General features: G+C 68.0%; 53 protein-coding genes and 3 pseudogenes (1 of these 56 cut by a window edge). 31 read left to right on the plus strand and 25 right to left on the minus strand.

Annotated elements, in window-relative coordinates:
- A partial coding sequence (locus AB0J16_RS35560) for an IS3 family transposase (RefSeq protein WP_358547801.1) occupies positions 1–785 on the plus strand: 785 nt, incomplete at its 5' end.
- A gap of 46 nt (positions 786–831) precedes the next feature.
- On the opposite strand, the gene AB0J16_RS35565 is transcribed toward AB0J16_RS35560, so the two are convergent.
- The gene (locus AB0J16_RS35565; protein WP_358547803.1) at positions 832–1,266 is read right to left on the minus strand and encodes a hypothetical protein; all 435 of its coding nucleotides are present in this window, start codon (positions 1,264–1,266) and stop codon (positions 832–834) included.
- Positions 1,263–2,096: an IS5 family transposase gene (locus tag AB0J16_RS35570; protein WP_358547805.1), complete on the minus strand. Its 834-nt coding sequence runs from the start codon at positions 2,094–2,096 to the stop codon at positions 1,263–1,265. The genes AB0J16_RS35565 and AB0J16_RS35570 overlap by 4 nt, the downstream gene beginning before the upstream one ends.
- Before the next feature lie 129 nt (positions 2,097–2,225).
- Here AB0J16_RS35570 and AB0J16_RS35575 point away from each other — a divergent pair, with 129 nt between their 5' ends.
- The 5 genes from AB0J16_RS35575 (at position 2,226) to AB0J16_RS35595 (ending at position 5,186) form a co-directional block, all read left to right on the plus strand.
- A complete protein-coding gene (locus tag AB0J16_RS35575) occupies positions 2,226–2,492 on the plus strand; it encodes an integrase core domain-containing protein (protein ID WP_358547807.1) in 267 nt (88 codons plus the stop codon).
- A gap of 101 nt (positions 2,493–2,593) precedes the next feature.
- A complete protein-coding gene (locus AB0J16_RS35580; RefSeq protein ID WP_358547810.1) occupies positions 2,594–3,781 on the plus strand; it encodes an IS701 family transposase in 1,188 nt (395 codons plus the stop codon).
- A gap of 109 nt (positions 3,782–3,890) precedes the next feature.
- A complete protein-coding gene (locus AB0J16_RS35585) occupies positions 3,891–4,529 on the plus strand; it encodes a Tn3 family transposase (RefSeq protein WP_358547812.1) in 639 nt (212 codons plus the stop codon).
- A 400-nt stretch (positions 4,530–4,929) separates the two neighbouring features.
- Positions 4,930–5,058, plus strand: a complete 129-nt coding sequence (locus AB0J16_RS35590; protein WP_358547814.1) for a DUF6245 family protein — start codon at positions 4,930–4,932, stop codon at positions 5,056–5,058.
- A complete protein-coding gene (locus AB0J16_RS35595; RefSeq protein WP_358547816.1) occupies positions 5,055–5,186 on the plus strand; it encodes a hypothetical protein in 132 nt (43 codons plus the stop codon). Before AB0J16_RS35590 ends, AB0J16_RS35595 begins: the two co-directional genes overlap by 4 nt.
- A gap of 84 nt (positions 5,187–5,270) precedes the next feature.
- On the opposite strand, the gene ctaD is transcribed toward AB0J16_RS35595, so the two are convergent.
- The 3 genes from ctaD to AB0J16_RS35610 form a co-directional block, all read right to left on the minus strand.
- Positions 5,271–6,911, minus strand: coding sequence for a cytochrome c oxidase subunit I (gene ctaD / locus AB0J16_RS35600; RefSeq protein WP_358547818.1), 1,641 nt, complete (start codon positions 6,909–6,911; stop codon positions 5,271–5,273).
- A 5-nt stretch (positions 6,912–6,916) separates the two neighbouring features.
- Positions 6,917–7,594: a hemerythrin domain-containing protein gene (locus AB0J16_RS35605; protein WP_358547821.1), complete on the minus strand. Its 678-nt coding sequence runs from the start codon at positions 7,592–7,594 to the stop codon at positions 6,917–6,919.
- 292 nt (positions 7,595–7,886) lie between these two features.
- Complete coding sequence (locus tag AB0J16_RS35610) at positions 7,887–8,402, minus strand: MarR family winged helix-turn-helix transcriptional regulator (protein WP_358547824.1); 516 nt, start codon at positions 8,400–8,402, stop codon at positions 7,887–7,889.
- A 187-nt stretch (positions 8,403–8,589) separates the two neighbouring features.
- Between AB0J16_RS35610 and AB0J16_RS35615 the strand changes: the two genes are divergently transcribed.
- The 6 genes and pseudogenes from AB0J16_RS35615 to AB0J16_RS35640 form a co-directional block, all read left to right on the plus strand.
- Positions 8,590–8,880 (plus strand): DUF3040 domain-containing protein, encoded by a 291-nt coding sequence (locus AB0J16_RS35615; RefSeq protein ID WP_358547826.1) that lies wholly within the window; start codon positions 8,590–8,592, stop codon positions 8,878–8,880.
- A gap of 77 nt (positions 8,881–8,957) precedes the next feature.
- Complete coding sequence (locus AB0J16_RS35620) at positions 8,958–9,875, plus strand: slipin family protein (protein ID WP_358547829.1); 918 nt, start codon at positions 8,958–8,960, stop codon at positions 9,873–9,875.
- Positions 9,876–10,048: 173 nt separating this feature from the next.
- Positions 10,049–11,176: a transaldolase gene (tal, locus tag AB0J16_RS35625; protein ID WP_358547831.1), complete on the plus strand. Its 1,128-nt coding sequence runs from the start codon at positions 10,049–10,051 to the stop codon at positions 11,174–11,176.
- On the plus strand, positions 11,166–12,407 hold the full coding sequence (locus tag AB0J16_RS35630) for an FAD-dependent oxidoreductase (protein ID WP_358547833.1): 1,242 nt from the start codon (positions 11,166–11,168) through the stop codon (positions 12,405–12,407). The genes tal and AB0J16_RS35630 overlap by 11 nt, the downstream gene beginning before the upstream one ends.
- Before the next feature lie 63 nt (positions 12,408–12,470).
- A complete protein-coding gene (locus AB0J16_RS35635) occupies positions 12,471–12,833 on the plus strand; it encodes a DUF488 family protein (RefSeq protein ID WP_358547836.1) in 363 nt (120 codons plus the stop codon).
- Positions 12,834–13,000: 167 nt separating this feature from the next.
- A pseudogene (locus AB0J16_RS35640) lies at positions 13,001–13,423 on the plus strand (aconitase family protein); the annotation flags it as partial.
- Between the two features lie 72 nt (positions 13,424–13,495).
- On the opposite strand, the pseudogene AB0J16_RS35645 reads toward AB0J16_RS35640, so the two are convergent.
- From AB0J16_RS35645 to AB0J16_RS35655, 3 genes and pseudogenes are all read right to left on the minus strand, one after another.
- Positions 13,496–14,944, minus strand: a pseudogene (locus AB0J16_RS35645) (universal stress protein); the annotation flags it as partial.
- A 157-nt stretch (positions 14,945–15,101) separates the two neighbouring features.
- Positions 15,102–15,812, minus strand: coding sequence for an STAS domain-containing protein (locus tag AB0J16_RS35650; protein ID WP_358547838.1), 711 nt, complete (start codon positions 15,810–15,812; stop codon positions 15,102–15,104).
- Positions 15,788–16,123, minus strand: a complete 336-nt coding sequence (locus tag AB0J16_RS35655) for a TraR/DksA C4-type zinc finger protein (RefSeq protein WP_358547840.1) — start codon at positions 16,121–16,123, stop codon at positions 15,788–15,790. The genes AB0J16_RS35650 and AB0J16_RS35655 overlap by 25 nt, the downstream gene beginning before the upstream one ends.
- Positions 16,124–16,981: 858 nt before the next feature.
- Here AB0J16_RS35655 and AB0J16_RS35660 point away from each other — a divergent pair.
- Positions 16,982–18,118: a helix-turn-helix domain-containing protein gene (locus tag AB0J16_RS35660; RefSeq protein WP_358547843.1), complete on the plus strand. Its 1,137-nt coding sequence runs from the start codon at positions 16,982–16,984 to the stop codon at positions 18,116–18,118.
- Between the two features lie 157 nt (positions 18,119–18,275).
- On the opposite strand, the gene AB0J16_RS35665 is transcribed toward AB0J16_RS35660, so the two are convergent.
- From AB0J16_RS35665 to fdxA, 3 genes are all read right to left on the minus strand, one after another.
- Complete coding sequence (locus AB0J16_RS35665; protein WP_358547846.1) at positions 18,276–18,608, minus strand: cupin domain-containing protein; 333 nt, start codon at positions 18,606–18,608, stop codon at positions 18,276–18,278.
- 208 nt (positions 18,609–18,816) lie between these two features.
- Positions 18,817–19,821 carry a type I glyceraldehyde-3-phosphate dehydrogenase gene (gene gap / locus AB0J16_RS35670; RefSeq protein WP_358547849.1) on the minus strand — a complete coding sequence of 335 codons (1,005 nt, stop codon included), beginning with the start codon at positions 19,819–19,821 and terminating at the stop codon, positions 18,817–18,819.
- A 100-nt stretch (positions 19,822–19,921) separates the two neighbouring features.
- A complete protein-coding gene (gene fdxA, locus AB0J16_RS35675; RefSeq protein ID WP_358547852.1) occupies positions 19,922–20,263 on the minus strand; it encodes a ferredoxin in 342 nt (113 codons plus the stop codon).
- 77 nt (positions 20,264–20,340) lie between these two features.
- Between fdxA and AB0J16_RS35680 the strand changes: the two genes are divergently transcribed.
- The 6 genes and pseudogenes from AB0J16_RS35680 (at position 20,341) to AB0J16_RS35705 (ending at position 28,076) form a co-directional block, all read left to right on the plus strand.
- Entirely contained in the window at positions 20,341–21,087 is a 747-nt protein-coding gene (locus AB0J16_RS35680) for a helix-turn-helix domain-containing protein (RefSeq protein ID WP_358547856.1), read from the plus strand.
- Positions 21,084–21,539, plus strand: coding sequence for a hypothetical protein (locus tag AB0J16_RS35685; protein ID WP_358547859.1), 456 nt, complete (start codon positions 21,084–21,086; stop codon positions 21,537–21,539). The genes AB0J16_RS35680 and AB0J16_RS35685 overlap by 4 nt, the downstream gene beginning before the upstream one ends.
- A 283-nt stretch (positions 21,540–21,822) precedes the next feature.
- Positions 21,823–24,576 carry a pyruvate dehydrogenase (acetyl-transferring), homodimeric type gene (gene aceE / locus AB0J16_RS35690; protein ID WP_358547862.1) on the plus strand — a complete coding sequence of 918 codons (2,754 nt, stop codon included), beginning with the start codon at positions 21,823–21,825 and terminating at the stop codon, positions 24,574–24,576.
- 235 nt (positions 24,577–24,811) lie between these two features.
- Positions 24,812–25,639: a DinB family protein gene (locus AB0J16_RS35695; RefSeq protein WP_358547866.1), complete on the plus strand. Its 828-nt coding sequence runs from the start codon at positions 24,812–24,814 to the stop codon at positions 25,637–25,639.
- Positions 25,640–25,763: 124 nt separating this feature from the next.
- Positions 25,764–27,044: an MFS transporter gene (locus AB0J16_RS35700; protein ID WP_358547868.1), complete on the plus strand. Its 1,281-nt coding sequence runs from the start codon at positions 25,764–25,766 to the stop codon at positions 27,042–27,044.
- A 60-nt stretch (positions 27,045–27,104) separates the two neighbouring features.
- Positions 27,105–28,076: pseudogene (locus tag AB0J16_RS35705) on the plus strand (FAD-dependent oxidoreductase).
- Positions 28,077–28,310: 234 nt separating this feature from the next.
- On the opposite strand, the gene AB0J16_RS35710 reads toward AB0J16_RS35705, so the two are convergent.
- From AB0J16_RS35710 to AB0J16_RS35725, 4 genes are all read right to left on the minus strand, one after another.
- Positions 28,311–30,098, minus strand: a complete 1,788-nt coding sequence (locus AB0J16_RS35710; RefSeq protein WP_358547870.1) for an ABC transporter ATP-binding protein — start codon at positions 30,096–30,098, stop codon at positions 28,311–28,313.
- Positions 30,099–30,262: 164 nt separating this feature from the next.
- Positions 30,263–33,139 carry a type 2 lanthipeptide synthetase LanM family protein gene (locus AB0J16_RS35715; RefSeq protein WP_358547872.1) on the minus strand — a complete coding sequence of 959 codons (2,877 nt, stop codon included), beginning with the start codon at positions 33,137–33,139 and terminating at the stop codon, positions 30,263–30,265.
- Positions 33,140–33,157: 18 nt separating this feature from the next.
- A complete protein-coding gene (locus AB0J16_RS35720) occupies positions 33,158–33,349 on the minus strand; it encodes a DUF6229 family protein (RefSeq protein ID WP_225302756.1) in 192 nt (63 codons plus the stop codon).
- A 55-nt stretch (positions 33,350–33,404) separates the two neighbouring features.
- Positions 33,405–33,593 carry a DUF6229 family protein gene (locus AB0J16_RS35725; RefSeq protein ID WP_225302757.1) on the minus strand — a complete coding sequence of 63 codons (189 nt, stop codon included), beginning with the start codon at positions 33,591–33,593 and terminating at the stop codon, positions 33,405–33,407.
- A gap of 1,051 nt (positions 33,594–34,644) precedes the next feature.
- On the opposite strand from AB0J16_RS35725, the gene AB0J16_RS35730 reads away from it, so the two are divergent.
- Complete coding sequence (locus AB0J16_RS35730) at positions 34,645–36,831, plus strand: Tn3 family transposase (RefSeq protein WP_358547875.1); 2,187 nt, start codon at positions 34,645–34,647, stop codon at positions 36,829–36,831.
- 54 nt (positions 36,832–36,885) lie between these two features.
- On the opposite strand, the gene AB0J16_RS35735 is transcribed toward AB0J16_RS35730, so the two are convergent.
- Complete coding sequence (locus AB0J16_RS35735) at positions 36,886–38,514, minus strand: carboxylesterase family protein (protein WP_358547879.1); 1,629 nt, start codon at positions 38,512–38,514, stop codon at positions 36,886–36,888.
- The gene (locus AB0J16_RS35740; RefSeq protein WP_358547882.1) at positions 38,511–38,744 is read right to left on the minus strand and encodes a hypothetical protein; all 234 of its coding nucleotides are present in this window, start codon (positions 38,742–38,744) and stop codon (positions 38,511–38,513) included. The genes AB0J16_RS35735 and AB0J16_RS35740 overlap by 4 nt, the downstream gene beginning before the upstream one ends.
- A 92-nt stretch (positions 38,745–38,836) precedes the next feature.
- Between AB0J16_RS35740 and AB0J16_RS35745 the strand changes: the two genes are divergently transcribed.
- On the plus strand, positions 38,837–39,478 hold the full coding sequence (locus AB0J16_RS35745) for a TetR/AcrR family transcriptional regulator (RefSeq protein WP_358547885.1): 642 nt from the start codon (positions 38,837–38,839) through the stop codon (positions 39,476–39,478).
- A gap of 539 nt (positions 39,479–40,017) precedes the next feature.
- A complete protein-coding gene (locus tag AB0J16_RS35750) occupies positions 40,018–40,740 on the plus strand; it encodes a tyrosine-type recombinase/integrase (protein ID WP_358547887.1) in 723 nt (240 codons plus the stop codon).
- A gap of 78 nt (positions 40,741–40,818) precedes the next feature.
- On the opposite strand, the gene AB0J16_RS35755 is transcribed toward AB0J16_RS35750, so the two are convergent.
- The gene (locus AB0J16_RS35755; RefSeq protein WP_358547890.1) at positions 40,819–42,735 is read right to left on the minus strand and encodes an NACHT domain-containing protein; all 1,917 of its coding nucleotides are present in this window, start codon (positions 42,733–42,735) and stop codon (positions 40,819–40,821) included.
- A gap of 549 nt (positions 42,736–43,284) precedes the next feature.
- Here AB0J16_RS35755 and AB0J16_RS35760 point away from each other — a divergent pair.
- A complete protein-coding gene (locus tag AB0J16_RS35760) occupies positions 43,285–43,437 on the plus strand; it encodes a hypothetical protein (RefSeq protein WP_358547892.1) in 153 nt (50 codons plus the stop codon).
- 167 nt (positions 43,438–43,604) lie between these two features.
- Positions 43,605–43,889, plus strand: coding sequence for a DUF4193 domain-containing protein (locus AB0J16_RS35765; RefSeq protein WP_358547895.1), 285 nt, complete (start codon positions 43,605–43,607; stop codon positions 43,887–43,889).
- A 200-nt stretch (positions 43,890–44,089) separates the two neighbouring features.
- Here the strand turns inward: AB0J16_RS35765 and AB0J16_RS35770 are convergent, their stop codons facing one another.
- The gene (locus AB0J16_RS35770; RefSeq protein ID WP_358547898.1) at positions 44,090–44,683 is read right to left on the minus strand and encodes a CAP domain-containing protein; all 594 of its coding nucleotides are present in this window, start codon (positions 44,681–44,683) and stop codon (positions 44,090–44,092) included.
- A gap of 26 nt (positions 44,684–44,709) precedes the next feature.
- Positions 44,710–45,033: a hypothetical protein gene (locus tag AB0J16_RS35775; RefSeq protein ID WP_358547901.1), complete on the minus strand. Its 324-nt coding sequence runs from the start codon at positions 45,031–45,033 to the stop codon at positions 44,710–44,712.
- 330 nt (positions 45,034–45,363) lie between these two features.
- Between AB0J16_RS35775 and AB0J16_RS35780 the strand changes: the two genes are divergently transcribed.
- The gene (locus AB0J16_RS35780) at positions 45,364–46,032 is read left to right on the plus strand and encodes an SMI1/KNR4 family protein (RefSeq protein WP_358547903.1); all 669 of its coding nucleotides are present in this window, start codon (positions 45,364–45,366) and stop codon (positions 46,030–46,032) included.
- 507 nt (positions 46,033–46,539) lie between these two features.
- Positions 46,540–47,823 carry a hypothetical protein gene (locus AB0J16_RS35785; protein ID WP_358547906.1) on the plus strand — a complete coding sequence of 428 codons (1,284 nt, stop codon included), beginning with the start codon at positions 46,540–46,542 and terminating at the stop codon, positions 47,821–47,823.
- Between the two features lie 284 nt (positions 47,824–48,107).
- Here AB0J16_RS35785 and AB0J16_RS35790 read toward each other — a convergent pair whose 3' ends face one another.
- On the minus strand, positions 48,108–48,296 hold the full coding sequence (locus tag AB0J16_RS35790) for a hypothetical protein (RefSeq protein WP_358547908.1): 189 nt from the start codon (positions 48,294–48,296) through the stop codon (positions 48,108–48,110).
- Positions 48,297–48,384: 88 nt separating this feature from the next.
- Positions 48,385–48,696: a hypothetical protein gene (locus AB0J16_RS35795; protein ID WP_358547911.1), complete on the minus strand. Its 312-nt coding sequence runs from the start codon at positions 48,694–48,696 to the stop codon at positions 48,385–48,387.
- A 181-nt stretch (positions 48,697–48,877) separates the two neighbouring features.
- Here AB0J16_RS35795 and AB0J16_RS35800 point away from each other — a divergent pair, with 181 nt between their 5' ends.
- Complete coding sequence (locus AB0J16_RS35800; protein WP_358547913.1) at positions 48,878–49,192, plus strand: hypothetical protein; 315 nt, start codon at positions 48,878–48,880, stop codon at positions 49,190–49,192.
- A 286-nt stretch (positions 49,193–49,478) separates the two neighbouring features.
- Here AB0J16_RS35800 and AB0J16_RS35805 read toward each other — a convergent pair whose 3' ends face one another.
- Positions 49,479–50,291, minus strand: a complete 813-nt coding sequence (locus AB0J16_RS35805; RefSeq protein ID WP_358547915.1) for a hypothetical protein — start codon at positions 50,289–50,291, stop codon at positions 49,479–49,481.
- Between AB0J16_RS35805 and AB0J16_RS35810 the strand changes: the two genes are divergently transcribed.
- Positions 50,286–50,465 (plus strand): hypothetical protein, encoded by a 180-nt coding sequence (locus AB0J16_RS35810; RefSeq protein WP_358547918.1) that lies wholly within the window; start codon positions 50,286–50,288, stop codon positions 50,463–50,465. The two genes, AB0J16_RS35805 and AB0J16_RS35810, sit on opposite strands and share 6 nt — an antisense overlap.
- 18 nt (positions 50,466–50,483) lie before the next feature.
- On the opposite strand, the gene AB0J16_RS35815 is transcribed toward AB0J16_RS35810, so the two are convergent.
- Positions 50,484–51,494 (minus strand): LacI family DNA-binding transcriptional regulator, encoded by a 1,011-nt coding sequence (locus tag AB0J16_RS35815; RefSeq protein WP_358547921.1) that lies wholly within the window; start codon positions 51,492–51,494, stop codon positions 50,484–50,486.
- 84 nt (positions 51,495–51,578) lie between these two features.
- Positions 51,579–52,763, minus strand: a complete 1,185-nt coding sequence (locus tag AB0J16_RS35820) for a family 1 glycosylhydrolase (RefSeq protein WP_358547924.1) — start codon at positions 52,761–52,763, stop codon at positions 51,579–51,581.
- Between the two features lie 199 nt (positions 52,764–52,962).
- Here AB0J16_RS35820 and AB0J16_RS35825 point away from each other — a divergent pair, with 199 nt between their 5' ends.
- The 3 genes in view from AB0J16_RS35825 to AB0J16_RS35835 are tightly spaced (at most 47 nt apart) and all read left to right on the plus strand, a layout consistent with a single transcriptional unit that may run on beyond the window.
- Positions 52,963–54,222 carry an MFS transporter gene (locus AB0J16_RS35825; protein ID WP_358548403.1) on the plus strand — a complete coding sequence of 420 codons (1,260 nt, stop codon included), beginning with the start codon at positions 52,963–52,965 and terminating at the stop codon, positions 54,220–54,222.
- Between the two features lie 47 nt (positions 54,223–54,269).
- Complete coding sequence (locus AB0J16_RS35830) at positions 54,270–56,753, plus strand: family 78 glycoside hydrolase catalytic domain (RefSeq protein ID WP_358547927.1); 2,484 nt, start codon at positions 54,270–54,272, stop codon at positions 56,751–56,753.
- On the plus strand, positions 56,750–57,049 hold the beginning of the coding sequence (locus tag AB0J16_RS35835) for an alpha/beta hydrolase fold domain-containing protein (protein ID WP_358547930.1). 582 nt of this gene lie beyond the right edge of the window; only the first 300 of its 882 coding nucleotides appear in the window; the start codon lies at positions 56,750–56,752; the stop codon falls past the right edge of the window. The genes AB0J16_RS35830 and AB0J16_RS35835 overlap by 4 nt, the downstream gene beginning before the upstream one ends.

Genomic DNA, 57,049 nt, shown 5'->3' on the forward strand with positions numbered 1-57,049 from the left:
GGGCGACAGGTCATCACCAAGGCACGCCGGCCAGTCTCAAACTGGGTCAGACCCTGGCTTGTCGGGCGGTGCCTCTTCAGTCTCACAGTCCTCAAACGATCCGTGGTCCTATGGGTCAAGGACTCGCTGAACCGATGACCGTGGTGGAGTTCATCGAGTCCCAAAGGACCGAGTTTGGTGTCCCCCACAAGATCAGCTTCCGGGCGCTGGGTGTTTCGTCCTCGTGGTTCTACAAATGGAAGAACCGCAGGCCAACGGCTCGGCAAGAGCGGCGCACCCACCTGGACGAGGAGATCAAACGACACTTCGCCGCCTCCGGCGGCACCTACGGGTCCCCACGCATCACCCAGGACCTCAGAGCCGAGGGCTGGAAACTGTCGGAGAACACCGTGGCCAAGCGGATGGCCGAGCTCGGCCTGGCCGGGCGGAGACCGAAGAAGCCGCGCTCGCTGACCCGGCAGGGCAAGCGGCCGGCCGCGCCGGATCTGGTGCGCCGGAAGTTCACCGCGGCCGCTGCGGACGTGCTGTGGGTCGGCGACGTCACGATGATCGTCACCGATGAGGGGCCACTGTACTTGGCCTCCGTCGAGGACTTGTTCTCTCGTCGGCTGCTCGGTTATGCCATGTCCGAGCACCATGACGCGGCGCTGACGGTCGCGTCGTTGCAGATGGCCGTGGTCACGCGCGGCGGCGACGTGGACGGGGTGATCTTCCATTCGGATCGCGGCTCGGAATATACCGCCGCCCGCTATCAGAGGGCGGATCGTGAGCTGATGTCCCTTTGATCGCTTGCGCTGCAGGAGGAGAGCTGGTCACGGACTCGTGGCCGGGCTACGGACGCGGCTGAGCGAACAATCCCGGCTCGATTTCCACGAGAACGCCCAGGCTGACCAGGCGTTTAAGTTTGGCGCGGGTGTTCTCGATGTTCTTCCGCTCCAGGGGCAGGTCCAGGGCCAGGCAGAGGTCACGTGCCCGTGTGGGCTGGCCGGTGCCGATCATGAGGGTGAGGATCTGCTGGTAGGCGGGATGGTCGGGGACCATGGGAGTCGGTGGCGGCGGCGGTGCCGGATCGGGCGCGGTGGCCAGGACGAGCAGGGTCTTGCGGGTGATCCGGAGGTGATCGAGGTCCTGGTCGAGTTCCCGCAGGCGGCCGGTCAGCTCCTCGATCTGGGCGTGGGCCTGTTCGATCTGGCTGGTGAGGGTCTTCTCGTGGGCGTCGATCCGGTCCAGCAGCCAGGTGCCGGGGTCGGGGTCGAGGGCGTTCACGTGAGGCGCCAGGTGGGGGTGGAGGTGCTGGTCAGCCGGCGGGTCATCACGTCGGTCATCGCCCAGTACACCCGCGATTCGGAACTGGCCGGATCGTGTTCGTAGTCGCGGACCAGGCGGCGGTGCAGGTCCAAGATCCCGTAGGTCTGCTCGACGACCCACCGTTTGGGCTGTGGGACGAACCCCTGGTCGGCGGGGTTGCGTTGGACGACCTCGACGTCGATCCCCAGGTCGGCGCCGTGGGCGACGAGGGTGTTCTTGAATCCTTGATCGACCAGTGCTTTGGTCACCGTGCCGCCGGTGTTGGCGACGACACGGTCCAGCAGCGCGTTGCCGATGGCGTTGTCGTGGATCGAGGCCGCGGCGACCACCACCGCGATGACCAGGCCCAGCACGTCCACGGCCAGGCCCCGCTTGCGGCCGGGTACCTTCTTGGCCGCGTCCTTGCCGGTCGTGGTGGCGGGGACTCCTGCCGCGGCGTGCTTGCTCTGGGTGTCGAGCACGACCAGGCTCGGGTCGGCTAATCGTCTCTTTTTCTCCCGGATTTGGAAGCGCAGCAGGTCGTGGATGGCCTTGTCGGTGCCATCGGCGCGCCAGAGGTTGTAGTAGTACATGACCGCGCTACGCGGGGGCAGGTCGTGGGGCAGCAGGCTCCACTGGCAGCCGGTCCGGCTCTGGTACAGCAGCGCGTTAACGATCTCCCGCATTTCATATTTTCCCTGGTGGCCGCTGACGGAGGGGTGGGAGGCCTTCCACGCGGTGATCACCGGTTCGATCAGGGTCCACCGCTCATCGGATAAGTCGCTGGCGTACGGCTTGCGCTCACTCACCCGGCCATCCCAGCATATCCACGCTCACCAGCCAGGCATAACGCTACAGATTCACTCGATCACACTGTGGCATCAGGGGTATCGGCTCGCGATCCGCCCTCTCAGGCCGAATGCCGCAAGCATGGGGTGGTGCAGTCGATGGGCCGGGTCGGGTGCGCGCTCGACAACGGAGCCGCCGAATCGCTCAACAGCACCCTGAAGGTCGAGTTCGTGCACCGCCACCACTTCCGCACTCGCGCGGAGGCCCGGCTGAAGATTGCGACCTGGATCGCGGACTTCTACAACGTCAAGCGCAGGCACGGTGCCAACGACGGGCTGCCGCCTGTCACATTCGAGCGTCAGATGATCGAGAAGAGGCAAGCATCAACGGCCCTGCTGAGGGCCGCTGTGGCATAGGACCGTCTCCACGCTTTGACAGGGCTTGGTCATGGTCCCCGATCTGTTCAGCGGTATAGGTGTAGCTGAACGGCCTTGTCCGGCGGGGTCACCGTAGGTGCATGGACTTACAAGCTGTCGAAGCGCTGAATGAGGATCTCACGGAGTTCACCCGTGACATCTTCAAGTACCTCGGCTACCAGGGCCAACGCAGATACGGCCAGCAGTATCTGCGCGGGCTGATGCTCGACGGAAAACGGAAATCGGTGGAGCCGATGGCCGGCCGGTTGGGCCTGCCCCGGCAGAACCTCGGCCACTTCATGGCTCAGTCCACCTGGAACTACACCGATGTGATGCGTCGGATCGCCGCGCGAGCAGTCGCGGTGATCGATCCAGCGGCGTGGCTGATCGACGACCACCCCTTCGTCCGCTACGGCCACGGCACCGCGGGAGCGATCGTGCAGCACTGCGGCGAACGGGGGCAGCACCTGTGCCAGGTCGCCGTCTCGATACACGCCGTGTCCGACCTCGGCTCCACCCCTCTGCATTGGCGGTTATTCATCCCGCAGGCATGGGCCGACGATCCTGAACGCCGGACCACGAGCGGCATCCCGCCCGCACTCGTGCATCGCACCAAACAACAGATCGCACTGGAGTTAGTGGACGAGGCCGCCGGATGGGGACTGAGGCCGTCCCTGATCATCGCTGACAGCGATTACGGCACCAACGTCGCCTTCCGCAACGGACTCACCCAGCGCGATATCCGCTGGCTGGTGGCGGTCAACGGCGACACGACCGTCCTGCCGGCCACCGGAGCGCCGATCAGCCCCTGGGCCAAGCGCCGGCCCGCCATCGGAGTCAGCCAACTAGCCCGCGCCAACCAGTACCGGGCGCGCCAGTTCGTCTACCGCCGCAAGACGACGAATCACCCGGCTCGTACGGGGTGGTTCGTCGCCATCCCGGTGCACATCGCCGGGATCATCGAACGAGGCTATATCGCGAACACCGAGCACCGTCTGCTGCCCAAGCACTTGTTACTGGTCCACTGGCGACACCAGCACGACACGGAGATCTTTCGCGCCTGGATCACCGACCTGCCCGCCGACACTCCGCTATCGACGCTGGTCAAGCATGCGACCAGCCGCTGGTCCATCGAGACCGACTACCGCGAAATGGAACAGGCCCTCGGCCTGGGCGACTACGAAGGCCGTGGTTACGCCGGATTCCACCACCATGTCACCCTCGTCTCGGCAGCCCACCTGTTCTGCCTGGAACAGCGCCTCAACCCAAAAGGAACGCACACGGCCTGAACCTCTACCAGGTCGTGTCCCATCTCCAGACCACGCTGATCGCCATGCTGTGGCGATGCCCAGCCTGCCACCGTGACTCGCATGACCTCATCGACCTTGGTCGAGGACCATGACCAAGCTCTATTTGAAGGGGATTGACAACACCCACATCGAGCCGTTGTTCGGGCAGGAGGTGATCGCCTGGGCGCTGATCCAGACGCATTGGACGGACTTGCTGCGTACCGCGATCTCCATCCGGGAGAGCCGGTTGTCATCGGTGACGCTGCTGCGCCGCCTGGGCAACCACTCGCGAAAGAACCGGCTGTATCGGGCCTTTCGCGAGCTGGGGCGGGCGATCCGCACGATCACGCTGCTGCGCTATCTGTCGCAGCCCGAGCTTCGCGAGCAGATCACCGCGATCACCAACCGCACCGAAGCCTTCCACGGCTTCGCCGACTGGCTGATGTTCGGCGGCAAGCTGATCGGCCACAACGACCCCGACTACCAGGAGAAGGTGATCAAATTTAACGAGCTGATCGCGAATTGTGTGATCTACTCGACCGCCTGCGACATCACCGACGCTGCCAACCAGCTCGCCGCCGAGGGCGAGAGTGTGGACGTTGACGACCTGGCCACTGTCTCCCCTTACATCACCCACACCGTCCGCTGGTTCGGCAACTGGATCATCAACCTGACCCCGCCGGAGCAGGCTCCGGTGACCCGTCTGGACCTGGAGTCGCGCGTGTTGTTCCCCGCCGGCCCGGCCTGAGCGTGCGTCGCGATCGAGCGGTGAACCGGCAGTTGCCCGGATATGTCCCCGCCGGGATTCCGGCGGCACTACGGTGAGCGCCATGAGCGCCGCCACGCCCCGTTCGGAGCAGTCCGCCTCCGTGCAGCAGCTGGCTGCCGCCCTGATGGCCTTGGGCATATACAAGGGGAAGGGCAGCCAGGCTGAACACGAGGCCGAACAGGCCCGGCTCGGCCACCGGCGCTACCAGGTGCGGCTGGCCAACGCTGCTCGGAGCGGCTCAGGTCGAGGCGATGCTCGCCGAGACGCTCGCCGACGGCGCGGTGGACCTGGCCGAGGCGCACGATCAGCAGCTGGTCAGCGTGGGCGTCACTGACACCCGGTCAAGCTGACCGGCTTCCTGCAGTGGCAGACGCTGCGGGTGCTCGGGCCACTACGGCTGATCGCCCAGGACCCGAGCACCGGTCCCATTCCGGTGGCCGCCGCGCAAGCTGCCGAGGGCTCGATCGGTTGCCCGGCGTTGTCGCGGCAGGTCAGGTGCCCAGCGTGAAGCAGGCCGCGGGGCACGTCGCGGCGATAGAAGCCGCCCGCGAGTGCTTTGTCCATGCGATCGGCAACATCGACATCCTGCTCGACATGCTCGTCTGCACACCGTCCTCGGGGAGGAGTGACTGCTAGAGCCGCATCGGCGTCATCGCAGTTGATCACCAAGTATCGGCGGGTCAACCGTACGAGAAGGGGACCTGGGAAGAGCCATACAGATCAGCTCGGGGGCTCGTGTGGGTAGTGGAGGTCGAAGGCGGGGCGTTCGGATCGGATGCGCGGGAGGGCGGTGAAGTTGTGCCGCGGTGGCGGGCACGAGGTGGCCCACTCCAGTGAGTTGCCGAATCCCCAGGGGTCATCCGGCAGTGGGCGGCGCGCGCCGCGTGCTGTGCGCCAGACGTTGTAGAGGAAGGGCAGTGTGGACGCCCCGAGCAGGAATGCGCCCGCTGATGATACGGCGTTGAGCGTGGTGAAGCCGTCGGCGGGGCTGTAGTCGGCGTAACGCCGGGGCATGCCGAGTGCGCCGAGCCAGTGCTGGATCAGGAAGGTGGTGTGGAAGCCGACGAACAGCGTCCAGAAGTGAAGCTTTCCCCAGGTCTCGTTGAGTAGCCTGCCCGTCATTTTCGGCCACCAGAAGTAGAAGCCGGCGAACATCGCGAACACCACGGTTCCGAACACGACGTAGTGGAAGTGCGCGACCACGAAGTAGCTGTCGGTGACGTGGAAGTCCAGCGGCGGGGAGGCCATAATCACGCCGGTTAGTCCGCCGAACAGGAAGGTGATCAAAAAGCCGAGCGCGAACAGCATCGGGGTTTCGAAGCTGAGATGTCCTCGCCACATGGTGCCGGTCCAGTTGAAGAATTTCACCCCGGTGGGCACTGCGATGAGGAAGCTCATGAACGAGAAGAACGGCAGCAGCACCTGGCCCGTGCCGAACATGTGGTGCGCCCACACGGTCATCGATAGTCCGGCGATCGCGATCGTGGCCGACACCAGCCCGATGTAGCCGAATACGGGCTTGCGGCTGAAGACCGGGAGGACCTCGGTGATGATGCCGAAGAACGGCAGCGCGATGATGTAGACCTCGGGGTGGCCGAAGAACCAGAACAGGTGCTGCCAGAGCATCGCGCCGCCGTTGCTCGCGTCGTAGATGTGCGTGCCCAGTTTCCGGTCGGCTTCCAGGGCCAGCAGTGCGGCGGCGAGTACGGGGAAGGCCATCAGCACCATCATCGAGGTCAGCAGCACGTTCCAGGTGAAGATCGGCATCCGGAACATGGTCATGCCCGGCGCCCGCATGCCCACGATCGTGGTGATGAAGTTGACGGATCCCAGGATCGTGCCGAGACCGGCCAGGCTCAAGCCCATGATCCACAGGTCGCCGCCGATTCCCGGCGAGCTGATCGCGCTGGACAGGGGTGTGTAGGCGAACCAGCCGAAGGCTGCCGCGCCTCCTGGGGTAATGAACCCGCTGATGGCGATCAGTCCGCCGAACAGGAACAGCCAGTAGCTGACCGCGTTGAGGCGGGGGAAGGCCACGTCGGGTGCGCCGATCTGCAGCGGCATGATGACGTTGGTGAATCCGGCAAACAGCGGGGTGGCGAACAGCAGCAGCATGATGGTGCCGTGCATGGTGAAGAGCTGGTTGTACTGCTCGGTGGTGACGAACTGCAGTCCCGGCCGGGTCAGCTCGGCCCGGATCACCATGGCCATGGCCCCGCCGATCAGGAAGAAGCCGAATGAGGTGATCAGGTAGAGATAGCCGATGACCTTGTGGTCCGTCGATGATAGCCAGGACACCAGGAGCCGACCCTTCGCGGTGCGAGTCAGGGCGGCAGAGGTGACGTGCTCGGTGACGGCCATGCGGATCACCTTTCGAGTCGGCGGGTGACGCGTACCCGCCACTGGTCCGGCCCGTAGGCCAGGAAGGTGAAGCCGTAGTCGTCTTGGCTGGTCGCCAGGGCGTCGCAGAGTTTGCCCGGGTCGGTGCGGGAATACAGGTCGAGGTGTTCCCCGCGGGGCAGCCTGTGCAGCCGGTCGCCGATGGCATCGAGCAGCCGCTCGGCGGGCAGCGCGTCCAGGTCGATCGTGGGGCCTTCGGTGAGCGGATACCAGCGGTGCGGGCAGGCGCCGAGGGCGGCGGTGGAGATCGTCGGCCTGCCAGGCGCGGTCAGGGTGGCCTGCTCGGTGGCGAGGTGGTTGTGTAGCTGGGTGAGCAGGTCGCGGACGGTGGTGGCGATCTGGGCGGGGGAGCGGGTGCCGCGCTCGCGGGCCGCGGCGGCGATGGTGTCCACGCAGGCGCGCAGCCGTGCGTGGTCGCGGGCCAGCCGGGACAGTTCGGGGGTGGCTTCGTGGGCGGGGAAGAGTAGCCGTTCTTCGTCGGTGAACTGCCTGATGAGCTCCGCGCGTAGATAGCGGGCCAGCGCCGTCAGCTCCTGGCTGGGCCATCGGTCTTGCGAGGCGAGCTGCAGGACGACCCGGGCTCGGTCGGTGATCTGGGTCAGGAGGTGAGCGTGTTCCATGGTCAACGTGGTCTGAGTATTCATGGTCGCTTCCTTTGACCGGATCTGGGCGAGGCCGATGCCGTAACTTGGTGGTTCAGCTTGCGTGCGCCGGCCATACATGCGTTCGTCTGGAATGACCTACTCTTTGCGGCCCGGTGGAGCCAGTCCACCTGGGTCTTTCCCGACGCGTGCATGGTGCACCACTCCCTGAGTGGCGATCACGGCCCTTGCCGCTCGTCTTCCCCTGATGCCTGGTGCGTCATTCCTGTCCATGCCGTTCCTTTACGTACCGCCAAAGGCGTGCGTCGCGCCGGCGACGACGCGTGGCCGAGCCTTAGATCAGTTCTCCGCCAAGATCGCCGCGGTGGCGTGGTAGGGCGGACTCCGTCCGGGCCGCCGCATGGGGGGACAGCGTGTCCGGCTGCGAGTCGCTGTCCCATACCGGGGGGAGAATCGCGGTGTTCATGCGCCGCAGTTCGTCGCGGTGTAGCTCGCCCAGGCGCGCCATGACGCGCTCGCCTTCGGGCGTCAGCATCACCCGCACCGCCCGGCCGTCGCTGGGATGCGCGCCCCGGTGTACGAGGCCCTGTTTGTGCGCTCGGCTGATGAGTTCGACCACGCTGTGGTGGCGCAACAGCAGCCGGTCGGCGAGTTCCCGTACGCTCGCCCAGTCGCGGCCGGGGAACCCTTTCAGAGCCAGCAGTAGCTGGTATTGCTGCGGGGTCAGGCCGGCAGCGCGCACCGCCTCCTCGCTGAAGCGCAGATAGGTGCGGATCCCGAAACGGAACCGGGCCAGCGCCTCGAAGTCCTGCTTGGTCAGGGGCTCGGGTTGCGTTGCTTCGTCCTCCACGACCGTGCCGCCCCTCTCTCGAATCTCTCACAATCATATCGCGATGCGATATAAGTGCACCTTCCCACACGTGCGGGGTGCCTGCGGCAACGGGGTCTGGACTTCCATTTATATCGTGCTACGATATAAATGTCCAGGTAGATGGAGGATGAGATCGCACCTGGCGACAGCGCCCTGGAGGTGTGTCGTGCTCGACGACTACGAACGCGAAGCACTGCGTGAGATCCAGCGCAGGTTGCTGGTCGAGGATCCTGAGTTCGCCCAGTCCTTCGACACCGACGCGCGATGCCTGCGCCGGGCGGCGGCGCCTGACCTGTCCAGGCGGGCGTACACGGTCATGCTCGTCTTCAGTTCGGTGTTCGGGGTGATTCTGCTGCTGGCCGGATCGCCGTTCATCGCTTTGCTGTTCGCCGCGTTGACCATGTGGGTCTGCTACGCACGCGCTCACCGCCGGGAGAGTAGCCGTGGACGGCCGTGATGCCGACGGCGCCCGGCAGGAGATAGAGAAGGCCCTCGTCGATAAAGCCGGCTGAGGGCAGAGCATCGGAGGATGCAATGATCGACATCATCGTCATCTCCGCGCTGATCGCGCTCCTTACGCTGGGGGCGATCGTGCTCGGCGCGAGTGTCCGGGTCATCAAACAGTTCGAACGAGGCGTCGTCTTGCGGTTCGGGCAGGTCCGCGCCGAAATCCGCGGTCCCGGGCTGACGCTGATCGCGCCGATCGCCGACCGGCTGCACAAGGTCAACATGCAGATCATCACCATGCCGGTGCCCCCTCAGGACGGCATCACCCGCGACAACGTGACCGTCCGGGTGGACGCCGTCATCTACTTCCGGGTCATCGATCCGGTGCGGGTGATCGTCGATGTTCAGGACTACGAGTCCGCCATCCAGCAGGTCGCGCTGGCCTCGCTGCGTTCGATCATCGGAAAGAGCGAGCTGGACGATCTCCTGTCCAACCGGGAGCATCTCAATCAGGGCCTCGAGCTGATGATCGACAGCCCGGCCGTGGGCTGGGGCGTGCACATCGACCGTGTCGAGATCAAGGACGTGGCCCTTCCCGAGACGATGAAGCGATCCATGTCACGCCAGGCTGAAGCCGAACGGGAACGGCGCTCACGGGTCATCACCGCCGAGGGCGAACTCCAAGCCTCGGAGAAGCTGGCCCAGGCCGCCGAGACGATGACCGAGCACCCCGCGGCGCTGCAGTTGCGGCTGCTTCAGACCGTCGTCGAAGTCGCCGCCGAGAAGAACTCCACCCTTGTCCTGCCCTTCCCCGTCGAGTTGCTCCGCTTCCTGGAACGCGCGACGCCGCCCGAGGCCGCCCCGGCGCCGGCCACTACTGGCACGTCCACCCCGCCGTCCATCGCCGCGCGAGCGGAGGAGCTGTCCATACCGGTCGAGCGGCCTCTGCAAGACAGCCAACATCTTGACCCTGTCACGTCCAGCGGAGTGCTGGCTGAACGGTAGGTCTCAGTGCTTCCTGGGAGGTGGACGAAGGCCTCCATCGTCATGGAAACCACCTGAACTCGGCTTGACGTCCACCGGCGTAGCGTCGGTGTCATAAGAGGTCTGGCGGCCCTGGTGGAGTCCTAAACGAAAGCGGATGTAGATCACCGCACGAAAGGAAAGGGAGCCATGCCATGGCCGATCCACTAGCCGAACTTACTGCCCGCGGGGTGTCGATCTGGCTGGACGACCTGAGCCGGGAACGGCTGGTTTCAGGCAGTTTGGCGGATCTGGTCGCGCGGGACCACGTGGTGGGGGTCACCACCAATCCCACCATCTTCGCCAAAGCCATATCGCGCGGTGATGCCTACAACGCACAGATGAGCGACCTGGCGGCGCGTGGCGTCGATGCCGCGGAGGCCCTGCGGGCGCTGACCACGTTCGACGTCCGCGCCGCCTGCGATGTTCTGCGGCCGGTCTATGACGCCACCGATGGGGTGGACGGCCGGGTGTCGATCGAGGTCGACCCCCAACTCGCCCACAACACCGAGGCGACGATCGCCGAGGCACGCGCACTGTGGTGGCTGGTCGACCGGCCCAACCTGTTCATCAAGATCCCGGCCGCTCGTCAGGGGTTGCCGGCGATCGCCGCGTGCCTGGCCGACGGAATCAGCGTCAACGTCACGCTGATCTTCTCCCTGTCCCGGTACGAAGCGGTGATGAACGCCTTCCTCGACGGGATGGAACGCGCCCTGCGGGCCGGACGGGATTTGTCAGCGCTCGCCTCGGTGGCCTCATTCTTTGTCTCCCGCCTCGACACCGAGGTCGACGCGCGATTGGACAAGATCGGGACCGTCGAGGCGGCCGGGCTGCGCGGCCAGGCCGCCCTGGCCAACGCGCGGCTCGCCTATCAACGCTACGAGCAGGTGCTCGCCTCGCCACGCTGGACGGCGTTGGACGCTGCGGGCGCGCGCCCGCCGCGTCCGCTGTGGGCCTCGACCTCGACCAAGGACCCCGCCTTCCCCGACACGCGCTACGTGGTCGATCTGGTCGCGCCCGGTGTGGTCAACACCATGCCCGAGGCCACCTTGCGCGCGGTCGCCGACCACGGCCAGGTGCCGCCCGACTCGGTACACGGGCACTACCAGCACGCCCAGCAGGTACTCGAGCGGCTGCGACGGCTGGGCATCGACTACGACGACGTCGTGCAAAGGCTCGAAGACGAGGGAGTGGCCGCGTTCGAGGCGAGCTGGGACCGGCTGCGCGAGCAACTGACCATCACCCTACGAGCAACCGACAGAGGTGCTGGACATGGCCGTTGACATGACGTACCTGATCGCCGGAGCAGGTCTGGCGGGGGCCAAGGCCGCCCAGACCCTGCGCGAGGAGGGCTTCCAGGGGCGGATCGTGCTGGTCGGTGAGGAGAGCGAACGCCCCTACGAGCGGCCGCCGCTGTCGAAGGGCTACCTGCTGGGCCACACCGAGCGGGAGGAGATCTACGTCCACCCGCAGCCGTGGTACGGCGAGCACGACGTCGATCTGCTCCTCGGCACGGCGGTCACCGGCATCGACCCCGCCGAGCACGAGGTGAGGCTGTCCGACGGCAGCCGGATCGGCTACGCCAAGCTGCTGCTGGCCACCGGCTCCTCCCCACGGCAGCTACCGATTCCGGGCGCCGACCTGGATGGTGTGCTCTACCTGCGCCGGGTCGAAGACAGCGACCGGCTCAAGACGGTCTTCCCAACCGCGTCCCGGGTCGCGATCATTGGCGCCGGCTGGATCGGGCTGGAGACCGCGGCCGCCGCCCGCGCCGCCGGAGCCGAGGTGACCGTCCTGGAGAGCGCGGAGTTGCCGCTGCTGCGGGTGCTCGGCCGCGAGGTCGCCGAGGTCTTCGCCGACCTGCACCGCGAGCGCGGGGTCGACCTGCGCTGCGGCGTGCGGGTCGCCGAGATCGTCGGCCGCGGCGGCCAGGCCGTGGGCGTACGGCTGGCCGACGGCACCCGGATCGACGCCGACGCGATCATCGTCGGAATCGGCATCATCCCCAACAGCGGGCTCGCGCTCTCCGCGGGGCTAAAGGTGGACAACGGCGTCCAAGTTACCGCGCGACTACGCACCTCCGACCTGGACATCTACGCCGCCGGCGACGTCGCCAACGCCTTCCACCATCTGCTGGGTAAGCACATCCGCGTCGAGCACTGGGCCAACGCGCTGCACCAACCGCAGGTCGCGGCCAAGGCCATGCTCGGCCAGGACGTCCGCTACGACCGGCTGCCGTATTTCTTCACCGATCAGTACGACCTCGGAATGGAGTATTCCGGCTACGTCGAACCTGATGGATATGACGAGGTGATCTTCCGCGGTGACGTCAAGGCACGCCAGTTCGTCGCGTTCTGGCTACGCGGCGGGCGGGTGCTGGCCGGTATGAACGTCAACATCTGGGACGTCAACGACGCCATCCAGGATCTCGTGCGCGCGGGCGGACGGGTGGACACCAGCGCGCTGGGCGATCCCAGGACACCTCTGGGCTCGCTGGTCGGCGCTTCGCCCTGAACCAACGGCGGGTCAAGACGTTGAACCATCCAGGAACTCGCACGAACGCGAGGAGGCAGAACAATGACAGCCAAGAGCAAGATTCAGGTGCGTCGGGTCTATGAAGAACCGGCGGCAGACGACGGCACCCGGGTGCTGGTCGATCGGATCTGGCCGCGAGGGCTGACCAAAGCCAAGGCCGGCCTCGACGAATGGTGCAAACAGGTCGCCCCCTCAACAGAGCTGCGCACCTGGTATCACCACGACCCCGAACTCTTCGCCGAGTTCGGACGCCGCTATCGCAGCGAGCTCCAAGCCCCCGAACGGACGGACGCGGTGACGCACCTGCGCAAGCTCGCGCAAGACGGCATGCTGACGCTCCTCACCGCGACCAAACAGCCTGAGATCAGCGAGGCAGCAGTGCTCGCCGAACTGCTCCAGCGCTGACCACGGCAATCGGCAAGGCAGTTCGTGATGGAACAGGCCGTTATGCGCGGGCGCACGCTCCGGACCTCCGCAATCGTGCTGACGGCCGACAGCAGGCTGAGGAGTCATCGTGGCAGGAGTAGCGCCCGGGTGGCGACAAACTCTTGAGGAAAGCCGGGAGGCGCAGCATGGGGCACAACGTCGCGCAGAAACTGATCGCCACCCACCTGGTGTCCGGCGAGATGACCGCGGGGCAAGAGATAGCCCTGCGGATCGACCAAACCCTCACCCAGGACGCGACCGGCACTTTGGTGATGCTCGAACTGGAAGCGCTCGGCCTGGATCGAGCACGCACCGAGGTGTCGGTGCAGTACGTCGACCACAATCTGCTGCAGACTGACAGCAAGAACGCAGAGGACCATACCTTCCTGCGTTCGGCCTGCCATCGATTCGGACTGTGGTACTCCAAGCCGGGCAACGGTGTCTCCCACCCGACCCACATGCAGCGCTTCGGCATCCCCGGCAAGACGCTGGCCGGCTCCGACAGCCACACGCCGGCGGCGGGTTCGCTGGGGATGCTGGCGATCGGCCTGCCGCTCGGCGTAGGCGGTGATGCCACGCATGTCGGAGCCGGCGCCGGGCTCGGTCAACGCGAACCCGGCAAGCTTTCGACCGGCGGCCAGATCGGGCAAGAAACGGGCCTTCTGATCGTCGGATCCGAACAGGTGAATCGGTTTCATCCCGATCGACTGGTGCACCCCCATGACCACCGACAGGCTCCCGTCGTAGCCGCCGAACTCCTCCATCACCCGGCAGTAGCCGGTCTGCGACAGGCCCTGCCCGCCGTACTCGGGCGCCACATACAGGCCGAGCAGACCGCGTTCACCGAGCCCGCGCACAATGTCGTCGCCCACCCACCGTTCCTGCTCGACCTTGATCGGGTCGTAGCACGCGTCCAGAAAGTCCCGGGCGTCGCCGATCAGGCCGTCGACGCGGCGCTGCTCGTCACGGGCCAGCCGCGGATACGGCATCACCATCGCGGCCGGCAGCCGGCCCGTGAACAGCGACTTGGCGAACGACGACACCGGCGGTGCGCCCGTGCCCGCTGCGTCGGCGCCGGTCCGGTCTCGTGCTGCGGGTTGCGCGGCGGCGGTTGGTTGGGGCGCTGCCGGTGCGGTGGGACTGGTGGCTACTCGCGCAGGTTGCGGGGCGTCCGACACGCCCTGCCGAGGTCGGGTCGTGTCGCCGCCATGGGTGGCTTGGGTACGGACGATGGCCACTGTGCCGGGCGCGTGGTGCAGCACGCGCTGGCTGGTGGAGCCGAGCAGCAGGCCGGTGAAGCCGCCGCGGCCACGGGATCCTACGACGGTCAGGGCGGCACCCGCGGATTCGGCGACCAGGACATCGGCGGACTCTCCCTGGACGACCTTCTGCTGTACCGGAACATCGGGGTACTTCTCGCGGTATCCGGCAACGGCTTCGGTGAGCAGCCGGGCAGGCCCTGGGTACAAGTAATCCACGTGGTAGCTCCCGATCCGCCACTGGTAGGCGTGAACGGCGACGACGCCCAGGCGGTGCAGCGCCGCGTGCGCGAAGGCGAAGTCGACGGCGAGATTCGACTGGCCCGAGCCGTCCACGCCAACCACCACCTGACCGGTAGCCGGGCCGGTTTCATCGGGGGCACCGGATGGGCTGTCGCGCACGACGACGACGGGGCAGGCGGCGTGCGCAGCGGTCTGGACGCCGACGGACCCGACGAGCAGCCCGGTGAACCCACCCAGGCCGCGGTGACCGACCACCACCAGGGCAGCGTCGTGGGAGGCGTCGATCAACGCCGCAGCGGGGGCGCACACCGGAAGATCGGTGCTGATGTCCAGGGCGGGGGCGGCCTGGCGGGCTCGGTCGGTGGCGGCGCGAAGGAGTTGTTCGGCTGCCTGCTGGAGCCCGGCATAGGGCGGCCCCATCACCGGCGGTTCCAGCGGTACGCCCATCAGTGGCCACAGGAACGCGTGCACGATCCGCAGCCGGCACTGCCGGGCGGCCGCTTCCCGGGCTGCCCAGTCCACCGCGGACAGGCTCTGCGGAGAGCCATCGACTCCCACAACGATCACAGCGGCTGGGTTGATGGTCATGCTCTCGGTCCCCTTCCGGGTGTGAGCGGCGGCGGCTGCCGCAGCTGGGTGATCTGGTGGTCGGCCCGATCAGTCGATGCTCAGGTATGAGCGTTGCGGGTCCGGCGGTGGATGGTGATCTCGGCGCCTGCACCTTGGTGAGCGGTTACGTTCGGCCCTATCTGGCCGCGCAGCAGGTGCAGGCAGGCCTCGCCTGGGTTCTCCTGCTCCTCTCTGGGCTGCAGAAAACGCGATCACAGTCTGCGACAGGCGGTGCTCGCGGCCACCGTGGATGGTTTGCCTGCTGCGGTCGTGTGACGATCGTCGCGCGTGTGGCGGTCGGCCATCGGCGAGCGCTGTCAAGGCCACTCGAAACATGCCTCAGCTCGGCGGCTGCAGGTGGTGCCAGCTCTGCCCACTGGTCGAGTCGGCGCCGCCCGGGCCGTGGTGATCGTGCCGGCCGACTGCTCGACGGTGCTCGCTGCGGGAGGTACGTGAGCTCCTCCGAAACACCGGTAAGGTCCAGGGCCCGGCGCACGCGCCGCTGCGGATTGATTACCGTGTAGCCGCGTCCACGCCGGATGGCGATGTTACGGCCGGCCACCAGGACGCTGATTCCCGCACAATCGAGGAATGTCACCCTGGCCAGGTCGACGATGTCGATGTGGCCTGGTGCATGCAGTGTGTCCTCGATGGCGGCTCGCAGCGCACCGGCGGTGAGCAGATCGATCTCGCCCGCAGGGATCAGCGTGACGACCCCGTCGCCGGCCGAGTGTCGGGTCGATGAGAAACGCATCAGTGGTCTCCGTTCAGTGCAGTTGTGGCCGAGTTCGGGCCGGTGCATCCCGGCCAGGTGCCGGCCGGTCAGCCGGTCCGCTTGCGCTGGCATGGCACGCAGAACCGGGCGTGCGGCAGGACTTCCAGCCGTTGCAACGGGATGTCGGTGGCGCAGCTTTCGCAGGTCCCGTAGGTGCCCTCAGCCATGCGCCGCAACGCCTGCGCGGTGTCGGCCACCACCTGGCGGGAGGAGGTGATCAGAGCTTCGAGGATGTCGTCGTCGAAGCCGCCGCGGTCGGGCTGCCGGCCGCACACGGTAAGGTGTGCGAGCTGGTCGCTGTGCCGCTGGAACTGCTCCTCCAGCGTGGTGCGCAGGTCCTCGACCGGATCATGCACAGTCGGATCGTGCACAGTGCTGGTCACGTAACTGGCCCCTTTCTCAAGGTTTGCGGTGGCAGGCGCGGCAGATGTCCGCGCCGCGGGTCTTAGTGATGCGTTGGCGGCGGCTGCGAGCCAATGAACTGGGCAGCCGCGGCGGGATCCCGGCAGGCCGTCATGGCCTGCCTCCTCGCTCGATCCGGCATCACCTTCTACTGCCAACCTATGTCGTCATGAGGCGAAAGGCAGGGGGTGCCACCGGCCAACATGCCGGCGGCGTGGTTGCCGACCGTCGGCAACCATCGCGTCACCGCGCTCACCCGGCCGGCGAGGACCGCACACCGTACGGTCAACATGATGAAGGCACCGGTGACCAGCGATCGTCCCAGCAGGTCGGCCTGGCAGCTGCGTGCCCCGGTAGACGGTACGTCAACGCCGACCGCCGGTCGCGACCTGCCCCTTCTCTGGTCACGTCGACAGCGGCGACGCTGGTCACAGCACGAGTGAGGCTTCCAATGATGGGCCGTGGCGGGTTTCTCGGATGCGCCCGTCGTGGTGGTTGAGTCTCGCGGTAGCGGGCAGGTGCCAGGCGCACAGGTACGGCCAGGTCTAAACTGCCGACGTCCGGCAAGGACGGGCTGGCGAAGCAGGCGCCCCGTCACCGTCATCGGGAACCGTCGACCAGCAGGGCCGACCAAGCCAGCCGGTGGAATTCCAGCCGCTGCCGCCGGGCACCGCACACGGTGCATCGAAGGCGTCCGTGGTTCGGGAGGCGAGGCGGGTACGGAGGTGGGCATGGCCGACAGCACCCGGGGGCGCAGCGAGCGCTCACCGTCGGAATCTGATGCGGATGACGCGTGGCTCGTCAGTGTTGCCGAGGGGGCCAGTCGGGATGCTGGAGGCGTGCCGGTGGAGTTGCTCGGTGAGTACCTGCCGCTGCTGGCCGACGCCGCCGTGGACGGACGCCGGCCCAAGCGCGGCGAGCTAGAGGCGGTGGGTCTGCTCGGCCGGCGGGCCGCGGAACAGGGCATTTCCGCCGGGCGGGTGGTTCAGCTGTACTTGTCGGCGGCGCGGCGGCTGTGGCAGGACCTGCCGATGGCGGTGCGCTCCCGCGACCGTGAGGAGGTGCGCGCCGCCGCCACCGCGGTGCTGCTCGTTGTCGACCTCGCGGTCGCGAGGCTCGCCGAAGGCTACGCGGACGCGCGCCGCGACCTGGTCCGCCGGGAGGAGACGCTGCGCCGCGAACTGATCGACGACCTCCTGCGCGGCGACTCCGACCTGGGCGCCTTGGTGGAACGCGCCGAGCCTTTCGGGCTCGACCTCGCCCGCGTCCACCAGGTCGCCCTCGCGGCGCCAAGCCGGCGGCTGCCCGATGCCGACGCGGCGATCAGCGCCCTGGAGGCAGTCGTGTTCGACCGGCTCGGTGACCGGGACGTGCTCGTCGCTACCAAGGACGGTCTCCTCGTCGTGCTGGCACCCGCCGACCCCGCCCTGGCCGGCAGGGTAGCGCCCACCGACGATCCTGGAGACGATCTCGGGCGGCTCATGCACCGCGAACTCAGCCGCCGACCGCGCGGGCGCCCTTGGCGGGTGGCTGTCGGCCGTGCCTATCCGGGCCTGTACGGCATCGCCCGCTCCTACGAAGAAGCCCGCGAAGCGCTCACCATGGCCGGCCGGTTGCATGTCGACACTCCGGTCGTCAACGCCCACGACCTGCTCATTTACCGGGTTCTGCTACGCGACCAACCCGCCATCGTCGACCTGGTACACGCCGTGCTCAGCCCCCTGGTGCAGGCCCGCGGTGGCGCCCAGCCGCTACTGACCACCCTGGAGGCCTACTTCGACACCGGAGAGGTGGCCACCGAATCGGCCAAGCGACTGCACGTGTCGGTGCGTACCGTCACTTACCGACTGAACCGGGTCAAGACACTGACCGGCTACAACCCCGCCGACCCTGCTCACCGCTTCACCCTGCAAGCGGCGGTGCTCGGCGCCAAAGTCCTCAACTGGCCGGAACAACCCTTGCCCACGTCGGCCTAGCCTGAACGCAGACGCGGTGCCCTCCTGCGATGACCGGGACATGGCCTGGGCGTGGTGGCCACGGTGAGCGGGCCCGCTTCAGCCCGCACGGACGCCCCCAGCGCCGGTGCGGGGGCGTTTCGGCCGGCCTGCCGGTGGCCGCCCCACCGCCATCGGATCAGGGCAGCTTGGCAACGGTCAGCAAGAGCGCGGAGTCCTCCAACGCCTCGAGGCTGTGGCGGGCGTCGGGCACGATGAGCAGATCTCCGGTGCGTGCCTCCCACGACTGCGTACCTGCGATCATGCGGACACGGCCGTGGAGCACCTGCACCGTGGCCTCGCCGGGGTTCTCGTGCTCGGCGAGGCTCGCGCCTTGGCTCATGCCGATGACCGTCTGACGGAGCACCTTCTCATGGCCGCCGTAGACGGTGCCGGCGGCATGACCGCCACCGGCCGCGATTGCCCGGTCGACTTGTTGGCGGGCCAGGGCTGTGAGCGAGATTTTCTGCATGCCGTCCTTGCCTCCGGGTTCGACTGCTGCCACAGGCGTGGGACCGCCTCTGGAGTTTTGGGAGTCGCCGCCCTGCAACGTGAATCGTCTCTCACACCGGTGCGGCGCCCCTGGGCCGCGGCGTCTTCAGTTACCGGCCGGCTTATCGCCGAGGACCGCCGTTTCCGGGTCCAGAACGAAAGTGCCGCAACCGTCCTTGAACAGGGCATCAGGTTGCGGCCAGGCCGAGCGTGGTGCGAGCCTCGCGGATCATCTGGTGGGTGAACCCCCATTCGTTGTCGTACCAGGCCATCACCTTGACCAGGGTGGCGTCCACGACCCGGGTCAGGTCAAGGTCGATGACGGCCGCACGGGGGTCGCCGACGATGTCGGCGGAGACCAGCGGATCCTCCGAGACCCCGAGGATGCCGTAGTAGCGGCCGGATGCGGCCTCCTGCCGGTAGGCGTTGTTGACCTCCTCGACGGTGGTGGGCCGGCTGGCGACGAACACGATGTCGGCGATCGAGCCCACCGGGATAGGGGCGCGCACCGCGATCCCGTCGAACCTGCCGGCCAGTTCGGGGACGGCGCGGGTGGTGGCTCGTGCCGCTCCGGTCGAGGTGGGTACCAGGTTGGCCGCTCCGGCCCGGCCGCGCCGGAAACTCTTGCTGGGGCCGTCAACGAGCTGCTGGCCGGCGGTGTAGGCGTGGATGGTCGTCATCACCGCCCGTTGGACCCCGATGTGCCGGTGGGCGACCTCGATGACGGGGGTGATGCAGTTGGTGGTGCAGCTGGCGCAGGAAATGATCTGCGGTTCTCCGTCGGGGTGGTTCACGCCGTGCACCACCGTGGGCACGCTCTCCGCGGTTGTCGGAGCGGACAGGATCACGTACGAGGCGCCTGCTTGAAGGTGTTTTTTCAGGTCGTCCTCGGTCTTGAAGACGCCGGTGCATTCCAGCACCAGGTCGACGCCGAAGTCGGCCCACGGCAGGTACGCCGGGTGATGTTCGGCGAACGCCGGGATCCGCCGGTCGTCGATGAGCAGCGCTCCGTCCACGGCGTCGACCTTTCGGTGGTAGCGCCCGTAGACGGTGTCGTATCTGAGCAGGTAGGCCAGGTTGCCGACGTCGGCGATGTCGTTGACCACGACGAGGTCGAGCCCGTCGCCGTCCAGCAGGATCTTCAACGCTGCCCGGCCGATGCGGCCCAGTCCGTTGATGGCCACGCGTGGCATCTCACACCACCTTCATCTTGAGTCTCGTCAGCATGCAGGAGCTGCGGCGAACCGGCGACACCCGCAACCGATGCCCTACCCGGTGCGCAGTGAATCGGTCTCAGGCGTGACTCGGGCGCCGGGCGACCAGCGGGGTATCCACCCCTACTCGGCCGAGCTTGGCTGCCCCGCCCGGGGAGCCCAACGCCGCGACCGCACCAGGCAGCGGTTCGGTGAAGAATCTGGCGTTGTCGGCGGTGAACTCCGACCAGGCCGCCGGCACGTCTTCCTCGTAGAAGATCGCCTCCACCGGGCAGACCGGCTCGCACGCACCGCAGTCCACGCACTCATCGGGGTGGATGTACAGCGCTCGCGCACCCTCGTAGATGCAGTCGACCGGGCACTCCTCGACGCAAGCCCGGTCGAGGACATCGATGCACGGCTCCGCGATCACATAGGTCATATAGGTCTCCTCCTGCCAGACATCGCGCTAGCGAACCATTTTTAGACTATCAGCATCATTTTTAATATGGTGGAGGGGTGGACAACAATCAAGCGATCGAACGAACCCAGACGCACGGGGCACTCGCCGTCGCCAGCCGGCTGCGGCTGCTGGACGTGTTGCGGGCCAGCGAGGGTCCGTTGGATGTGCGGGAGCTGGCCGCGGCATGCGGCCTGCACGTCACCACCGCCCGCTTCCACCTCGACGTCCTGATCGATGCGGGGCTGGTGCGAAGCCAGGCCGGCCATTCCGGTGCGCGAGGACGACCGCGACGGCTCTACAGCCCGGCCAACCACGCCGTCGCACCCGGCGGGCACACCGGCTACGAGCTGCTGTCCGCGCTCCTTGCCGCGCACTGGGCCGGCGACCGCGACGAACGCGCGCAACGGGCCGAACAGGCCGGCTGGGCCTGGAGCGGACAACGCGAACTCCTTCCCGCGCCGACAGCCGCAACGGCGACGCTGAGCGAGGCGGCGGTCCATGTGAACGCCGTGTTCGCCGAGCTCGGCTTCGACCCCGAACTCGCCCATGACGGGGACAGCACGCTGATTCGCCTGCATGCCTGCCCGTTTCGCGCCATCGCCGCGACGCATCCGGAGGTGGTCTGCTCGATCCACCTGGGCATGCTGCGCCGGGCCCTGGCCGACGTCGATGCCCCGCCCACGACGGTCAGTCTGCAGCCCTTCGTCCGGCCTCACCTGTGCCTAGCACAGATCGCCCCTGCGGCCGGGCCGGTCCACGGCCAGCAGGCCCCACCGCCCCCCGACGTCGGGAGTCAGCCGTGAACACCCATCTTGCCGCCGTGGCGCAGATCGCCGTCCCGTTCCTCTGGCTTGGCATGGTGCTGGCGATCTCGTTCCTGGAGACCCCACTGAAGTTCCGCGCGCCCGGCATCACCGTGCCGCTCGGGCTTGGCATCGGCCGGTTGGTCTTCCGGGCCCTCAACGTCGCGGAACTCGCCCTGGCCGTCACCCTCACCCTTACGCTGCTCGCCGGCAACGCCGGCAAGGTCACCCTCGGTGGCATCGTGACGACGGTGCTGATCGCCATCTGGACGCTGCTGGTCATCCAGGTGGCCGTTCTGCGGCCCGGTCTGGATCGCCGGGCGCGACATCTCATCCAGGGGCAGAGCCCACCGCGATCGCACCACCACCTGGCCTACATCGCCGCTGAATGCGCCAAGGTCGTGCTCCTGCCCGCCCTCGGCATCCTCCTCGCTGATCGGCTCCTGCCATGATCGCCTGCCAGGAGACGCCGACAGGTAACCGACCGGGCCGGTCCGCCGTCCGCACCCGCCGCAGGTCCAGGCCACGGCATCGCGGCCTGGCATGCCGGACCGTGTCAAAGAGTGCCCGGCGCCTTTTCGGCGCCGCACGCTCGTGGCGCGGGCGCCGGTCCGGCTGCGCTTTGCCGTCTCGCAGCACGAGCGGAGCAGCCCGGCCCCCGTCCGGGCCGGTGTTGTGCGCATCAGTGCCGGTGAACGTCGCAAGGTCAACGCTTTCAGAGAAAGGGCCGACGTCATGACCTCAGAAATGCAGCGCCCACCGCTGATCAGCGACGGGTTGCCCAGCCAGCTTCTCGACCTGGACCCCGCCGAAACGCAGGAATGGTTGGAGTCCTTCGACGCGGTAGTGGACCACGCCGGATCGAATCGGGCCCGATACCTGATGCTCAGCATGCTGCAGCGCGCCCGGCAGCGCCAGGTCGGGGTGCCCAGCCTGCACAGCACCGACTACATCAACACCATCGCGCCGCAGTTGGAGCCGCCGTTTCCCGGCGACGAGCAGATCGAACGGCGCATCCGCGCCTACATCCGGTGGAACGCCGCGATCATGGTGCACCGGGCGCAGCGGCCCGGCATTGGGGTCGGCGGGCACATCTCCACCTACGCCTCAGCCGCGTCGCTGTATGAGGTGGGGTTCAACCACTTCTTCCGCGGCCACGCCGCCGAGGGCGGCGGCGACCAGATCTACTTCCAGGGCCACGCCTCGCCGGGCATGTACGCACGCGCCTTCCTGGAGGGCAGGCTGTCCGCCGGCCAGCTTGACGGATTCCGTCAGGAACTCTCCTACCCAGGCGGCGGTCTGCCGTCCTATCCCCATCCCCGGCTCATGCCGGACTTCTGGGAGTTCCCCACCGTCTCGATGGGCCTGGGCGCCATCAACGCGATCTACCAAGCCAGGTTCAACCGCTACCTGCACCACCGCGGGATCAAGGACACCAGCCGACAGCGGGTGTGGGCGTTCCTCGGCGACGGGGAAATGGACGAGGTCGAGGCGCTCGGCGCGATCGGCGTGGCCGCCCGCGAGGAACTCGACAACCTCACCTTCGTCATCAACTGCAATCTGCAGCGCCTGGACGGCCCGGTCCGCGGCAACGGAAAAATCATCCAGGAGCTGGAGGCCTTCTTCCGCGGCGCCGGCTGGAACGTCATCAAGGTGATCTGGGGCCGCGAGTGGGACCCCCTGCTGGCCGCCGACACCGACGGCGCGCTGGTCAACCTGATGAACCGCACGCCGGACGGGGACTACCAGACCTACAAGGCCGAGTCCGGGGCGTTCGTCCGGGAGCACTTCTTCGGCCGCGACCCGCGCACGGCCGCCATGGTCGCGCACCTGTCCGATGAGGAGATCTGGGGGCTCAAGCGCGGCGGGCACGACTACCGCAAGCTGTACGCGGCCTACAAGGCTGCCGTGGAGCACACCGGCCAGCCGACCGTGATCCTGGCCAAGACCATCAAGGGCTGGACCCTCGGCTCGCACTTCGAGGGCCGCAACGCCACCCACCAGATGAAGAAACTCACCCTCGACGACCTCAGGTCATTTCGCGACAGGCTCTACCTCGACATCCCCGACTCGGCCCTCGACGAGAAACTGCCGCCCTACCATCGGCCGCCCGAGAACGCGCCGGAACTGGAGTATCTGCGAGAGCGGCGCCATGCGCTGGGCGGCTATCTGCCCGCCCGTACCGTGCCCCGCCAGCCCCTGCTGAGCCTGCCGGACGCCGCGGCGTACGCGGTCGCCGGCCGCGGCTCGGGCCGGCAGGAAGTCGCCACCACGATGGCGTTCGTCCGGCTGCTCAAGGACCTGATGAAAGACCCCGGCATCGGCCACCGGTTCGTGCCGATCATCCCGGACGAGGCCCGCACCTTCGGCATGGACGCGCTCTTCCCGACCGCGAAGATCTACTCCCCGCACGGGCACACCTACCTCGCCGTGGACCGGGAACTAATGCTCAGCTACCAGGAGGACACCAAGGGTGTCCTCCTGCACGAGGGCATCACCGAAGCCGGCTCGACGGCGTCGTGGACAGCGGCCGGCACCTCCTACGCCACCCACGGCGAAACGATGATCCCGATCTACATCTTCTACTCCATGTTCGGCTTCCAACGCACCGGCGACGGCCTGTGGGCGGCCGCCGACCAGATGACCCGTGGCTTCCTGCTCGGCGCCACCGCCGGCCGGACCACCCTGAACGGCGAGGGCCTGCAACACGAGGACGGCCACTCGCTGCTGCTGGCCTCCACCAACCCCGCCTGCCTCGCCTACGACGCCGCCTTCGCCTTCGAACTCGGCCACATCGTCCGCGACGGCCTGCGCCGGATGTACGGCGAACCCCGCGACGGTGAGGATCAGAACGTCTTCTACTACCTCACCCTCTACAACGAACCCATCACCCAGCCGGCGCAGCCGGCCGACGTCGACATCGACGGCATCCTCGCTGGAATGCACCGCTACCGTCCAGCTGAGAAGACCGACGGGCCCCGAGCGCAGATCCTGGCCTCCGGCATCGCTGTGCAATGGGCATTGCAGGCCCAGCACCTGCTGCGCGACGACTGGGGCGTCGGCGCCGACGTCTGGTCAGTGACCTCATGGACCGAACTGCGCCGCGAAGCCCTCGCCACCGACGCCTGGAACCTCGCCCACCCCGGCCGACCGCGCAAGATCCCGTACGTCACCAGCCGCCTGGCCACCGAACCGGGCCCGGTGACGGCCGTGTCCGACTGGATGCGGACGGTGCCCGACCAGATCGCACCGTTCGTCCCCGCCCCCTGGTCCTCCCTGGGCACCGACGGCTTCGGACACTCCGACACCCGTGGGGCGCTGCGCCGCCACTTCCACATCGACGCGCCCTCCATCGTGCTGCGGGTGCTCACCCAACTGGCCGAGCGTGGTGAGCTTGACGCCTCCGCGCCCGGCAAGGCCGTCGAGCTGTACCGGCTGAACGAGGTCACCGCCGCCGCGCCCGGCAACACCGAAGGCTCCGCCGAGTAGAGACCCGGACTGTCGTCCACCGCTGATGGGGGCAGGGGGAAGCGCGCGGGCTGCCACTGGGCTCAGGTCGGCCAGGCGATGGCTGTCGGCCGCGGTAGTGGCCTCAGCGCCCGCACCATCTGTGCAGGTAGGGACCCATGGTCGCCTCCATCCGGGACTTCGTACCCAGGATGTAGGGAGCGATGTTGGGGGAGGCTGGAAGTGGAACGGATCCCACTTCGTGAGGAGATGGGCGATGGCCAAACCGATTGTGGCCGGGACGGACGGGTCCGCGCCAGCCATAGCGGCAGTGGAATGGGCCGCCGCCGATGCCCGGCGCCGGAAGCTGGCCCTGCGGGTCGTGCACGTATGCGAGCAATTGCTGTTCAGCATGGAAAAGACGCAGTACTGCGCCGGGGCGCTGGAGGCTGCCGCCGACAAAGCACGCGCGTTGGCGCCGGACATAGAGGTGAGCACCGAGCTGCTGACAGAAAACGTGATCGAACACTCCCGGCCACGGGCAGACCGCCGCTCTGATCACGCGAAGGTAACCCATGCACGAGGTAGCAGTACTGCTGCGCGAGTACGATCGCGCCCGCGCCTACACCGACGATGGAAGGACCTCAGCCCGGACGAGGTGACCTGGCGGCCCAGCGAGAACTCCAGCGCCATCGGCTGGCACCTCGGCCACCAGGCCCACGTCGCCCACTTCATGATCCGCAACCTCACCGCGGCCGAGCCCAGCCCCGACCCGGAACTGGACGCGCTGATGGACTCCGCACAGCCCGAGAAGTTCCGCGGCGCACTGCCGACCGTCAAACGGCTCACCACCTTCCGCGACACCGTCGCCGAACGCGTACACGCCCGGATGAACAACATCGCCGCCGGCCGCGTCGCCGCCCCGGCCCAGCTCACCGTCGTCGCCACCCACCTCCTGGTCGCCCTGATCAACCACGAGTACCAGCACGACCAGTGGATCAGCGAAGTCCGCGCAGGCGACCTCGGCCACCCCCTGCCGCCCGACCCGGACACCGGCCAGGTCTCCCGCCTGGACGGCTACCTCGTCCTCAACGCCCTCGCGTGAGCCGTCCGGCCGCGACCCGCCCATCGATCACCCTGTGAACACCAGGACCACCCCAACCGGCCACCGAGGCCGCCGATCTCTGGCACCGGCACGCACGATCGGCACGTGAGTAAGGAGATCGAGCATGACACCGCACCCTGGTACCCGGCCCGCCACGGCGAGCGAGCTGGACGAGGTGGATGAGGCGGCGCGTCGGCGGGTGCACCGGCGCACCCTGACCGTGGTCGTGATCAGCCAGGTTTTCGGCGGCGCGGGGCTGGCGGCCGGGGTCACCGTCGGGGCGCTGCTGGCCCAGCAGATGCTCGGCACCGACAGCCTCGCCGGGCTCCCGGCGGCCCTGTTCACGCTCGGATCCGCACTGGCGGCCTACCTGGTCGGGCGCTTCAGCCAGCGATGGGGCCGGCGCATCGGCCTGGGGCTCGGGTTCACCGCCGGCGGATTCGGCGCGTTCGGCGTCGTGGCCGCGGCGGTGACCGGCAGCGTGCCGCTGCTGTTCGGCGCACTGCTGGTGTACGGGGCCGGCACGGCGACCAACCTGCAGGCCCGCTACGCGGGAACCGACTTGGCGCTGCCCGCCCAGCGCGGCAAGGCCATCAGCGTCGCGATGGTCTCCACCACCCTCGGCGCCGTGGCCGGCCCCAACCTGGTCGAACCGCTCGGCTCAATGGCGGCCGGCTGGGGTATCCCCGCCCTCGCCGGCCCGTTCCTGCTGGCCGGTGTGGCCTATACGGCCGCCGGGGCGGCGCTGGTCGCCCTGCTGCGCCCCGATCCGCTGCTGCTGGCCCGCCGGCTGGAGGCGGCCGCCGCCCAACATTCCAGCACACCGGGCGAGGGCGGCGGCGTGCCCAAACCCGGCACGGGCGCCTACGTCGGCGCCACCGTCATGGCGCTCACCCAGATCGCGATGGTCGCCATCATGACGATGACCCCGGTACACATGCGCGCCCACCATCACGGGCTGGGCCAGGTCGGACTCGTCATCGGCGTCCACATCGGCGCCATGTACCTGCCGTCGCTGGTCACCGGCATCCTGGTCGATCGCATCGGCCGCACCCCGATGGCGATCGCCTCCGGCATCACCCTGCTGGCCGCCGGAATCACCGCCGCCCTCGCGCCCGGCGACTGCCTAGGCCTACTGATCGTCGCGCTCGCGCTGCTCGGGCTGGGCTGGAACTTCGGGCTCATCGCCGGTACCGCCCTCGTGGTCGACGCCACCGTGCCGCACAACCGTCCCCGCGTCCAGGGCACCATCGACGTGCTCATCGCCCTGTCCGGCGCCGGCGGCGGCACCGCCTCCGGCATGGTCATGGCCGCCACCGGCTACCCGAGCATGGCGCTCACCGGCGGGATCCTGTCCCTGCTGCTCATCCCGGTGCTGGTGTGGGCCCGGCGCGACCCCGCCTGACATCCCCTGCACTCTCCCCCCTTTTCCGTTTCGCCTCACCTGGCAGGAGGTCTCCTGGCCATGCGCCATGTCCTCATCGTCGGCTCCGGCCCGGCCCGACTGACCGCCGCCATCTACGCCGCCCGCGCGAATATGCGTCCCCTCGTGATCGCCAGCTCCGTCGACGCCGGAGGCGAGCTGATGAAGACCACGGAGGTGGAGAACGTCCCCGGCTTCCCGACCCCATCATGGGCCCCGACCCGATGGAGCGCCTGCAGCAGCAGGCTGAACGGTTCGGCGCCGAGATCGTCTATCACGACGTCACGCCCTCAACCTGGCCGGTGACGTCAAACGCGCCCATCTGGGCAGTGGCGGCACTCACGAGGCCCGCACCGTCATCTACGCCACCGGCTCGGCCTACCGCAAACTCGGCGTCCCCAGCGAGGAGCGACTGTCCGGCCATGGCGTGTCCTGGTGCGCCACCTGCGACGGTGCGCTCTTCCGCGGCAAGCACGTCGCGGTCGCCGGCGGCGACTCGGCCCTGGAAGAGGCGACGTTCCGGACCCGCTTCGCCGCCACCGTGACTGTGATCCACCGCCGCGACCGGCTACGCGCCAGCGCTGCCCTGCAAGACCGCACACTCGCCGACCCGAAGATCACCTTCCGCTGGAACACCACGGTGACCGCCATCGACGGCGAGCAGCGCGTGCAGGACCTGACGCTGACCGACACCGCTGACGGCAGCCGGCACTCGCCGCCGGTCGACGGAGTCTACGTTGCCATCGGCGCAGACCTCGCACGCACCTGGTGCACGGCCAGCTCACCCTCACCCCGCACGGCACCATCGCGGTTGAGCTTCCCTCCTCGCGCACGAACCTGCCCGAAGTCTTCGCCGCCGGTGACGTGATCGACCCCACCTACAAGCAGGCCGCCACCGCCACCGCCACCGGCTCCGGCGCGGTGGCCGCCCTGGACTCCGAGCACTACCTCGCAGCGCTGCCGCGCCTCCACACCAGCGCCGCGCGGTCGGCCGCAGCCCACACCGTGGGTTGAGCGTCGGCAGACCCGCCCACCCGTCCAGATCGTGATCAACATGAAGGCCCTGTGTATCGCCGCAGGTCAGGCAAATCTGTTGGAAATTTCCCCGAGACTACAGCGAGGCCGTTATAACGCCGGACGGTCATAGGGCATATCCCACGCCCCCGCGCACGCGCCACCACGAACGGCACCTCGTCGGCCCACCCCGGACGGACGCGGGGTCGGCGGTGGGCGGGGAAGCCGCCGGGGTCAGGGGGTTGGGAGAGTTATGGGGGGTGACGTGCCGTACATCTGGGCTTGCAGGTGGTACAGGTCGGCGTAGCGGCCGCCTGCGGCCAGTAGTTGCTCGTGGGTGCCCTGTTCGGCGATCCGGCCCTCGTGCAGCAGATAGATGCGGTCGGCGTTGCGGACGCTGGAGAGTCTGTGGGTGATCAGGACGACCGTGCGGCCCGCGGCGACGCGGCGCAGTGTCTCGTAGACGGCGTATTCGGCCTTGGCGTCGAGCGGGGCGGTCGGCTCGTCCCAGATCAGCAGGTGACCGTCGCGGAACAGTCCGCGGGCGACGGCCAGCCGCTGCCACTGGCCGCCTGACAGGTCCTGGCCGCCGCGGAACTTCTTCGACATCAGGGTGTCCCAGCCGCGCGGGAGGCCGTCGATGACCTCGCTGGCGGAGGCGAGGTCGGCAGCGGTGCGCAACGCGACGTCGCCGGGATCGTCCTTGTCGTGGCGTCCGACCCGAACGTTGACCCTGGCGTCGTGTGGCCATCGGACCGGATGCTGCAGGACCATGACGACATGCGAGACCACCTCGGCGGCGTCCATTTCGGCGAGGTCAAGGCCGTCCCAGGTGACGGTGCCGCGCGTGGGGCGGTAGAGCCCGGCGATGAGTTTGGCGAGCGTGGTCTTGCCCGAGCCGTTCTCTCCGACGAGCGCGATGGTCTGCCCCGCGTCGATGGTCAGGTCGATGTCACTCAGCGCGAGCCGGCCGTCACCCGCTCCCGCGTAGGAGAAGGCGACGCCACGCAGACCGATCCGTCGGGGTGCGGCCGGGACGGGCAGGCCCCCCACGACGGGACGGCGGGTGCGTGCGTCCTCTAGGAAGGTCTCGTAGTCGCTCACGTAGAGCGCCTGCTCGAACAACTGGTTTGCAGCCAGGACGAGACGGTTCAGCGCCGCGGTGGCGGTCCGGATCGCGATGACGGCGGTGCCGGCGACGGCGAGCGGGATCCAGCCGATGTGGAGCAGCACCCCGAGCAGCACGAGAGTGGCCCCGGTGGCCACGCCCGCGAGCACGCGGCCCGCCGTGCGGGTGCGCGCCTGGGCCAGGGCGACACGCACCTCCTCCTCGCGCAGGACGTCCCCCACCCGCCGGTACTCCTCCAGCAGGAACGGCTGCGCCTGGCAGGCGCGGATCTCCGCCGCGGGCTCCCGCTCGGTGGCGAGGTCGGCCAGCATCAGGATCCGCCGGTTGAGCGTGACCATGCGCGCGGTCGCCTCGTAGCCCTGCTGGGCCGCGCGCAGCACGGCCCAGCCTTCGGGCAGCACGCTGAGGACGAGCACGGCGAGCAGCACTGGGTGGAGCACGCCGATGCCGATGGCGGTCGCGGCGACAGCGAAGGCGGCGCCGATCAGCTCGACGACGTTGCCGGTGGCCCGTTCGAGGTAGTACAGCCCCCGGTCGCGGGCACGGTGCATCCGGTCGTAGAAGCCGTCGTCGTCGAACGCGGTCAGCTCGACCGCGAGGCTCGCGGAGAACAGTCCGTCTTCGGCCGCTCTGCGCACCGCGGGGTCGAGGCGCGCCCGGGCCAGCGTGACGGCCGCCTCCACGCCGCCGCGCAGCGCGTACACGCCGACCAGCAGCGCCAGGCCAGGGAGCGCCGCCATGACCCGGTCCGGGGTCGGCCCTCCGGAGAGGAGTTCTTCCAGCACAGCGGTGGTGGCCAGCAGCCCGGACGCCGTCGCCACGCCCGACACCGTGAGCAGCAGGAGGATGGCGAGGGCGGGCCGCCGTCCGGCCCGCCAGACGATGTCGAACACCGGGCGGACGGTGCGCGGCAGCCGCCGCAGGTTCCGCCAGGGCCCGCCGTCGCGGTCGGGGTCCGCCAGGTGCCAGTACGGCGAGTTCAGCTCGTCGTCGGTGCTCAGAGCAGCTCACCCCTCTGGGTCGGCCAGCACCACGGACAGTCGACTCTCAGCGCAGCTCACCCCTCCGGGTCGGGCAGCAGGACGGACGGGAGCGGGCTGTCCGGATGCATCCGCAGCAGCTGGTAGACCATGCCGCCGACGCCCGGCATCAGCCCCGGGGTGAAGGCGTCGCGGGCGAGGCCACTGACCGGCCCGTGCTCGTCGATGCCGCCGATCATCCGCGCGGTGAGGGTCTCACGGGTCAACCGTTCGGGCCCGACACCCGCCTCGATCGCGCGGTAAAGGATCTCCCAGTTGCCGAAGTCTCCGTGGCAGAGCGTGTGACTCCAGCCGAGACCTATCGACCAGGACGACGCGGCGGCGCGGCGGAGTACGTCCCGCCAGCGCGGGTCGCCCTCGCGGGCCAGCCGGTCGGCCGCGACGAGGCCGATGCCGCCGCCTCCGTGGCACCACGCGCTGGAGGTGACACGGGGGTCGTCGACTTCGCGCAGGTCCCGCCATCCGTTACCCTCCGGGTCGTACAGCGACTCCTCGAAGATGAACGCCTTGCCCGCCAGGGTGCCGAACTCGGCGCCGCCGGACGTGGCGGCGTCGGAGAGCCGGGCCAGCGCCCAGCCGATCCCGGTGGCGCCGTGCGAGACCCCGCCTATCCCCTGGGGGAACGCGGCGCTGGGCCAGGACGCTCCACGGTCCTCGACGCGGGCCAGTGCGACCAGGCGCTCCCCGATGCGACGGGCCTCGGTGAACCACCGCTGGTCGCCGGTGCGTTCGGACAGGCGGAGCAACGGCACGATGGCGCCGGCCATGCCGGTGAGCAGGTCGTAGCCTTCGTCGGCGGCCACCGCCTCGGGCAGTTCCTCCGCCAGGGCACAGGCCCGGGCGACCGCTTCGGCGGAACCGACGGCGCCGAGCCCACTCAGCAGCAGCCAGCTCCAGATCTGCGAGCCGATGCCGACGTAGCCGCCCGGCGGGTCGGGGCGACGCCGCGGCCCGGTGTGCCGTTCTTCGGCGTCCCGGTCCTCGGCCATCGTGATCGTGCGGAGCAGACCGGCCAACAACTTGTCCAGGCCGGGCACCTTGTCGGCCCTTCCCTCCTCGGTCTCGCTCGCGTAGGCGGCCAGCAGGATGGCGACCCCGTACGCGCCGCCGTACACGTCAGGGCTCAGCGGCTGCACGAACCAGCCGGTGGAGGTGAGCACCGGCGCGATCCAGGTGACCGTGCCGTCGTCGCCGTGAACCGCCGCGTCCAGCACGCTGCGGGCGATGGCGGCGGCCACCCGGCGCCGGCGCACGTCGAGGTCCTGCTGCCGGATGACGGGCGCGGCCATCGGCTTGTTGTCGGGCATCCACCCCTCGTTGAGGTAAGCGCTGACCAGGGCCGCCCGGATCACCTCGCGATCGAGGGCGGCGTCGCGATCGCGCCAGCGCCGCAGCGCGTCCGCTATGAGGTCCTGCTCGTCTCCATACGAGGTTCCGCCGGGGCCGTCCAGACGACCACGGGCGGGCGATGTGGCGAAGAAGGGGATGTCGCCGGTCAGCAGCTCGACCACCTCGGCGTCGATCACCTCGGGGTCCGACGGTGCTCCGGGCAGGTTCTCGGCGTGCTGCGCCAGCAGCCGCGCGGCCTTGCCGACCGCAGTGACCTCGTCGTGCAGTGATACCGGGTGCCACAGCATGCGGGCCAGCTCGGCGTAGGCCTCGGTCGCGCGGAGCACGACCCGGATGGGACGGTCGGCGAAGTCCTCGAGCAGCCCGGCCAGCTCGCCCGCCCGGTCCAGCGCGTCGAGCCGCTCGGTCAGCTCGACGAATCCCAACAGGACCCGGTCCCAGTAGCGGGCGAGGACCGGGTCAGGGCTCGGGTGGTTGGCCACCGCTCCCATCTCGGCCCGCGCCATCCCCACTCTGGCCATGTCCGTGCCCGCGTCGACGACGACGGGTACCTCGGTGTACGGCTGCTGGCCGGGCAGCGCGCCGGCGGCCGACATGTCGACGCCGCGCCAGCCGAGCGAGACGCCCCGTCCGGGGAGAAGACCGGTGCGCAGCACCGACCCGCCGAGCAGGTCGGTCGCCAGGTCCACGGCCTCGCCGTACCCCGAGGGCTTGGCGGGGGCGTGCGGGGTGAACAGCGTCTCGCAGTCGATGACGACGGGGGCAGATCCGGCCGCGATGAGGTTCTCCGCGTGCAGGTCGCTGCCGCCGATCAGGCGCATCAGCGCCAGCCAGTGCCCGATGCCGCGGTAGAAGGACCGCAGCTCCGCGTCGTCCGCGCAGTAGCGGTGCCCGATGTGCTCCGCCCACCCGTACCCCTCACGGACCAGCACGTCAGGTACGCGGATGTCGGTCCCGGCGGGCAACTCGGCGGCCAGGCGGGCGATCAGCCGGGCCAGTGCCTCGTCCACGGCGAGGGAGCGGGGCTTGTAGACGACCTGCCCCTGCGAACCGTGCAGGACGGCGACGGTGCGCCCGCCACGATGGCTGTCTCCCGCCCCGAAATCGACCCGGACCAGGTCACCGCGGAGGCCACCCGGCAGCGCGGCGAGCGCCGCCCGGTCGGCGGCGAACCGGCGGGCCAGTTCCTCGGCCGCGGCACACCGGTTGCTGATGATCGTGGCAAGCCTGGACGGCATCGGGGGGTAGTGCTGCCCCATGGATCGCCAGAACTCGGGCCTCGCGGCCGTCGCCTTCCATTCCTGCCACCGCAGCTGTGGAGTCTGCGCGGTCAGCCTTCCACTGATCCTGGCCGCGTTGAGTTCCAGCAGCAGTACGCGGTTGACCTTGAGACGGACGGTCTCCTCCAATGCTTCGGCGGCCGCCTGGTGGATCACTTGGGTCTCCGCAGGCGTGAGGCCGGGGATCGATCCCAGCGTGGCCGACAGCCCGGCCAGCGCCGGTGCGGTCAAATACTCCAGCGACGGGTCGAATTCCCCGGCCATACGTCCAACCTTCCTTGATCAGCAGCAGAGGCCGGTGCGACCTGCGGTGCAGGCGCTGGCCCTCTTGGTGGTGTCCATGAGGGCCAGCGTGATCTCCGACTCGGCGTACTCACCTGTGAGCAGCGGGCCGGCCGGGTTGTCCTCAATGGTCGCCGTTCCGCTGCGCCAAGCAGCGACGATCTCCTCGGAGCGTCCCAGCGTGACGGGCATGCTTACTCCTTTCGTGGACAGGTGTGCTGTCCTGCGTTGACCGGGGGGTTCGAGGTCAGCAGCAGGGGATGGTGCGGTTGCCGGTGCACGAGCTCGGCCGCCGGGTGTCGTCGCGAACCATCGTGATCTCCGACTCGGCGTACTCGCTCATGAACAGCGGGCCGGCCGGGTTGTCCTCGATGGTCGCTGTTCCGCCGCGCCAAGCAGCGACGATCTCCTCGGAGCGTCCCAGGGTGACAGGCATGCTTACTCCCTTCATGACCGGACGTCTCGACCCACGCTAATCAGCCGCTCCAGAAAATCAACACATATCGGGCGTAATGTGCACTTGGCTACATTCCGGAGAAATGTCGAAAATTGCCATTGACTGCGGCCAATCTTGCACCGACGTCCAGCGGGGCCACGCGGCACGCCGTTCACGTCACCTGTGCGGGCAGGACGGGACGACGGTCCCGCACGTCAGAGACTCGACCGGTGATGGCCGTAATCCTCGCTCCGGCGACGGCGATCATTTGCGCGGGCGGACGGCTCGGGAATCGCTCTTCCCCGCAGGAAGGGAAGCCGGGAATGATTTCGCCAGATCGGAGGCGCCGATAACAGGTGACGAATAACCCCGGAGGCGTGACCGTCTCACGATATTCCCAGCTGGTATACAGTTTGCCTGGCATTGCGGACGACAGTTATTTCGATTTGTGAATGCGACCCCAGGGAAAGGCCGACCGCGAGGGGGAGCCCGCTTCGGGACGAAGAAGGCTGTGGGTTCAAGCCCGCCGCCCTGACAGGGTTCCCGAGGTTAGGGCCTGGTTCTCAAGATCGAGAGCCAGGCCCTTGATCGTTTGACCGCCAGCACGACGCCGGGCCGCAACTCCTGGGCCGCCGCCACCGCGCCGGTTATCTTGGGTTCTTGGTCTCTTCTCGCAGGTCAGAGCGCAATGATCTTGTCAGGCACGTAAGGCACAGGACCGGCTCTCACAGCATGTTGTGGGAACGAGCGCGGGTCTCGACGGCGGGTATCCGCGGATGGCCTGGCCGGTTCCGTCGCACCTGCGGGATGATCTTGACGATCCGTTCCCGCCGAGCGAAGGGGTCCTGCTTGAACATCGGACAGCCACCGACCGGCGCGAGCACCACCGGCGATTGATGAACAGCACGCAGTGGCTCCGGGGGCGAGGAGCCGGCGGACAGCCGTTGGCGCTGAGAACGATCAAGACGCACTCACGGGTGAAACATCCTCACTTGTAACGCGTCGATCACTATGAGTTGATCCCCGCCGATATGGTCCTACCGTGCGGGCTATGCCTGCGGAATTTCTGTCTGCCGAGCACAGGGCTGCCTACGTCTCGTTCATCGAGGTGCCGTCGCTGTCAGACCTGGAGAAGTTCTTCTTCCTGGACAGCTTCGACCGGAATGTGATCGCGCAGTCGAGAGCCGATTCTCACCGGCTGGGCGTCGCCGTCCAGATCGGGACCGTCCGGTACAAGGGGCTGTTCCTGGAGGATCCGCTGGCGGTGCCCTGGCCGGTGGTGGACCACCTGGCCGAGCAGCTCGGGATCGGCGACGCGTCGCAGGTCAAGAAATACGCCGAACGGCCCAAGACGACGTACGAGCACGCGTGGATGATCCGGGACGCCTACGGTTACCACGCCTTCGATGACACCAGCAGCTGGAGCGATCGGCAGCTGACGCGCCAGTTCCGGACCTTTCTGCATGGCCGGGCGTGGACGCATGCCGAGGGGCCGGTGGCGTTGTTCGAGCAGTCGGTGGCGTGGCTGCGGCGGCATCGCGTGCTGCTGCCCGGAGTGACCGTGCTGGAGCACCTGATGCAGGCCCTGACGATCAGGGACGTGTTCGCCTCGCCGTCGCTGCGCTGGGCCGATCCGCGCGCGCACCTGCTGGCCGGGGCGCGGTGGGAGTCGATCGCCGAGGATGTGCTGGCATCCTTGTCGCTCACCGACCCAGTCCAGGAGCACCTGAACGGCAAAGTCCTGGCCCTGGACGCGGCCTGGAAGCAGATGGCCGCCCGGCTGGAGGAGGCGGGCGAGGACGCGCTGGTCTCGGTGGTAACCCCGGCCAGGGGCGGGCGGGCCCGGCTGTCGGTGGAGAAACTCGGCGCGCTCGGCGAGAGCGAGTCCCTGGCGTGGCTGAGGGCCGCCTGCCAGGCCATGCTGCCCCGCATCGACCTGCCAGAACTGCTGCTGGAGGTGCACGCCTGGACCGGGTTTCTGGACGCCTACGTGCACCTGGCCGACATCTCCACCCGCATGAACCACCTGCCGACATCGCTGGTGGCGCTGCTGATCAGCGAGGCCTGCAACGTCGGACTGACCCCTATGATCAAGGCCGGGGACGAGGCGCTGACCCGTGGCCGGCTGTCCCACGTGGATCAGAACTACGTGCGCGCCGAGACGCACGCCGCGGCCAACGCGATCCTGATCGCACACCAGGGCAAGGTGCCGATCGTCGCCTCGTGGGGCGGCGGCTTGCTGGCCTCGGTAGACGGGCTGCGGTTCGTCGTCCCGGTCAAGACGATCAACGCCGGACCTTCACCCAAGTACTACGGCTACAAGCGCGGTATCACCTGGCTCAACGCAGTAAATGATCAGGTGGCGGGGATCGGGCAGATGGTGGTGCCGGGCACTCCCCGCGATTCGCTCTACATCCTGGACTGCCTGATCAACCTGGACGCCGGGCCGAAACCCGAGCTGGTCACGACGGACCAGGCCAGCGAAAGCGACATGGTGTTCGGGATCTTCTCCATGCTCGGCTACCGGTTCGCGCCCCGCTTCGCCGACCTGGGCGACCAGCGGTTCTGGCGCGCCGAGCTGCCCGACGGCACCACCAGCGCATACGGGGTGCTGGAGGCGATCGCCCGGAACAAGCTGAACACCAAGAAGGTGATCACCCAGTGGCCGGACATGCTCCGCGTCGCCGGATCGCTGGTGACCAACCAGGTGCGCGCCTACGACCTGCTGCGCATGTTCGCCCGCCAGGGTTCTCCGACGCCGCTGGGGCAGGCGTTCGCCGAGTACGGCCGTATCGACAAGACGATGCACCTGCTGAGCATGCTGGACCCGATGGATTCCAGCTACCGTCGGAGCCTGGGTAAGCAGTTGTCGGTCCAGGAGTCCCGGCACCGCCTGGCCCGCAAGATCTGCCACGGCAACTCGGGCCGGATCCGACAGGCATATCGGGAAGGCCAGGAGGATCAACTCGCGGCTCTTGGACTTGTCGTCAATGCCGTCGTGTTGTGGAACTCACGGTATCTGTCGGCGATCGTGGACCAGTTGCGCGCCCAGGGTGTGCCGGTCAAGGACGAGGACGTGGCACGGTTGTCCCCGCTGGGCCACGCCCACCTCAACTGCCTGGGCCGCTACGCGATTGCTTCCTCGGCCCCGGACAAGGGCCTGCGGCCGCTCGGCGCGGCGGCGCTGCCCGAGGTCAGTGCTGCCAGTGCCGCTGTCGTGGACGATGACGGTGTCTGAACCGCTGACCGATGACCGTCTGAATGACGGCTCAGCTCATGGGCTGGAGCTCTTTCACTTGCGTGTGTCCCAAAAGCGGCAGTGGTGTTCGGTGGAGCCGTCGCCATTGCTTCGGGCCGAGGAAAGGGAGCGGACGCGGTTCGCGCTCTTGCTGGTCAGGGGCTTCCATCGGGGCAGGCTCGGGTCGTTGGGATTGCCGGTGGCGGCGAAGCGGGTCCAGTAGGCGATCATCTGGTCGGCCAGCCGGCGTTGGCTTGTCGAGAGGGGCTGGGCGGTGGCGGCGCCGGGGCCGTCGAAGAGGTAGGGCAGTTCTCCGCCGTGGTAGGCGCCCAGAGGGAAGGCGGCGGGGATGGGAAACCCGGATGGTCTGGGAGCGGGATCGTCGGCGAATTCGTATTGGTAGACGGGGGTCTTGCGGGCGAGCAGGCGGTTGCCCGCCTGGGTGGGGCAGGTCCAGCCGCGGTCGGTGGCGATGGCGGCCCATGCCAGGGAGGGGGAGCCATGTGCGCTGAGGGGATACCTGGCCGCGACCCGCCGGGCGTCGGTGCCGAAGGCGGTGCGCAGGAACTGCTGATAGGTCTGCCGGGTCAGAGGCTGGCCGGGACCGTCGAAGTACATGGCCACGAAGTATCGGGCCTCGTGCGCGGTGGTGCCGGCCATGAGCGGCACCGGGTGGAGGCGTCCCTCGGCCACCGCCCGGCGCGGGTCGAGCGGCAGCGTGTCGCTTCCGTACGAGGGCGCCCAGGTGGCGGGCATCTTCTGCTGCGCGGCGAGCAGGGCCGGGACCGGGGCCTGGCGCAGGCAGGCCATCGTCTGGGCGGCGTCGGTGCATCCGATCTGTTCGGCGGCGGCTGCGGCGATCTGTTCGCCGGACTGCCGTGATGGCCACACGGTGTCGCCGCCGGCGGGGTCGATGCCCATCTGGCGCATCGAGCATGTGCCGCTTTGGATGATCGCCTTGTCGAACAGCCCCGCCGCCGTGGGGGATGTCAGCTGGGCGCAGGTGCTGAACGCGCCCGCGGACTCGCCGAACAGGGTGATGTTGCGCGGGTCGCCGCCGAAGGCCGCCGCGTTGTGCCGTATCCAGCGCAGCGCGGCCTGCTGGTCGAGCAGGCCGAATGCGCCCGAGCCGGGCAGGGCGGGGTGGCCGAGGAAACCGAAGATGCCCAGCCGGTAGTTGACGGTCACGACGACCACGCCCGCCTTCGCCAGCCGCTGGGTGTCGTAGTCGCCGCCGGCGCCCTGGGTGAAGCCGCCGCCGTGCAGCCAGACCATCACCGGCAGCCGTTGTCCGGCGGGCACGGTCCGGGGGGCGGTGACGTTCAGGTACAGGCAGTCCTCGGTGGTGCTGGCCGGGTTGGAGTCGGCGGGATTGGCGTTCTGCGGACAGCGCGGGGCCGTGCGGGTGCCGTCCTTGACGCCTTTCCACGCTTGGACGGGCTGGGGCGGCTGCCAGCGCAGCGTTCCGGTCGGTGGCGCGGCATAGGGGATGGCGTTGAACCGCTGCACGTCCCGGCCGATGTGAGCGCCGGTGACGGCGCCGGACGAGGTGTGCGCGACAGACTGGCGCGAGCTCGATGCGGGGCCGGTGGCGCTCGCGCAGGCCGCGACGACGGACAGACCGGCCACCGCCGTGACCAGCCGCACGCGCGCCGTCCTGCGCGCCGTTCCTCGGGGTTTCATCGGCGCACCGCCCGATACGTCGCGATGAGCAGGAACGCGGCTCCGAGGGTGCCCAGGGCGAGATCAGCCCAGCCGGGGACGCCGACGGCGTGCAGGATGCCGGCGATTCCGAAGCTGGTGTCCCACTGCGCCTCGGTGATCGCCGAGCCGAACCCCTGCACGGTGAACAGAGCTCCGGCCAGCCACAGCGCCTTATCGGCTGTGCGGTTGCGTGTTTGCGAACGACTCATGGCGTCCTCCCTTGTTCCGATGCGTACGCATCAAATAAACCGGAAAAGTTGATACGATGCAACCGCATCGAAATGCTGTCGGAAGGAACCCCATGCCCAAGCAGGTCGACTACGAGACGCGACGCCGCCACATCGCCGAAGCGGTCTGCGACCTGATCGACCGGCACGGCCCCGAAGGCGCGACCCTCCGGGACGTGGCGCAGCAGGCTGGGGTGTCCATGGGAGCAGTGCAGCGATGCTTCGCCACCAAGGACGAGATGCTCGCCTTCGCACTGCACCACATCACCGAACGCATCACCGCGCAGGGCCAGGAGGAGATCGACGCCTCCGCCGCCAAGGAGTCGGCGGTGACCCTGCTCACCGCCACCCTGCGTACGCTCACCCTGATCGAGCCGCACCAGCGACGCGACGCCAGGATCCTGGCGGCCTTCACCGCCCACGCCACGGCCATCCCGTCCCTGGCGGAAATCCTGCGCCAGGCCCACGCCAAAACGCGCGACCTGCTGGTCTGGCTGATCCGCTATGGCCAGCGAACCGGCGAGTTCCGCGACGACCTCGACGCCGACCTGGAGGCCGAGACCCTCCTGCCACTCGTCGAAGGGCTGACCTCACTCGCCCTGCTCGGACACCGCGCCACCGTACCCGCCCACGACACGCTGACTCGTCGTATCGACGGCCTGCTCATGCAGCCATCCCGGCCAAGCCGACCGGCCTCATCGACCGCAATCACCTGAGGGTGCCTTGCGAGCGCGGCACCAGCGCTGCGTCCGTCACACCACGTACGCCAAGACGCCTTCCAGAGGCGCCAGACGTTCACCGTCACGCTTGGCGTGTGATGTTCTTCACCGCCGGCGTCCGCAGCGACCCTCAGCCGGTTGCTCTATGCGAGCGGGCCTTGCGGTGCGAATCAGCAGGATGGAGACCAATGATTGCGGGATAACCTTCGTTATCTGGCAAGATAGCGATCACAGACCAGGCGCGAGCTGGGCGGAGCGCTTCCGGCACTCAGGCTTCGTTTCCCGGTTATCTGGCAACTACATAGGCGATGGAGGGCGACGGCGTGAACGAGGTGATCGCCGAGCAGCTCGGCCGCGGCCATCCGCTCGCCACGCACCTGGACGACTTCCTCACCGACAAGCGCAACGCCGGCGCCTCCGGCCAGACGATCCGCGCCTAACGCGGCGACCTCCTGCAGTTCACCGCCTACTGCGACGGCGAGCTCGGCGAGCTGAGCGCCGCGCCTATCCGGGCCTTCCTCGCCGACCTCGGCCAGTTGTCGGCCGCCACCCGCAAGCGCAAGCGGGCCGCGATCGCCTCCTTCTGCCGCTGGGCCGTCAGGCACGACCTGCTCGACGCCAACCCCATGGACCGCATCGACACCATCAAGGTGCCCAAGACGCTGCCCCGCCCGGCCGCGGCCGCCGACGTCGCCAAGGTCCTGGCCGCGATCTGCTCGCGGCGGCCGCGCAAGGACCTGCCACTGGACCGGCTGCGCGACCGGGCGCTGTTCGAGACCGCCTACGTCTGCGGCGCCCGCGCCGCCGAAGTGTGCGGCCTGTACGTCGAAGACCTCGACCTGCGTATGGACGACGAACACGTCCGCATCCACGGCAAAGGCGGCAGCGTGCGCACCGTCCTGTTGGACGACCGCGGCTACGTCGCCCTGCTCAAGCTCTACCTAGCCCGCGCCGACTACACCGCCGGGCCGCTGTTTCGCGCCTCCATCAACGGCTACGGCGGGCCCCTGTCCTACGACGCCGCCCACCACCGCTGGCAGGGCTACTGCACCGCCGCACGCGTCGAGATCGACATCCACCAGCTGCGCCACGCCCACGCCACCGAACTCATCAACGCCGGGGTGTCCATCGAGGCCGTCCGCCGCCGCCTCGGCCACGCCTCCACCGAAACCACCCAGCTGTACGCGTTGCTCGACGATAAGGTCACCGACGCCGAGATCCGCGCCGCCCGCCGACGCCGCGACCGGGCAACGCGCTGAAGAACCTTCACGACCAAGAGCGACCTCACTCGCTGCGACCAAGATCCTTCTCAGCGCCAACGGCTGTCCGCCGGTTCCTCACCCCCGGGCTCGGCGTGGGCATGTGCTGGACTGCCGGTGGCCCCGGACAACTCGCTCCCCCCGCCCCCAGCGCGAGACCGAGGGCGGCCCCGAAGAGGATCTGTGACCCGAACCCGTAGACCAGCCCGCCCCCAGGCAGAATGAGAAGCCCGAATATAGAGCGAAAGTCACCGCTCTTGTGAGTCCCCACACGAGATCGGTGCGCACCGCCTCATGCGGCGTCAGGGTGTCGGCTTCATCCCACCGCCGTCGATCGTCGTACTCCCATATCAAGCCGAAGAACGCCAGAAGAACAGCGCACATAAAGGCGATCGCCACTACCTCGGTGCTGCGCCAGATGTCGGAGACTGACCTCAGCGACAGGAGGCCGACGGTGACCCCGCACGCCAACCACCAGGAGCCCGCGCGATACCGATCGACGCGTCTGCGCCGCCTCCAGATCCCGGGCTCGGGCCACCAGCCGACCGCGACGGACAGCATCCACCCGACGCACCAAAGGCATGCTGCGACCCCTATCGGCCAAAACGGGTACGGGTCCTTCTCCTCCAGAACCTTGGGAACATACAAAATCGCACCGATCAGGAGGAGCCCCGCTACCGCCGCGACATGTAGCAGCCGGGGCAGGTACCGGCCGCCGATCGGCCAGATCAGGTGCGGCACGATGTCCACCGGCGACATCTTCGCCTCGCTGGCCTGCCAATCCAGGTGGCGGGCGATGTGGGTCAGCCAACGGCGCACGTCCTCAGGCCGGTAGCGGCTGTCGTGGTGGTCGCTCTTGCGGGTGGCCGCGGGGATGAAGGCGGACAGCAGCGTGCTCTCCATCCGGGCTTGCGCGTCCCGCCCGGTCTCGCCGGGCCGGGGCGCGAGGTGGGCGGCGGCAACCGGGTCGTCATCGATCATCGTGACCGCCAGCATGAGCCGCCACGGCGTCGACAGCAACGCGCGCACGCTCGCGTGGTCGGGCTGCTTCAGCCCATCAAGGACGGGTTGCCACGCGCGGCGTTGCCCGGCCTGGTCGCGGTGGCGTGCGGCCAGGTAACCGGTGATCTGCCCGGTGCCCAGGGGAAGGACGCGGATGGTGTGTGCGTGGTCGAGCGCTACATCGAGGCGGTCGAGCCGGCTGTGGGAGTCTGCCCGTGTGGTCACCACCACGGGGGCGAAGGCGCGGCCCGCATAGTACCGGTTGACCTGGCCGATCAGAGCTGCGGCGCGCGCTGGCGGGGCGTCGTCGCCGTCCATTTCGTCCAATCCGTCCAGCACCGGCAGGATCTGACGATCATCCACGAGCTGGGCAGCCTCGGCCCGCGGGACGTCGTAGGCCTGGCTCAGGTGCTCGGTCAGCCAGCCAGGCAGGTCACGGTCGACGGTCCAGGAGACGGCGCTGAGCCGTACCGGGACCGGCCAGCCCGTGTCCGGGTTGTCCTTCGCCGCCTCGGCCAGGGCGATCACCAGTTCCATCGCGAGGATCGTCTTGCCCGAGCCCTTCTCGCCCACGATCAGCAGGCGCCCCTCGGGCAGGCCGCGGTAGTAGTCGGCGATGTCGCTCAGGCTTCCGGCCGAGGCGCGGCCTTCCTCCTGCCACGACAGCAGCCGTGCGGCCACCTGGCGCACGCGCAGGGTCAGTCCCTCGCGGGGGGAGCGCGCGGAGGTGTGGAAGCCGACGTCGGCTAAGACGACGCCTCCCAGCAGCGCGGTGCGTACCCGGCACTCCTTCTTGTATACGTCTGTAGCCAGCACGATCCGGGCCGAGGCCGACGTGTGCTGGTCAACAGGGTCCCGTTCCGCGACGAACAGGGTGACCACGATGCCGATCGCGGTCAGTACCACGCCGTAGATCTGTCCCTGGCTCGCCGCCTTGCTCAACTCGGCGTCGCTACCGAACAAAGCACTGTACGCCCAGCCGATCGAGGCCACCAGCAGCCCGCCCGCAACCAGCCACCGCCCGTACTTCCGCCGGCGCCTCATGACCACATCATGAACTCTCTGCCGACGCCGCGTCTGGAATTGACCGCGGCGGGGCGAGGGGTTCGCCCACATGCGGACCGACAACCGCGGTTTTCAGCTCCAGATGGCGTTCAATTCATGTTGAGCTTCAACGCCAGTAGAGGTTCAGGTGGGTCCAGAACAGGGCCGACATGCCTCGGCGCCACCGCCCGCTGAGGGCGGTAGTACCGAGGCAGCGCACCTGACATGCCTGACATGCCCAAAGACCCCTGAATACTGGTGTGGCAAGTACGCGCCAACCCTACTTGCCACACATGACTGACTACTAAGAGTCACACGAGATAACTGTGGGAATCGAACAGCGATCGAGTGCCGGAGCATGCCTGGTGCCGGGGGCGAGTCCGGCCGGGGCGACGACGATGCGGGCCGCCGGCCAGCACCGCTACGGCCTGCCCTCAGCGCTCGAGTCGTCCGAGGTCCGGGCTACCGCTGCCCGGTCGAGGCGATGTGCTCGTCCAGGTGGGCGCGGCCTCAGTACATCCCGAGCAGGCCATCGCCGGGGCCGCCACCTACAACCGCGCCTACCCCGGGTCGTTGGCCGCCCTCGGCATCGCTCCCGAGGCCTATACCGACGAGCGCGCCTGGACCACCTGGCTGGCCAGCGCGACATAGAACAGCGCCCCCACCCGCCGATGCGAGAGAACCATGTCGGCAGACGTGCGCCATGCCGGTGAGTGGATCACGTGTCCCTTCCTCGACAGGCTCACCGCCGAAACGGGGCAAGACGGTAGATCCACCCGCCCCGCGCCTACTCGGCTGCTCTATCGCGCAGTTCCGCCATGGCCTGGTCGGCCATCGACGACGACTCCGGAGAGGGGAGCCTTCAAGAACTCCAGACTCGCCGCGCCGACACCTCGTCCGGCAGCGTCGACGTCGACGAGACCGACCTGGCTGAGTCGATCGAACTGCCTGGCGCGGATCTGTCGAATGAAGAGCTGTCCGTGCGGGTGATCCCGCCTCAGGCGGACGAGTTCACCTGCTCGAGCTGCTTCCTGGTGCACCACCGTAGCCAGCGCGCCTCTGAGCGGAACGGTCAGCAGGTCTGCCTGGAGTGCGCCGCCTGACCGGGACGACGATGAGGCCACGGCCGCGCCGCCCATGGCCGCTTCCGGATCCGCTCCAACGGCGATCGTGTGGACACCGAGGCGGCTGTCGGCACGTCGCCGGCCCAATGTGCTGCCGCCCGATGAGGTGATCTTCAAGGTGCCTTCATCCCTTGCGCCCTCGGTGACGGATGCTGCGCCGTCGCCACTCCGTCGCCCGCCTATCGCTGGCAACGTCCGAAGTCGACAACGTACGTCCCGCCGCCTGCGGCCCCCGCGCCGGCCGGATCCGCCGACCCGGCCGCGACCCCGATGCCGAGGTCTGTCAGCGTCGGGCTCAGGACGATCTGGCGGTGGCCGTACGTGCTGACGTTCACCCACCAGTTGACGGCGGCCCGCGCGGTGCCATAGCCGGTGCCCCAGCCTGTGTAGGTGGTCTCGGAGTAGGCCCACGACACCGGGTTCGGGCAGTAACCTGCGCCGGTGATACGACCGTACGGCGTAGAGCCGGTCTGCGGGTTGGTGTGCGAGTCGGCGCCGGGCCGCCACCACTTCAGGCTCGCCGCCGCAGCGGCGTGCGACGTCGCCGCCGAGTCGAGCGAGCTGTTGCGGGTGAGCGCGGCCAGCCCGACCTTGGCGCGTTCGGCGTCGACGAGGCAGTGCACCGCCTGGCCGACCATGGCGAGGTTGCCGCTGGTCGGAGCCACGTCGTAGTACGCTGCCGCGGCGGCGCACCCCGGCGCGGCAGCGTACGCCGGGGCGGCGCTCACGAACGGGACGGCCATTAAGGCAGCCAGAGCTATGGTGCGCATCATAGTGATCTCCTTTGGCGATGGGATGCTCATGCCCTTCTAGCTAAAGGGCGGCCCCCGGGTGCGTGCATGAGTAGCCCCTTACTCAGCCGCGGCGATGGGCCGGCCACCGTCTCCAGCGTTGTCGTGGCCAGTCCGCCGAGCAGTTCCGCGGACTTTGCCGGGAAAGCGGCCAGGACCTCGGTGAGCGGTGGGAGCACCGCCGGATGCAGGAGGGGGAACGCCGAGGTGACCAGCCACCAGACGCCGATCGCGACCGTGAGCCCGAGAGCGGGCCAGCCCAACGCCGTGGCCGTCGCGCTCCGGTTGGGAACGACACGTCGCGCGGTTCGGAGCGTCAGCCCTTCGCACACGGTCTGAGCCAAGAGCGCGCAATGCGCGTGCAAGGCGGCATGGTTGACCACCCGCCGCCCTCACGGCGCCACCCCTGCTCGACTTCGACTTGAGCGGCTGCGGTCTCCCGGCACGAAGCAGATCGGAAACGCTTCAGCGGTTCCTTGACCGAATGTCGGACAACCGCGACATAGGCCGCGAGGATGGTGATGCGCTTGCTCACGACGATGACGAGGCCCTACTGGCTGATCTGGAAGGGATTGTGTGGGACTTTGCGGTCCGCCATCCCGCCCCCCGCCCGGCGCCGCTCGCCTAGCTTGCCGGTGGCGCCCGTGGCTACGACGAAGGCCATGGGCCAAGACCAGAGGCCGCGCCCCGGCGATCTGTCGGCGCCGACCAACGCGGAGAAGCGCGCCACCGGCTGCCTGCCCGACCACCGAGCCCCCGTCGTGCGCACCCCGCGAGCCGCCGTCACGGCCCAGGTGAACGCCCCCTGGCGGCGCATCGAGCGCTGGCTCGCCCGGCACGCGCCCGGCACGTACAAGAGCCTGCGCACGCCGGCCACGCCCCTGGCGATCGCGCGGGCCGAGGCCGCCATGGGCGCGCGCTTCCCCGACGACCTGCGGGCGTCGCTGCTACGCCACGACGGGGCGAGCGACGGGGGCTTCTCCTTCCCGCCGATCTACAACGCCATGTCGGTACGCGGCATGCAGCGCGACTGGCAGGTGAACTGCGACATCACACTCGACGACCCGGAGCTGAGCCCGTACTGGTGGCACGGCCGCCTGATCCCCTTCGGCTACGACAGCACCGGCGGCAGCCTGTTCGTCGACCCGGACACCGGCCGCACCGGCAGCTTCCACAGCGAGGACGGCCTGCACACGGACGACGGCGACATCTGGCCCTCTTTCCTGGCTCTGCTCAAGGTCACCGCCCGCGCCCTGGAACGGGGCGAGCCGGTGCGCGGTTGGCAGCCCGGCGTGGAGAAAGGCCGCCTGGACTGGCGCTACAAGGGTTAGACCCTCATCCCGCCGTCCACCGCGACCGTGGCGGGACATCTGGCCAAGCTCGCCTCCTTTCTGAAGATCCATCATTCGGGTCGTCGTCGGCCACGGGGATCCCGGGCTCAGCCCTCGGGAGCCACCAGCTCGACGACGCCCGGCTGTAGCGTCGAAGATCCATCGTCATCAGTGCCCGTCCTGCGCAGCGTGAGCAGGAAGGCATGGGCCCCTCAACGGCACGGAACTTCACTGCGTGATCACCGGCCATCTGCGGACAGTAACACCGCGATCACCTCATGCGGAACCACGCTATCCGGCGAACACCCCGGACCTCTTGGCTTGACGGTCGGCCGCCATCGGCAGTGAGATCGCCGAGCGTGCATGGGCACCTACAGGTCGGCTCTGCCCGCGCCCCTGCGGCAGTGGTGTTTGCCGAGCGGAGATGACAGTCCGTGGTACGTGGCTCATCCTGGTGGGTGTCGCGCGACGCGTCAGGCGCCGCCCCACCGCTGGAAGGGCGATCTGATGGGAAAGCGTAAGCCATCGTCGCGGCGCGTCAAGAGCAAACGGCGGCGCCAGGACAGCCGTGAGGAGGGCGATCGCTCCGGCGCGGAGGAGGGATCCTCCGATGAGTCCCCGGCGACAGACGGCCCCGGCCCCGCCCCCCGCTATCCGGTACGCAAGAAGCTGCCTCCCCAGGAATTCTGGAAGGCACCGCCCTCGTCCCAGCCTGTTTCGTCTCAGCGCGGTTCGTCAGGGCCGGCCGCAGACAAGCAGCCCTGGAGAAAAACGAAGCGCGGGCAAAGCCCCGTCCCGGTGAAGGACGATGATTCCGCCTCGAGCTCGGATGAGTCCGAGCTCGAGGAACCGTACGTTGGCGGAACGAACGCGATCACCGTCGGCCCCGCGAACATCGCCCTGTTGACGTACAAGGCCGCATCCGAGTCGGCCGTCAAGAAGTCGTACATCTACCAGGTACTGCAGAAGATCTCCACCAACAAGATCTTCAAAACTTTCTTGCAGGGGGTGGCCGGCCAGAAGCCCGATTGGCGGCAGACAGCACGGGAACAACGAAAGCTGCCCGAGAACAAGCGCTCCATCGATGAGAGCGTCCTCGACAGGCTGGAAGGCGTCGAAAAAAGCGCGAGCATCGCGGTCGTCGACAGGAACGGTTTCCCGGATGGCGAGGACGACATAGGCCCTGCCACCTACAATTCCATCACCCACACCATCGAGATCCAGAATGTCCACGACACGGATGGGTCGCTTTCCGCCGACTACTGGGCCTGCTTCAAAAGCGCCCTGTTCGAGCTGTGCAACGCCTCCCAGCGCCATGTCTCGCTCGCGGTCGACCGTGCGGCCGAGAAGGGCGAGCTCGACTGCGTCAGCTTCGTCCTGGCGGTGGAGGTCGTGGAGCTCAAGAGCGGCGAGATCTTCGACAACCTCTGGGACAAGGTGTCCACGGACAAGGACTGCTGCACCGCGGTGGACCCCGAGACCGGAGAAGCGCGGGCTGTGAAGGCGCCCCGCTCGCGTTACAGGGATACGGGCACAACCCGGCTGGATCGCCTCAACACCTCCATTGGCCATGGCCACGCCGACCAGTTCATCCAAGGCTGGTATCAGCAATACAGCGACGCATACGGGCAGCGACCCGAGTCGGGCACATTCACGCAGCAACGCCTCAAGAAACTGGGGATCACGGTGACGCAGGAAGAGGTCAAGGCCATGCAGGCCCGCGTCGCCTCCTGGCTGAAGAACCCGCAAGGAGTTGACTCCGACGAGGACGACCCCGAGTTCTTCCCCTAACGGGCCAGGCGGCGTCTTCGGGCCAAGGCGCCGCGCCGGGCAACGTTGCCGGACCCGTTGTCGCACCGGCCCGCACCGACGTTCAGCGCCCGCGGCCGTGAAAGACGCGGCGCAGGTCGCTCACCCCAGTTCCGCTACATGGGCGCTCTGGGTCCGTCCAGGTAAGCCGACCGTACAGTCCCCTGTGTGGCGGAGTCTCCCGTTCTAGGTCATGAGCTTCGTGGCATGCCCTCCACCCAAGGGGCACCCGGCCACGCCAGAAGCTTGAGCTTCACCACAATGGCTCAGGCATTCTGCTGGCCACGATCTGGGGGCGGCAGTTGCAGCCAGCCGCGCTCGATCAGCGCCGTCCACCAGGTGCCTCCGGGCTCGGGCACGCCGGAGTACGGCTGGCGGTCCGGGGTGACGCGCAGGACCTGCGGCTCGGCCAGCCGGGCGCCGCTTACCGGGTCGTAGTAGGCGACTTCACCCACAGCGACAGGTGGCCGTCGGCGATGTCGGCCAGGGTATGCCGCAATGCCTGCTCGGCGCGCGGGGTGACGGCAGGACCCTGCTGGCCGGTCAGCGTCCCAAGGCGGCAGACCCCGCCGCGCCGGACTGGCCAGCGCGCAACCGATCCGCGACCTGAGCGGCCAGAGACGGCTTGCGGCTGCCGGACGCATCCACCGACAAGGTGCGGCGCTCGCGGTCAGCGATCAGCGTGCACACCCGAAGCCGGACATCGGCCGGCCCGCGCTCGAGCGTGAGGGAAACGACGTCGGCATACTCATCGAAGGCGCGGGCGGCCCGCTCCAGCGCCTTCGTCAGTGTGACGGCGGTGACAGCCCGGCGGCCGCCACCCAGACCGAGCCGGAACGGCCGGTCTACGGTCACCGTTGTCCGCCGTGGGTCGGTCCGCCGTCGGCGTCGGGAGCTGATGGGAGGCTTGCCGTCCGATTGGCCTGCACCATCTCTTCGAAGGAGCCATACAGGGCCGGCCAGCCGGGGCCAGGCTCCAGCACGCTGTCGGGCAGTTGGTCGAAGCGCGATGGCCATTCAAGGTGTTCACTTCCATATGAGCACTTCAGATAAGGCCGACGCCTATGGCTGGGACGCGCTCATCAGTTTGCAGGATCAGCAGATCGCCGACCTTGTGCACCCGCTCGGCCTGGCAGACGCCCGGATTCTGTACCTTCGATCGCTGCACAACTTCGTGGACCCCACCCGCCATGGTCACCGGCACCCGCTCATCATGTCGGCGCAGGTGTTCATCGAGGTGTTCGCCGCCGAGGTGAGCGGCGCCTCCTACAAGGTCGCCCAGCGCGCCGCCCTGCGTCCATCGTTGCGTTCCCGCGCGGGGATGGCGGGCCCATACTCCATCGACCCATGACTGCGGATCAACCCCGCACCCCATCGCTTTTTCTCCGGCGAAGGCTTCATTCCCGCTCCGAGGAGTGCAGGGCCAGGACTCCTCGGACTTCAGGCGCAATCGGTGTCGGCGTACATATCTAGGTGCGGAGCCGCGTACGAATGACTATCCGTACGCGGCTGTGCACGTGAACCCGTACGCCGATAATCGGCGTTGTGCGCAACGGCCGCGCGAATGATCCGCGCTGCGCGGTGGGGCCGTTCGAGGGCACCTGCAAGCAGGTCTTTTGCGCCGCTGCGTCGGAGGCTCAGCTGGCGATGATGCCGGCGTTGGTGTTGTGCCCGGGTGAGGTGACAATCAGGTTGAAGACTTCGCGTGGTAGGAGTTCCTCGTCCAGGGGCGCGTTTTCCTCAAGTAGCCAATCGAGCGCGGCAGCCAGGGCGGGGACAGGGACAAGAGGCCCTCTGGTGTACACCATGCGCCACGGGGAGGACAGTGAGGCGTTGACGGTCCAGAGGGGATGGTCGCCGTCGCCGCCGCAGCCGACCAGGATGCCGACGTCCTGCCAGAAGGCGATCAGTTCGGCCATGGTTTCCACGGGCGGGTCGTCGCAGGCCTCCACCAGGGCGGAAAATCCGGCGCTCCACCTCTCCCATGCGCCCAGGTTCTCGTCCATGTGGTGGCGCAGCATGTGGAAAGGCGGGCACTCATCGAGGTCCGGAGTATGGCCGACGGGGGGCAGAGCAAGCAGGGGCGGTCGGATACCGTCCCAGATGCTCGATTCCAGCCACTGCTCGGCGCTCAGCCAGCGATCCGGCGCCTGGCCAGCGGCGAGCTCGGCGAGGCGGCCCCTGGTGGCGCACGGGCAGTCCAGCAGGACACCGATGATTTCCGCGGCGCGCGGGCACAGCTCCAGCCAGCCGCTGTCATACAGGGCGAGCATGGCCTGCTCCTCCTTGCCGGGCCGCAGCCCGACGGCGCCGTCAAGGGCGGCGACACGGCGCGGTCGGCTCGGCGGGCTGGGCAGGTCCAGCCGGTGGGGGCGGCTTCCGTAACGGTTGATCCAGGTGGCGGCCAAGGCCAGGCGCTGCTCCTCGAGTGCATCCTGGACGGCGTGCATCTGCCGGTCTTGCGCTGCGCGCAGCACGTCGCGGCGCTGACGTTCGGCGGGAGTCAGGTGAACGCTGCAGTCAGCCTGGAGTGGGCCTGGTCGTTGTACGCGCCGATCCCCGCGGTGGCGATGCAGCAGGGCGGACATTTCAACAAGGACCTCTCCAAGATCGAATTCGAATGAGTCGGGCCAGATCCACCGTCAATCAGATAGACCCGCTGGGCCAGTAGAAGCCCGGACAACGACCTCCGAGCTGAATTCCGGCCCGACAGTTGGGGGAGTGGTCCCCGTCGCCGCGCTGATTGCCAGGGCGGCACTGTACCGTCCAAGACCCGCAGTGTCGGTACGGATTGTGGTGAGCTGCGGATGGAAGAAGCCTGCGAGCGGGGTGTCGTCGTGGCCGATGACCGAAACATCCTTCGGCACGTCGAGCCCACTCCGAAGTGCTGCGCCCACGAGAGACGCGGCGACATCGTCGTTGTAGGCCGCTACGGCTGTGATGCCCGAGGCGTGCCATTGGAGTACCAGATCGGCGGAGGCCTGCTGGTCGAAGAGATCCACCTGCACTTCCGCTGCTATCTCCATACCCAGGTGCTGAGCGGCGCTAAATGAATGCTCCCGTCGCTCCGCGACGAGCTCGGCAATACGCGGATCAGTGGAGCCTGCGAAAGCGATCCGTCTGTGACCAAGGCTGTGCAGATGCTCCACCTGCAGACGTGGCCCCTCGTCAACGTATACCGTGCCGTTGGCCCGTTCGGGATCGGGAATCAGGTTTACGATCCCGGCGGCACGTATGGAGGCGACGTCCTCGGCTGAGATGGGTGTCATCGACATGACGACATCGGGCTGCAAGGTCTCCCAGAGCGGCCGCGCCAATCCGGTGGGGTGGGACGTATAGGTGACAAGGGTGTAGCCGGCTTCGTCGAGCGTCAGGGACGCTTCCTCGATGTTCCGGCGCAGGGCGAAGTCCAGGGGCCAGTCCGGCAGGATCATCAGGATGATGTGGCTGCGCCCGCTGGCCAGCGCTCGTGCCGCTGAGTGAGGTTGGTACCCGAGACGCTTGGCCTCAGCCAGGACACGGGCACGAGTGGGTTCCGAGATCGTCTGCCCCGGAGTGTTGTTCAGGACGAAGCCCACGGTGGCCCGCGATATGCCCAGCGAGCGGGCAATGTCCGCTGCTGTGGGGCGGCGAGTAAGGTGCTCTGACGTCATGGCTCCCTAAGTGGCTAAATAGCAGTGTAGTTGGGGCGGGCGGTTACCTGCGGTAACGTAACCGCCCGCCCAGCCCGGTGAAGGTCAGAGGCGTGCGAAGCCTCCGTTGGCCATGCTCCCGAGCCATGCCAGGGACGGCTTCGGTGTGCGGACGAACGTCTGCCGGTCGACCTCGATCAGGCCGAAGGTTGGCCCGTAGTCTCCCCACTCGTAGTTGTCGAGTAGTGTCCAGTGAAGGTACCCGCGGACGTCGATGCCGTCGTTGACCGCGGACTTCAGGTGACGCAGCGCTTCGGTGGTGTAGGCGATGCGGCGATCGTCGTCCGCGGTGGCGATGCCGTTCTCTGTGATGAGCAGCGGAACACCGCCGGCTTCGTCCCATGCTCGGCGCAGCGAGATTCCGAGCGCATCTGGGCGGTAGGCCCAGCCGGTGATCGTGTTGTCCTCGCTCGGCGAATGCGGGGTTACGCCATCCGGGCCGACCGTCTGGCTGGTGTACGACTGAACACCGACGAAGTCGTCCTCGCGAGACACGCTGAGGTAGAAGCCCTCCCACTGGTGGTGCACGCGGTCGAAGACATCTTCATTACCGGGAGTCGGCTCGAGGGCTTGCTGTGCGATGGTCCATCCGACGTTCGCGTCCGTGTGCTCGTGGAGGACATCGCGCGCGGCGCGATGCGCATTCGCGAAGATCTCGCCGATACGAAGGTCGGGGAGCGGCGAGGCCGGGTTCTGGACTTCGGGAAGCTTCGCATCGGGGTTATGAAGCTTGGCGAGCACGTTGAAGAGCGCCATCATGTTGGGCTCGTTGATCGTGCAGACCCAATCAACGTTGTCCAATGCGGGACTGACGTACTCGATGTAGCCGCGGAACCGATCAACGGCCCGAGGGTTCTCCCAGCCGCCATCATGAGCGAACCAGCGAGGGCTCGTGAAGTGCTGCAGCGTGACCACCGGCTGGATTCCCAGCTCAAGGGCAGTGTCGACCATCCGGCGGTAGTGGTCGAGCATCGCACGGGAGAACATGTCTTCCTCGGGCTGGATGCGGGCCCACTCGAACCCGAAGCGGTAGGCGTTCAACCCGGCTCCGGCCAGCAGCCTCATGTCCTCACCATAACGATGGAAGCTGTCGAGTGCGTCCCCGCTCCGGTCCGGGAACGGCACCCCGGGGGTGTTCTCGATCTCCCACCAATCCGCGTTGATGTTGTTTCCTTCGATCTGATGCGGCGCGGTGGATGCGCCCCACAGGAATGCGTCGGTTGCAGACACAGGTTCTCCTTCGAACAGTCCTATTGCTGCCCAGCCATTTACTTGCGCGCGCTAGTTAGGCACTGTAGCGTCCTTGCGACTAGCCCGCGCTAGTACCACCCGGCTTGACCTCACGACAATGGAGTCTTCATGAACAGTCCGGCGAGATACCCATCGTTGCGCCCCGCTCCCTGCCGCGTCTGCTGACCCGGCGGTGATCATGGCAGAGGCTGCGCCGGCCAAGGAGCTCCCGAAGGTCGGCAACCGCTACATCTGGCTGCTTGTGCTCGCCCAGTTCGGTGTGTTCATGGCCTTCATCACACCGCTTGCGATCTCGCTCTCAATCCGCGTAAACGCCTTGGCTCCGGGACACGAGGAATACCTCGGATACATCACCGGCGTCGGCGCCCTGGTTGTCATGCTCACGGGGCCGCTGCTGGGAGTCGCGAGCGACCGCACCCGCACGCGGTTGGGTCGCCGACGCCCGTTCATCATCGTCGGCACGCTCCTCGGCGTCATCTCCCTCCTCGTCATGGCGCTGGCGCCATCCGTCGTGGTACTCGGTCTTGGATGGATCCTGGCGCAACTCGGCTGGGGACAGGCTCTGGGTGGCCTGACCAACTCGCAAGCAGATCGTCTTCCCGAGTCGCAGCGTGGCAAGGTGGCTGGTCTCGGAGGATTCGCCACTCAGATCGCTCCCGTGTTCGGTGTGGTGATCGCGGGTGGCCTTTCCGGCAACCCGCTCCTGCTGTTCCTGATCCCCGGAGTGATCGGCGTCATCTCGGTTCTTCTTTTCGTGATCTTCGTCCACGAGGACGACAGCCGGGGTCTGCGCTTCGAAGACCGACTCACCGTCAAGACGCTGCTCGCGAAGTACGTGTTCAACCCGCGAAAGTTCCCGGACTTCTCCTGGAACTGGCTGGGCCGCTTCCTGTTCTACTTCGGCCTCACCTTCAACACCACGTTCACTGCGTTCTTCTTCGCCGCCCGCATGGGCGTCTCCGTCGACAAGGTCGGCGGCGTCATCGCCGCCGCTGGGGGCATCGGTGTGCTGGCCACGACGATCGGAGCCATCGGCGGCGGATTCCTCTCCGACAAGGTCAAGCGGCGGAAGCCGTTCGTCGTCCTCTCCGGGGCTGTGATGGCGGTCGGCATGCTCACGATGGCATTCTCCACCGCCGTGCCTGTTCTCATTGCCGGCTCGCTCATCGTCTCCCTCGGTCTTGGTGGATTCGCTGCCGTGGATCAGGCGCTGTTGCTCGACGTCCTCCCAGAGCGCGAGACGGATGCCGGCCGATACATGGGCATCGTCGGGTTCGCTGCATCAATCCCGCAGGCCGTCGCTCCCCTGATCGCCCCGCTCTTCCTTGCGATCGGGGTCGCCGCGGGCGGCAAGAACTACACGCTGCTGTTTATCGTCGCTGCCGCCTGTGTACTGCTCGGCGGAATCGTCGTTCTACGCGTCCGATCCGTCCGCTGAACCCGCATCATTCCTCGGACGTTCCCTCACAGGCAGGTACTGGAGCCATGCCCCACTCAACTGCGAACTTCATCACCCCGACTTTCCCGACCGGGAAGGAGGGAGACCTCGCACCGTACTTCCGTCGAAGCTTCACGGCACCGAGCAGCCCGATCAAGGCGACGCTGCGCATCACCGCGGTCGGGCTCGTCGAGCCGTGGATCAACGGCAACCGCGTCGGAGACGAGGTCCTGGCGCCTGGCTGGACCTCCTACCGGAACAGGCTCGCCGTGAGCACCCACGACGTGACGGATCTCATCACGCCTGGCGAGAACGTCTTGGGCGCGATCGTCGGCGACGGCTGGGCGCTCGGGCGGCTCGGTTGGGAGAACAAGCGCAACCACTACAGCGAACGCCCCGCCCTCTGGGCTGAACTCACCATCGAGTACGCCAACGACTCGCAGCTCGTCGTCACCGACGAGGACTTCCGTGCCTCGACCGGCGCGATCCTCTCATCATCGATTTACGACGGTGAAAGCGTGGACGCCCGGCTCGAACCGAATGGGTGGTCCGAGCCGGGATTCGACGACTCCGCTTGGTCGAAGGTGGAAACGTTCGAATGGCCGTCGGAAGCACTGTTCGACCGCACCGCCGACCCGATCCGTCGCGTGGAGCAGCTTGCCCCGGTCGAGATCACCAAGAGCCCGTCCGGTCGGACGATCGTCGACTTCGGCCAGAACATCTCCGGTTGGGTCCGCTTCACGGTGAGAGCTTCGGAAGGCGACACGATCACGCTGCGACATGCGGAGACCCTGACCGAGGGTGAACTCGACACCGAGACGTTGCGTACAGCGAAGGCGACGGATACCTTCACCGCGGCCGGCGGCGGGCCCGAGACCTTCGAACCGCGATTCACCTTCCACGGCTTCCGCTATGCCGAGGTCGACGGGTGGCCGGGGGAGCTTCGAGACGAGGATCTGCGCGCGGTCGTCGTGCACAGCGACATGCGCCGTACCGGCTGGTTCGAAACCTCCAACGAGCTGATCAACCGCATGCATCAGAACGCCGTGTGGTCGATGCGTGACAACTTCGTCGGCGTCCCCACCGACTGTCCGCAGCGCGATGAGCGTCTGGGATGGACCGGCGACCTGAACGCATTCGGTCCGACCGCAGCGTACCTCTACGACGTGCGCGCGGTCATCGGCTCCTGGCTGGACGACCTTGCCGCCGAACAGGCCGAAAAGGGATATGTCCCGTGGGTTGTTCCGGACATCCTCTCTACCCCATCGCCGCCGACCGCGCTGTGGAGCGACGTCGCAGTGAGCCTGCCGTGGGCTCTCTATCAGGAGTACGGCGACCAAGGGATACTCCGTCGCGCCTATCCGTCGATGACGACCTTCATCCGCAGCGTCGAGGCCGTTCTTGACGAGAACGGCTTGTGGTCCAGCGGCTTCCAGTACGGCGACTGGCTCGACCCTGACGCGCCGATGGACAACCCGGCCGGCGGCAAGACCGACCGCCACCTGGTTGCATCCGCATACCTCGCAAAGACCACCCGGGAGATGGCGGAGACGGCTGCGATCCTCGGAGAGGACGACGACGCACGCCACTTCGCGGCTCTCGCCGACCGCGTTCGCGGCGCCTTCCGACGCGAGTACGTGACTGCCGCCGGTCGTGTGACGAACGAGACCGCGACAGCGTACGCGCTGGCGATCTGCTTCGGCCTCCTCGATGAGGACCAGCGTCAGCACGCCGGCGACGAGCTCGCCCGGTTGGTCGCCAAAGCAGGCTTCACCATCTCGACCGGGTTCGCAGGAACGCCCATGGTCACCGACGCGCTTTCCAGCACCGGACATCTCGCGGAAGCGTACGCGCTGCTCACCGAGACCCGATGCCCCTCCTTCCTCTACCCGGTCACCATGGGTGCGACGACGATCTGGGAACGGTGGGACTCCATCCGTCCGGACGGCACCATCAACCCGTCGGGGATGACCTCTCTGAATCACTACGCATTCGGCGCGGTGTGCTCGTGGCTGCATCGGGTCGTCGGCGGCATTCAGGCCGCGGAGCCCGGTTACCGGCGCCTCCTGATCGCACCGCAGCCCGGCGGCGGTCTCACCCATGCCTCGGCTCGTCACGTGACCGTACACGGCGAGGTCGCCGTGACGTGGCGCATCGAAGAGGGCGTCATGACGGTGGACGTGACCGTTCCTCACGCGACGGAAGCACTCGTGCGGCTTCCCCTCCACCCGGAGGCGGCGGAGGTCACCGTCGAAGCCGGCACGCACTCATGGCGATACAGCGCCCCGGGGGCCGAGCGTCCCGAGTACTCGATGGACACCGCACTCAAAGTCCTCGCCGCAGACCCGATCGTGTGGCGGAGCCTGGCCGAAGTCTTCGCCAAGCATCTGCCCGGAATCCCTATCGACGGCAACGCGCCGGAAGCCGCCGGCATGACCCTGGAGCTCCTCCTGCAATACATCCCCGGCGCAGCCCCCGAGCTCCGGGAGGACCTCGAGCAGGCTGTCACGAGGGCGAGCGTGCCGGCGTGACCGCAATCGAGAATGACGTCGTTCGAGGTCGCCACGGCCCGATACCGATTCGCCGCTACCGACCCGAGACACCGGTAGCAGGAGCCGATCCGTTGGTGTGGCTGCATGGGGGAGCGTTCTCCTTCGGCGGCCTCGATCAGCCGGAGTCGCACGCGCCAGCCCTGGCCCTCGCTGCGACCGGGCGACCGGTCGTCGCCGTCGACTACCGACGAGTTCCCCGATGGAGTTCCATCCGCAAGACGAAGCCAGGGGTCTTGGAAGGGATACGATTCCCGATCCCGCTGGAGGACGTTCTG

Origin of the sequence: Nonomuraea sp. NPDC049750, assembly GCF_040659625.1 — a bacterium.
GTDB lineage: Bacteria > Actinomycetota > Actinomycetes > Streptosporangiales > Streptosporangiaceae > Nonomuraea.

Coding starts and splice junctions, on each gene's coding strand:
- AB0J16_RS35580 (WP_358547810.1), top strand. CDS start 2,594: ATGGACTTACAAGCTGTCGAAGCGCTGAATGAGGATCTCACGGAGTTC.
- AB0J16_RS35585 (WP_358547812.1), top strand. CDS start 3,891: ATGACCAAGCTCTATTTGAAGGGGATTGACAACACCCACATCGAGCCG.
- ctaD (WP_358547818.1), bottom strand. CDS start 6,911: ATGGCCGTCACCGAGCACGTCACCTCTGCCGCCCTGACTCGCACCGCG.
- AB0J16_RS35605 (WP_358547821.1), bottom strand. CDS start 7,594: ATGAATACTCAGACCACGTTGACCATGGAACACGCTCACCTCCTGACC.
- AB0J16_RS35620 (WP_358547829.1), top strand. CDS start 8,958: ATGATCGACATCATCGTCATCTCCGCGCTGATCGCGCTCCTTACGCTG.
- tal (WP_358547831.1), top strand. CDS start 10,049: ATGGCCGATCCACTAGCCGAACTTACTGCCCGCGGGGTGTCGATCTGG.
- AB0J16_RS35630 (WP_358547833.1), top strand. CDS start 11,166: ATGGCCGTTGACATGACGTACCTGATCGCCGGAGCAGGTCTGGCGGGG.
- AB0J16_RS35635 (WP_358547836.1), top strand. CDS start 12,471: ATGACAGCCAAGAGCAAGATTCAGGTGCGTCGGGTCTATGAAGAACCG.
- AB0J16_RS35650 (WP_358547838.1), bottom strand. CDS start 15,812: ATGCCAGCGCAAGCGGACCGGCTGACCGGCCGGCACCTGGCCGGGATG.
- AB0J16_RS35665 (WP_358547846.1), bottom strand. CDS start 18,608: ATGCAGAAAATCTCGCTCACAGCCCTGGCCCGCCAACAAGTCGACCGG.
- gap (WP_358547849.1), bottom strand. CDS start 19,821: ATGCCACGCGTGGCCATCAACGGACTGGGCCGCATCGGCCGGGCAGCG.
- fdxA (WP_358547852.1), bottom strand. CDS start 20,263: ATGACCTATGTGATCGCGGAGCCGTGCATCGATGTCCTCGACCGGGCT.
- aceE (WP_358547862.1), top strand. CDS start 21,823: ATGACCTCAGAAATGCAGCGCCCACCGCTGATCAGCGACGGGTTGCCC.
- AB0J16_RS35695 (WP_358547866.1), top strand. CDS start 24,812: ATGGCCAAACCGATTGTGGCCGGGACGGACGGGTCCGCGCCAGCCATA.
- AB0J16_RS35700 (WP_358547868.1), top strand. CDS start 25,764: ATGACACCGCACCCTGGTACCCGGCCCGCCACGGCGAGCGAGCTGGAC.
- AB0J16_RS35715 (WP_358547872.1), bottom strand. CDS start 33,139: ATGGCCGGGGAATTCGACCCGTCGCTGGAGTATTTGACCGCACCGGCG.
- AB0J16_RS35720 (WP_225302756.1), bottom strand. CDS start 33,349: ATGCCCGTCACGCTGGGACGCTCCGAGGAGATCGTCGCTGCTTGGCGC.
- AB0J16_RS35725 (WP_225302757.1), bottom strand. CDS start 33,593: ATGCCTGTCACCCTGGGACGCTCCGAGGAGATCGTCGCTGCTTGGCGC.
- AB0J16_RS35730 (WP_358547875.1), top strand. CDS start 34,645: ATGCCTGCGGAATTTCTGTCTGCCGAGCACAGGGCTGCCTACGTCTCG.
- AB0J16_RS35735 (WP_358547879.1), bottom strand. CDS start 38,514: ATGAAACCCCGAGGAACGGCGCGCAGGACGGCGCGCGTGCGGCTGGTC.
- AB0J16_RS35740 (WP_358547882.1), bottom strand. CDS start 38,744: ATGAGTCGTTCGCAAACACGCAACCGCACAGCCGATAAGGCGCTGTGG.
- AB0J16_RS35745 (WP_358547885.1), top strand. CDS start 38,837: ATGCCCAAGCAGGTCGACTACGAGACGCGACGCCGCCACATCGCCGAA.
- AB0J16_RS35765 (WP_358547895.1), top strand. CDS start 43,605: ATGGCCTGGTCGGCCATCGACGACGACTCCGGAGAGGGGAGCCTTCAA.
- AB0J16_RS35770 (WP_358547898.1), bottom strand. CDS start 44,683: ATGATGCGCACCATAGCTCTGGCTGCCTTAATGGCCGTCCCGTTCGTG.
- AB0J16_RS35780 (WP_358547903.1), top strand. CDS start 45,364: ATGGGCCAAGACCAGAGGCCGCGCCCCGGCGATCTGTCGGCGCCGACC.
- AB0J16_RS35785 (WP_358547906.1), top strand. CDS start 46,540: ATGGGAAAGCGTAAGCCATCGTCGCGGCGCGTCAAGAGCAAACGGCGG.
- AB0J16_RS35800 (WP_358547913.1), top strand. CDS start 48,878: ATGAGCACTTCAGATAAGGCCGACGCCTATGGCTGGGACGCGCTCATC.
- AB0J16_RS35805 (WP_358547915.1), bottom strand. CDS start 50,291: ATGCACGCCGTCCAGGATGCACTCGAGGAGCAGCGCCTGGCCTTGGCC.
- AB0J16_RS35815 (WP_358547921.1), bottom strand. CDS start 51,494: ATGACGTCAGAGCACCTTACTCGCCGCCCCACAGCAGCGGACATTGCC.
- AB0J16_RS35825 (WP_358548403.1), top strand. CDS start 52,963: ATGGCAGAGGCTGCGCCGGCCAAGGAGCTCCCGAAGGTCGGCAACCGC.
- AB0J16_RS35830 (WP_358547927.1), top strand. CDS start 54,270: ATGCCCCACTCAACTGCGAACTTCATCACCCCGACTTTCCCGACCGGG.